This is a genomic window from Humiphilus diazotrophicus (assembly GCF_059726315.1).
The window spans coordinates 7363740-7421410 of the sequence record NZ_AP040870.1; the positions used below are offsets into that span (position 1 = coordinate 7363740).

The 57671-nt window shown below is 53.0% G+C and carries 47 protein-coding genes and 1 tRNA gene (2 of these 48 cut by a window edge); 23 read left to right on the top strand and 25 right to left on the bottom strand.

The annotated features are described in order from the left end of the window. Window positions 1-1240, bottom strand: the 5' portion of a protein-coding gene (locus AC6I7T_RS29465; protein ID WP_497791426.1) for a glycoside hydrolase family 1 protein. The gene continues 305 nt to the left of window position 1, outside the view; only the first 1240 of its 1545 coding nucleotides appear in the window; its start codon is at window positions 1238-1240; its stop codon lies beyond the left edge, outside the window. Between the two features lie 230 nt (window positions 1241-1470). Then, the gene (locus AC6I7T_RS29470) at window positions 1471-4185 is read right to left on the bottom strand and encodes an ABC transporter permease (RefSeq protein ID WP_497791427.1); all 2715 of its coding nucleotides are present in this window, start codon (window positions 4183-4185) and stop codon (window positions 1471-1473) included. Window positions 4186-4502: 317 nt separating this feature from the next. Between AC6I7T_RS29470 and AC6I7T_RS29475 the strand changes: the two genes are divergently transcribed. From AC6I7T_RS29475 to AC6I7T_RS29485, 3 genes are all read left to right on the top strand, one after another. Further along, window positions 4503-4853: a PadR family transcriptional regulator gene (locus AC6I7T_RS29475; RefSeq protein ID WP_497791428.1), complete on the top strand. Its 351-nt coding sequence runs from the start codon at window positions 4503-4505 to the stop codon at window positions 4851-4853. A 12-nt stretch (window positions 4854-4865) separates the two neighbouring features. After that, the gene (locus tag AC6I7T_RS29480; protein ID WP_497791429.1) at window positions 4866-7490 is read left to right on the top strand and encodes an ABC transporter permease; all 2625 of its coding nucleotides are present in this window, start codon (window positions 4866-4868) and stop codon (window positions 7488-7490) included. Window positions 7491-8176: 686 nt separating this feature from the next. Further along, window positions 8177-11317: a TonB-dependent receptor gene (locus AC6I7T_RS29485; protein WP_497791430.1), complete on the top strand. Its 3141-nt coding sequence runs from the start codon at window positions 8177-8179 to the stop codon at window positions 11315-11317. 207 nt (window positions 11318-11524) lie between these two features. Here AC6I7T_RS29485 and AC6I7T_RS29490 read toward each other — a convergent pair whose 3' ends face one another. The 3 genes from AC6I7T_RS29490 to AC6I7T_RS29500 form a co-directional block, all read right to left on the bottom strand. Next, complete coding sequence (locus AC6I7T_RS29490; protein ID WP_497791432.1) at window positions 11525-13234, bottom strand: NAD-dependent malic enzyme; 1710 nt, start codon at window positions 13232-13234, stop codon at window positions 11525-11527. Window positions 13235-13515: 281 nt separating this feature from the next. Then, entirely contained in the window at window positions 13516-14037 is a 522-nt protein-coding gene (locus tag AC6I7T_RS29495; protein WP_497791433.1) for a hypothetical protein, read from the bottom strand. A gap of 280 nt (window positions 14038-14317) precedes the next feature. Beyond that, window positions 14318-14644 carry a hypothetical protein gene (locus AC6I7T_RS29500; protein WP_497791435.1) on the bottom strand — a complete coding sequence of 109 codons (327 nt, stop codon included), beginning with the start codon at window positions 14642-14644 and terminating at the stop codon, window positions 14318-14320. Between AC6I7T_RS29500 and AC6I7T_RS29505 the strand changes: the two genes are divergently transcribed. Both AC6I7T_RS29505 and AC6I7T_RS29510 read left to right on the top strand, forming a co-directional pair. Further along, entirely contained in the window at window positions 14625-15662 is a 1038-nt protein-coding gene (locus AC6I7T_RS29505; protein WP_497791436.1) for an NAD-dependent epimerase/dehydratase family protein, read from the top strand. The genes AC6I7T_RS29500 and AC6I7T_RS29505 overlap by 20 nt on opposite strands. Before the next feature lie 1043 nt (window positions 15663-16705). Then, on the top strand, window positions 16706-16966 hold the full coding sequence (locus tag AC6I7T_RS29510; RefSeq protein ID WP_497791437.1) for a hypothetical protein: 261 nt from the start codon (window positions 16706-16708) through the stop codon (window positions 16964-16966). 250 nt (window positions 16967-17216) lie between these two features. On the opposite strand, the gene AC6I7T_RS29515 is transcribed toward AC6I7T_RS29510, so the two are convergent. Next, window positions 17217-17651: a hypothetical protein gene (locus AC6I7T_RS29515; RefSeq protein ID WP_497791438.1), complete on the bottom strand. Its 435-nt coding sequence runs from the start codon at window positions 17649-17651 to the stop codon at window positions 17217-17219. A 366-nt stretch (window positions 17652-18017) separates the two neighbouring features. Here AC6I7T_RS29515 and AC6I7T_RS29520 point away from each other — a divergent pair, with 366 nt between their 5' ends. Together AC6I7T_RS29520 and AC6I7T_RS29525 are read left to right on the top strand one after the other, a co-directional pair. Next, window positions 18018-18290: a hypothetical protein gene (locus AC6I7T_RS29520; protein ID WP_497791439.1), complete on the top strand. Its 273-nt coding sequence runs from the start codon at window positions 18018-18020 to the stop codon at window positions 18288-18290. Window positions 18291-18387: 97 nt separating this feature from the next. After that, a tRNA-Arg gene (locus tag AC6I7T_RS29525) sits at window positions 18388-18464 on the top strand. 80 nt (window positions 18465-18544) lie between these two features. On the opposite strand, the gene AC6I7T_RS29530 is transcribed toward AC6I7T_RS29525, so the two are convergent. The 4 genes from AC6I7T_RS29530 to AC6I7T_RS29545 all read right to left on the bottom strand — a co-directional run bounded on the left by AC6I7T_RS29530 (window position 18545) and on the right by AC6I7T_RS29545 (window position 22466). After that, window positions 18545-18712: a hypothetical protein gene (locus AC6I7T_RS29530; RefSeq protein WP_497791440.1), complete on the bottom strand. Its 168-nt coding sequence runs from the start codon at window positions 18710-18712 to the stop codon at window positions 18545-18547. Between the two features lie 475 nt (window positions 18713-19187). Further along, window positions 19188-20195 carry a trypsin-like peptidase domain-containing protein gene (locus AC6I7T_RS29535; RefSeq protein WP_497791441.1) on the bottom strand — a complete coding sequence of 336 codons (1008 nt, stop codon included), beginning with the start codon at window positions 20193-20195 and terminating at the stop codon, window positions 19188-19190. A gap of 843 nt (window positions 20196-21038) precedes the next feature. Further along, the gene (locus AC6I7T_RS29540) at window positions 21039-21671 is read right to left on the bottom strand and encodes a YdcF family protein (RefSeq protein ID WP_497791442.1); all 633 of its coding nucleotides are present in this window, start codon (window positions 21669-21671) and stop codon (window positions 21039-21041) included. A 291-nt stretch (window positions 21672-21962) separates the two neighbouring features. After that, window positions 21963-22466: a TlpA family protein disulfide reductase gene (locus tag AC6I7T_RS29545; RefSeq protein WP_497791443.1), complete on the bottom strand. Its 504-nt coding sequence runs from the start codon at window positions 22464-22466 to the stop codon at window positions 21963-21965. A 269-nt stretch (window positions 22467-22735) separates the two neighbouring features. Here AC6I7T_RS29545 and AC6I7T_RS29550 point away from each other — a divergent pair, with 269 nt between their 5' ends. The 6 genes from AC6I7T_RS29550 (at window position 22736) to folE (ending at window position 26434) form a co-directional block, all read left to right on the top strand. Continuing rightward, a complete protein-coding gene (locus AC6I7T_RS29550; RefSeq protein WP_497791444.1) occupies window positions 22736-23506 on the top strand; it encodes a glycosyltransferase family 2 protein in 771 nt (256 codons plus the stop codon). A gap of 351 nt (window positions 23507-23857) precedes the next feature. Then, the gene (locus tag AC6I7T_RS29555) at window positions 23858-24499 is read left to right on the top strand and encodes an IS630 family transposase (RefSeq protein ID WP_497788089.1); all 642 of its coding nucleotides are present in this window, start codon (window positions 23858-23860) and stop codon (window positions 24497-24499) included. Continuing rightward, entirely contained in the window at window positions 24486-24770 is a 285-nt protein-coding gene (locus AC6I7T_RS29560; protein ID WP_497791445.1) for a hypothetical protein, read from the top strand. The genes AC6I7T_RS29555 and AC6I7T_RS29560 overlap by 14 nt, the downstream gene beginning before the upstream one ends. A 160-nt stretch (window positions 24771-24930) precedes the next feature. Then, the gene (locus AC6I7T_RS29565) at window positions 24931-25341 is read left to right on the top strand and encodes a 6-pyruvoyl trahydropterin synthase family protein (RefSeq protein WP_497791446.1); all 411 of its coding nucleotides are present in this window, start codon (window positions 24931-24933) and stop codon (window positions 25339-25341) included. Continuing rightward, window positions 25338-25745 carry a 6-carboxytetrahydropterin synthase gene (locus AC6I7T_RS29570; protein ID WP_497791447.1) on the top strand — a complete coding sequence of 136 codons (408 nt, stop codon included), beginning with the start codon at window positions 25338-25340 and terminating at the stop codon, window positions 25743-25745. The genes AC6I7T_RS29565 and AC6I7T_RS29570 overlap by 4 nt, the downstream gene beginning before the upstream one ends. A 59-nt stretch (window positions 25746-25804) precedes the next feature. Then, window positions 25805-26434: a GTP cyclohydrolase I FolE gene (folE, locus tag AC6I7T_RS29575; RefSeq protein ID WP_497791448.1), complete on the top strand. Its 630-nt coding sequence runs from the start codon at window positions 25805-25807 to the stop codon at window positions 26432-26434. A gap of 56 nt (window positions 26435-26490) precedes the next feature. Here the strand turns inward: folE and AC6I7T_RS29580 are convergent, their stop codons facing one another. Next, window positions 26491-26841, bottom strand: coding sequence for a cupin domain-containing protein (locus AC6I7T_RS29580; RefSeq protein ID WP_497791449.1), 351 nt, complete (start codon window positions 26839-26841; stop codon window positions 26491-26493). A 442-nt stretch (window positions 26842-27283) separates the two neighbouring features. Here AC6I7T_RS29580 and AC6I7T_RS29585 point away from each other — a divergent pair, with 442 nt between their 5' ends. Continuing rightward, on the top strand, window positions 27284-28999 hold the full coding sequence (locus AC6I7T_RS29585; RefSeq protein WP_497791450.1) for a glycerone kinase: 1716 nt from the start codon (window positions 27284-27286) through the stop codon (window positions 28997-28999). Between the two features lie 610 nt (window positions 29000-29609). Beyond that, window positions 29610-31271 carry an ATP-binding protein gene (locus tag AC6I7T_RS29590; protein ID WP_497791451.1) on the top strand — a complete coding sequence of 554 codons (1662 nt, stop codon included), beginning with the start codon at window positions 29610-29612 and terminating at the stop codon, window positions 31269-31271. Window positions 31272-31322: 51 nt separating this feature from the next. Here AC6I7T_RS29590 and AC6I7T_RS29595 read toward each other — a convergent pair whose 3' ends face one another. The 6 genes from AC6I7T_RS29595 to AC6I7T_RS29620 form a co-directional block, all read right to left on the bottom strand. Continuing rightward, complete coding sequence (locus AC6I7T_RS29595) at window positions 31323-32213, bottom strand: PfkB family carbohydrate kinase (RefSeq protein WP_497791452.1); 891 nt, start codon at window positions 32211-32213, stop codon at window positions 31323-31325. A gap of 142 nt (window positions 32214-32355) precedes the next feature. Continuing rightward, entirely contained in the window at window positions 32356-33714 is a 1359-nt protein-coding gene (locus AC6I7T_RS29600; protein WP_497791453.1) for a PFL family protein, read from the bottom strand. A 91-nt stretch (window positions 33715-33805) separates the two neighbouring features. Further along, a complete protein-coding gene (locus tag AC6I7T_RS29605; protein ID WP_497791454.1) occupies window positions 33806-34075 on the bottom strand; it encodes an ACT domain-containing protein in 270 nt (89 codons plus the stop codon). Window positions 34076-34174: 99 nt separating this feature from the next. After that, entirely contained in the window at window positions 34175-35680 is a 1506-nt protein-coding gene (locus tag AC6I7T_RS29610; protein ID WP_497791455.1) for a hypothetical protein, read from the bottom strand. Beyond that, entirely contained in the window at window positions 35677-35994 is a 318-nt protein-coding gene (locus AC6I7T_RS29615; protein ID WP_497791456.1) for a PadR family transcriptional regulator, read from the bottom strand. Before AC6I7T_RS29615 ends, AC6I7T_RS29610 begins: the two co-directional genes overlap by 4 nt. Window positions 35995-36131: 137 nt before the next feature. After that, complete coding sequence (locus AC6I7T_RS29620; RefSeq protein WP_497791457.1) at window positions 36132-36614, bottom strand: chemotaxis protein CheX; 483 nt, start codon at window positions 36612-36614, stop codon at window positions 36132-36134. Between the two features lie 847 nt (window positions 36615-37461). Here AC6I7T_RS29620 and AC6I7T_RS29625 point away from each other — a divergent pair. Next, complete coding sequence (locus AC6I7T_RS29625; protein WP_497791458.1) at window positions 37462-38325, top strand: DUF4097 family beta strand repeat-containing protein; 864 nt, start codon at window positions 37462-37464, stop codon at window positions 38323-38325. A gap of 59 nt (window positions 38326-38384) precedes the next feature. On the opposite strand, the gene AC6I7T_RS29630 is transcribed toward AC6I7T_RS29625, so the two are convergent. From AC6I7T_RS29630 to AC6I7T_RS29645, 4 genes are all read right to left on the bottom strand, one after another. Beyond that, window positions 38385-39371 (bottom strand): zinc-dependent alcohol dehydrogenase family protein, encoded by a 987-nt coding sequence (locus tag AC6I7T_RS29630; RefSeq protein ID WP_497791459.1) that lies wholly within the window; start codon window positions 39369-39371, stop codon window positions 38385-38387. A gap of 390 nt (window positions 39372-39761) precedes the next feature. Further along, window positions 39762-42506, bottom strand: coding sequence for an ABC transporter permease (locus tag AC6I7T_RS29635; protein ID WP_497791460.1), 2745 nt, complete (start codon window positions 42504-42506; stop codon window positions 39762-39764). 38 nt (window positions 42507-42544) lie between these two features. Then, window positions 42545-45295 (bottom strand): ABC transporter permease, encoded by a 2751-nt coding sequence (locus AC6I7T_RS29640; protein WP_497791461.1) that lies wholly within the window; start codon window positions 45293-45295, stop codon window positions 42545-42547. Continuing rightward, window positions 45292-45636, bottom strand: coding sequence for a PadR family transcriptional regulator (locus AC6I7T_RS29645; RefSeq protein ID WP_497791462.1), 345 nt, complete (start codon window positions 45634-45636; stop codon window positions 45292-45294). The genes AC6I7T_RS29640 and AC6I7T_RS29645 overlap by 4 nt, the downstream gene beginning before the upstream one ends. 171 nt (window positions 45637-45807) lie before the next feature. Between AC6I7T_RS29645 and AC6I7T_RS29650 the strand changes: the two genes are divergently transcribed. From AC6I7T_RS29650 to AC6I7T_RS29670, 5 genes are all read left to right on the top strand, one after another. Next, window positions 45808-46584: a hypothetical protein gene (locus AC6I7T_RS29650; RefSeq protein WP_497791464.1), complete on the top strand. Its 777-nt coding sequence runs from the start codon at window positions 45808-45810 to the stop codon at window positions 46582-46584. Then, a complete protein-coding gene (locus AC6I7T_RS29655; RefSeq protein ID WP_497791466.1) occupies window positions 46535-47695 on the top strand; it encodes an XRE family transcriptional regulator in 1161 nt (386 codons plus the stop codon). The genes AC6I7T_RS29650 and AC6I7T_RS29655 overlap by 50 nt, the downstream gene beginning before the upstream one ends. A gap of 166 nt (window positions 47696-47861) precedes the next feature. After that, a complete protein-coding gene (locus AC6I7T_RS29660; protein ID WP_497791467.1) occupies window positions 47862-48026 on the top strand; it encodes a phage terminase large subunit family protein in 165 nt (54 codons plus the stop codon). A 150-nt stretch (window positions 48027-48176) separates the two neighbouring features. Then, the gene (locus AC6I7T_RS29665; protein ID WP_497791468.1) at window positions 48177-48941 is read left to right on the top strand and encodes an ABC transporter ATP-binding protein; all 765 of its coding nucleotides are present in this window, start codon (window positions 48177-48179) and stop codon (window positions 48939-48941) included. After that, window positions 48934-50616 (top strand): hypothetical protein, encoded by a 1683-nt coding sequence (locus AC6I7T_RS29670; RefSeq protein ID WP_497791469.1) that lies wholly within the window; start codon window positions 48934-48936, stop codon window positions 50614-50616. The genes AC6I7T_RS29665 and AC6I7T_RS29670 overlap by 8 nt, the downstream gene beginning before the upstream one ends. Before the next feature lie 337 nt (window positions 50617-50953). Here AC6I7T_RS29670 and AC6I7T_RS29675 read toward each other — a convergent pair whose 3' ends face one another. From AC6I7T_RS29675 to AC6I7T_RS29690, 4 genes are all read right to left on the bottom strand, one after another. After that, the gene (locus AC6I7T_RS29675; protein WP_497791470.1) at window positions 50954-52984 is read right to left on the bottom strand and encodes an FUSC family protein; all 2031 of its coding nucleotides are present in this window, start codon (window positions 52982-52984) and stop codon (window positions 50954-50956) included. A gap of 6 nt (window positions 52985-52990) precedes the next feature. Next, window positions 52991-54166 (bottom strand): HlyD family secretion protein, encoded by a 1176-nt coding sequence (locus AC6I7T_RS29680; protein ID WP_497791471.1) that lies wholly within the window; start codon window positions 54164-54166, stop codon window positions 52991-52993. Window positions 54167-54415: 249 nt separating this feature from the next. Further along, window positions 54416-54682, bottom strand: coding sequence for a YtcA family lipoprotein (locus AC6I7T_RS29685; RefSeq protein ID WP_497791472.1), 267 nt, complete (start codon window positions 54680-54682; stop codon window positions 54416-54418). Window positions 54683-54700: 18 nt separating this feature from the next. Continuing rightward, window positions 54701-56218, bottom strand: coding sequence for a TolC family protein (locus AC6I7T_RS29690; RefSeq protein ID WP_497791474.1), 1518 nt, complete (start codon window positions 56216-56218; stop codon window positions 54701-54703). A gap of 234 nt (window positions 56219-56452) precedes the next feature. Between AC6I7T_RS29690 and AC6I7T_RS29695 the strand changes: the two genes are divergently transcribed. Together AC6I7T_RS29695 and htpG are read left to right on the top strand one after the other, a co-directional pair. Next, window positions 56453-57073 (top strand): TetR/AcrR family transcriptional regulator, encoded by a 621-nt coding sequence (locus AC6I7T_RS29695; RefSeq protein WP_497791475.1) that lies wholly within the window; start codon window positions 56453-56455, stop codon window positions 57071-57073. Window positions 57074-57263: 190 nt separating this feature from the next. Beyond that, window positions 57264-57671, top strand: the 5' portion of a protein-coding gene (gene htpG / locus AC6I7T_RS29700) for a molecular chaperone HtpG (protein WP_497791476.1). It continues 1458 nt past the right edge of the window; the window shows 408 of its 1866 coding nt (coding positions 1-408); its start codon is at window positions 57264-57266; its stop codon lies off the right edge, out of view.

Below are 57671 nucleotides of genomic sequence, written 5' to 3' on the forward strand. Positions count from 1 at the left end.
CAATGATCGGGTGGTTATACTCGCGGCTGATTTGAGTTACAAGGTCGTAGATGCCACGCGGCCACACTTCGAGTCCGGCTTCCGTCAGCGGTCCCTCTGTTGGCATTGCGGCACGGAAGCGAGTGTAAGGGTCGCGGCCGCCCGGTGAATTGCTTTCGATTTCGGTACCGCTGAAGTTGCCGCCGTTTTGAAAGTTCTCTTTGCTGGCATCTGACACAACACGGCGCGTGTAGTAGTGGAAGCCGACCCAATCCAGTGGAGCGTAGAGAAGCTTTTCATCTCCGGTCTTGAATCCCATCAGCTCAAGAGGTGGTTCACCGACAAACGCCTTGGGATAACGGCCGTGCATTGCCGCTTCCAGGAAAAAGACGTTATTCATCGCGTGGTATCGGGCAGCAGCGGCGCGGTCGTCGTCTGAGTCCGTCTTCGGATAAGCGGGTGCCATCTCATAGGCGCTGCCTATCGTCGCCTTCGAAGAGGCAGCCTTTACTGCGCGGTGAGCTTGACCTTGCGCTAGCGCCAGTGTGTGCGCTGCTTTCAGAAAGTCTGTGAAGCTGGTACGGCAGGGAGGGAACGCACCCGCGGCATAGCCCATGAAAGCGATAGCCCAAGGCATGTTGAAAGGAGCCCACATCGTAATCCGGTCGCCAAGATGCTTGGCCAGGATTCCCGCATAGTCGGCGAAGTAATTCGCTAGCTCTCTGTTTGGCCAGCCTCCACGCTCTTCCAATGCCTGCGGAAGATCCCAGTGATACATCGTGCACCAGGGGCGGATTCCGGCTTGAAGTAGCGCATCTACGAAACGGCTGTAATAATCGAGCCCCTTCATATTAGGGGAACCGCCCCCGGTAGGCTGGATGCGTGGCCACGAGATAGAAAAGCGATAACTCTTGATATTCAGGCGCTTCGCAAGGGCTATGTCCTGCTGGAAACGATGGTATTGATCGCAGGCAACATCGCCGGTTACACCGCCTCGCACCTTGCCGGGCGTATGCGTGAATCGATCCCAAATCGACTCCCCCTTACCGTCCTCGTTCCATGCACCTTCATTTTGATAAGAGGCCGTGGCAACACCCCATAAAAACCCTTCGGGGAAACGGGCCTTTTCGATTGTCGAAGCGGGGATGGTTCCAGGAATAGTGGTTGTTGAGCTTTGTGTTGCTGCGTCGGCACGGCCTTGAGAAAGCGCGGCACCTGCAATGGCAGCCAGAGAACGGGCCGCAAACTGACGACGGTTCATTGCGAACTCCTCGTTTCATTCAGTCTTGTACGGAATACGTGCTGCGTTTTAACTATCGCATATTAGTCACGGTAAGTCTTTGGGGGGAGCTAATGTGCTCGCCTGGGGCCGGGATGCGCTCATTGAGCTGGAAGGTGCTATCGATATGGAGGCTTGACCGGATGGAGATTATGTAAACAGGAATTGCGGGAGAGCTCGACTCTCCGGCCAGCTGTTTTGCTCTTTGGGTTTTATTCGCTATGCACTGCAAGCATGGGATCAGTCAAAGAGGCGCGCCGTGCCGGGAACAATGAGGCGGCAAGGGCGAGCAACAGCATGGCGGCTGCGGAAAGACCGAGCACAAGCGGATCCAATGGACTTACTCCAAAGAGAAAGGATTGCAGCAGGCGGGATGCGGCTACGGCTCCGAATAGCCCGAGCACGCAGCCAGCCGCTGCCAGCTTTGCTCCTGAGGCAAGGACCAACTGCAGGATTCGAGATCGCTCGCAGCCCAGTGCTACGCGTATCGCCATCTCCTGTTCACGAGTCGCAACTGTAAAGGCGATGACGCTGTAGATCCCCAGTACTCCAAGCAACACGGCTGCAATGGCGAAGGCCGATATCAACACCGTGTTGAAACGGCGTGTGGCCTCACTGTCTGAAACCGTCTGCTCCAGAGTCTTCATCTTGAATAACGCGAGCTGCGGATCGATCTGCTGCACTGCAGTGCGCATTGCATTTTCCATCTGTTCAGGAGGGACGCTGGAGCGCAGCACGACCCAGCCGGAATACCCCATTAACTCTCCCATTGAAGCCAGCACGCCTTCTGACGCAACCACCTGAGTTGCAGGCTGATAGAACTGCTCTGCTGTTATGCCATCGGCAGGGCCCATCTTCACATCGCCGACTTCACCCACAACCGTCAGCCATGGCGTTGAAGTTTCCGGCATTCCCCGGCGCAGACGCTTGCCGATAGGGTCCTCTCCGGGCCAGTAGTGTTCCGCCAGTTTGTGATTCACGATTACCACTAGCGGAGAATCTGCCTTGTCTGCCGCTGAGAACAGACGGCCCCGAAGCAGACGAATGCCTAGAGCCTGAAAGGCATCGCCCTCCACCAGCGTTGACGCAGCCATGTGCAGTTGGGCATCTTTCGGAGAGATGTAGCCTTCCGGGATGATTGAGATGCCGCCATCGTCTCCATTTGCAGGCAATAGGGAAGTAATGCCGACGAATTCCGCACCAGGCAGCTGTCGAAGGGCGTCGAGCAATCGTTGATCGAAACTGTCTATCAGCGGTTGCGTCGCATAGTGCTTCAACGGCAAGTCATAGGACGCGGCCAGCGTATGATCAGGTTGAAAACCGATATCGACGTCGCGCATCTTCTCAAAGCTGCGCAGCAGCAGGCCGGATGAGGTCAGAAGGACCAAGGCGACCGCAATCTCTCCCACAACCAGTGCGGAGCGTAGCCGAGTGTGACCGCTTCCCGAACTCCCGGTACGTCCACCTTCCTTAAGTGTCTCGTTAATGCTGGTTCGGATTGCGGCAAAGGCGGGCGCTAGTCCGCAAAGGAAGCCGGTAAACAGCGCTAGTCCCAGCGCAAAGGTCACTACGGGCAAATCAAGTCCAATCTGGCTGGTACGAGGCAACGTGTCGGGTATGAGATTTATACCCACCTGTAGCGCGAAGCCTGCCAAGGCAAGGCCTATAACGCCTCCGGCAATGCTCAATATCATGCTTTCGACAACCGCCTGACGAAGCAGTGCAGCAGCACGGGCCCCAAGGGCAAAGCGCACAGCTATCTCTCTCCGCCTGCGAATGGAGCGCACCAGCAGAAGACCTGCCTGGTTTGCGCAGGCAATCAGCAGAACCACGACTACAGCAAAGAAGAGTGTGCGCACCAGTGGACGCGCCTGCGCTACCGTGTCTTCATGCAGTTGCCTGACAACCGCGTGGATTCGAAGACTGCTCATGTAAGCCGGATAATTCCGCATTGTCTCTACCGCTACTTGTTGCGCATCGCTCTGCGCCTGCTCAGGAGTAACTCCGGGTTTCAAGCGGCCCAGCATCCGCCGGTTCCACGACGCCGCGGCACCGGCCTCGAACTCCCACGGTTCCGGGCTCAATGGAACCCAGAGTTCGCTCTGGTTCACATGTCCAGGTACAAGAGGGAACTCAAAGTTGCGCGGCATAACGCCGATGACTATGTACGGCTTCCGGTCAAGAATAATCTTGGAGCCCAGAATCTTTGCATCGCCATGAAAGCGGCTTTGCCACAAACTGTAACTGAGCACAACGAGCAGCTGATGTTGATCGTCCTCTTGTTGCGTGAATACCCGCCCCAACAGCGGCGCAATCCCCAATGCGGAAAAAACCTCTCCGTTCATACGCGAGGCCTGTACATGCAGTGGTTCACCGCTATCTGATAGTTCGAAAGAGGTTTTCCGGTAACCGCCCAGGTGCGCAAAGCTATGCGTGTCGCGCATGTAGTTGCGGATATCCTGGGCGGTGGCCCAAGCCCCGCAGGAAGCACAATTTGAGCCCTCCAGAACGTCTCCCAGCGTAACCAGGTGCCCAGGATCTGGAAATGGTAAGGGACGCAGCAGCACTCCTTCGACAATTGAAAAAATCGCAGTGGTCGCGCCAATCCCCAATCCCAGCATCAGGATGGCCGTAAGAGTGAACCCCGGAGATTTGCGCAACTGGCGCAATGTATAGCGAAGGTCCTGCAGCATCTGTGCCACCCACGGGTAGGTGCGCTCATCGCGATGCAGTTGCTTCGCCTGCTCAATCCCACCATAGGCTCGTCTCGCTGCTGTGCGCGCTTCTTCCGGGCTCAACCCCCTCAGCAGAAGGTCTTCTTCCAGCAGTGCAAGATGAGCGGCAATTTCCCGATCGAGTTCCGTTTCTGTCTTTTCGTTGTTGAAGAGGCCGAAGATTCTCAGAAAGAGACGCCGCAGTTGCTTCATGCCTTAGGATTCCTCATGTGCAGCCGTTGCAATTGAATTGGTTCTTTTCTTTACTAGGCATCCAAGTGATGCCTGAGACGTAGCATGGCCTTGATTGCACTTGCTTGTCAAGTGGAAGTGATTACGTGGAGGGACTGCTCCGCCTCCAATTCACGCGCTGGTGATCTGGTCGGTCCTGACCCGCCGGGATTGTGTTACTTCTCCGGAAGCAATCGGCGATCCGTTTTCCTGGTGCCGTCATCCTCTTGAGAATGGCCTTCCCATCGGAGTTCTAGTGGTGTAGTATTCCCCATAGAAATTCGAGTGGAGAAAGTTGAATGGCTAAGAATAATCATTCGGATAGCGAGATGCTGAAGGGCACGCTGGACATGATGATCCTGCGAACGCTTGTGAGTGGCGACGCGCACGGGCACACGATTGCAAAGGTCATCGAGCACAGTTCGGAGGATGTCCTGGAAGTGGAGCAGGGCTCGCTTTATCCGGCTCTCCACCGCCTGGAGGATCGCGGCTGGGTCTCGTCCTATTGGGGTGCCAGTGAGAACAATCGGAAGGCGAAATTCTACCGGCTTACTGCTGCTGGAAAGAAACAGCTTCTTCGCGAGACAAACCGCTGGCGGCAGATGATCCGGGCAATCGGTCTGGTAATGGGAGAAGAGACGCAGGGGTAAGGGAGAGATATCGTGAGTTGGTTCAGGTTCATTCATCGGAAACGCGCAGACTTGGAACTGCGGCAAGAAATCGATGTATATCTGGCCGAGGAGATCGCCGAGAACATCAGTCGTGGAATGACGCCCACGGAAGCGCGACGCCGGGCGCGAATCAAGCTTGGGAATTCACAGCGTGTCCGCGAGGAGCTTTGGCAAAGAAATACGATCACTTTCCTCGATAATCAATGGCGTGATCTAAAGTATGCCGCTCGAACCCTGCGGAGGACGCCTGGGTTCTCTGTGATTGCGATTCTTGTCATGATGTTGGGCATCGGCGCGAATATTGCGTTGTTTACCGTGGTACGCGGTGTCCTGCTGAAGCCACTGCCATTTAAGGATGCGGAACGCCTGCTGATGGTCTATGAAAGCGGAGTGGGCAGCGATGTACAAAGCAACCCCTTCAACGTGGTTTCCGGTGCAATGTATGCCGAGTGGCGGAAGCAGAATCGCACCTTCAGCGATATGGCCCTTTGGGGCTACGGCGAGTCGAATCTCTCTGGTGCTGGTGGCCAACTGCCGGAGAAAGTGCAAAACGCAAGCTGTACCTGGAACCTGCTGCGCACCCTGAGTGTGCGACCGGCAATTGGACGCGACTTTACCTCGTCCGATGACCTACCTGCCGCCAACGGAACCGTGATTCTGAGCTGGAGCTTATGGAAGCGCCGCTTCGGAGGCGATCCGGCGATTCTTAATCGGACGATCCATCTGAATGGAAGTGCATACACCGTGATTGGAGTTCTTCCAGCCTGGTTTGCGTTTCCAAAGGCTTCTAATCAGCTTTGGACGCTGATCTACCACGATTACCCTCCCGAGGAGTTGACGAATCTGGAAAGTCACGATTTTCGGGTAGTTGGCAGGCTGCGTGAAGAAGTTACCTCGGCACAGGCTAAAGCCGATCTTTCTCTGATTGCCAAGCGCGTTCATGACCAGCATCTTGACAATGCATTTGTGGGAGCAGGGGCGAATGTGCGCCCGTTGCTCGAAGATATGGTCGGAGATTTCAGGCGTCCGCTCCTTGTACTTCTGGCAGCCTCCGGTTGTGTGCTGTTGATCGCATGTCTGAATGTTGCCAATCTGTTGGTAGCGCGTGCTGTTGCCCGGCGCAAAGAGCTGGCGATTCGTTCGGCACTGGGAGGCGGGAAATTCCGCCTGCTGCGGGAACGTTTGACTGAGAGTTTTCTTCTCTCTGCACTTGGCGGCGTAGGAGGAATCCTGCTCGCATCGGGCGCTATCGCCTGGTTCGTGCGCATTCGTCAGGATATGAATCGGGTCGACTCGATTCACATCGATGGTGTGATCGTAGCCTTTACGCTCGGGCTCATTGTCTTCTGCGCCCTTTTCTCTGGAGCGATTTCGATATTCAGTGTTCAAGAGAAGCAGGTGCTTACCACCTTGAATGAGGTATCCCGATCCTTCAGTTCCGGACGCACAAGAGCCACCTTGCGCAGGGTATTGTTGACTGTGGAACTGAGTCTGACCGTGATGCTATTGATCGGCGCCGGACTTTTGCTGAAGAGTTATCAGCGGCTGCGTACAGCTGACATGGGTTGCGCTACGCAGAACATATTAACTATGACTCTCGAATTATCTGACAATCGTTACAAAGAGAAAGCCCAGATCGTTAATTTCTACGAAACTCTACTAATGCGGGTGCGGGCATTACCGGGAGTAACTGCAGCAGGATTTGTTCGTGGAGTACCCGGCCAGGGCTATATAGGCGATCAAGGTTTCAAGATAGCCGAGCATCCACCTTTGCCGCAGGGTGTGGCTCAATTTGCCGTGGATCACTGGGCAGATCCTGGATACTTCCAAGCCATGGGCATTCCCATTTTGCGGGGGCACTCCTTTGATCCGGGCAAGAAACTCGACCAGGCCAATCAAGCCGTCATCAACGCCTCGTTTGCGCGCCAGTTTCTGCCTAACGAGGACCCCCTTGGCAAGCATATCCACATGGGCGAACGGGATTATGAGATAGTAGGCATCGTCGGGGATACGCGTTATCAGGTGGGGAAGCCCACCGAACCTGTTCAGTACTTTCCTCTTTACGCCGGTTTCGGGGATTACGGAACACTGGTGATTCGTTCCGAGCATAACGTTGAGCAACTGGCTCTCCCCGTGCAGCGTATCGTGCAGGAGTTGGATCGCGATTTGCCTGTTGCGGATGTCCTCACAATGGACCAGTTGCTTGGTAAATCCACTCGTGGGGCCAACGTGAATGCGACACTCCTCGGTGTGTTTGCTCTTCTATCGTTGATTCTGGCTGCGGCCGGTCTCTTTGGCGTTCTCTCCTATCTTGTAGCGCAACGTACAAACGAGATTGGCATTCGAATCGCATTGGGCGCCCGGCGGGAGCAGGTGCTAAGTCTGGTCTTAGGAGACGGATTACGCCCCGCGCTGTTCGGGTTGGCTCTTGGACTTGTAGGTAGTGCAGCAGCCGGACGCCTGATTCACTCCATGCTTTACGAAACACGTCCGCTTGATCCACCGGTCTTTGTGCTTGTAGCTGCAACGTTATTGGGTGTATCGGCGGTTGCATGCCTGCTTCCAGCATGGAAGGCATCGCGAATCGATCCAATGCAGGCGCTTCGAACGGAATAGCGGCTTCCGAGAAAACAAGCAATGTTTCGTCAGATCGTGGAAGTTTGCAGACGCGCAAAGGGTATCCCAGAGGGATGCCAAGAGAATAGCCACGGGTTTCGCTACGCTTCACCCGTGGCTAAGTTAGTAGCATCCCTCCGGGATGCTTTGCTGACCTAGGAGAAATGAAGACCGTTTTCCTCTCTTCCACCATTTCCCATCTTCTTCCCCTTCTGCTTGGAATAATGAACTTCATTTTCAACTTGGTGGAAGTCTGCCTTATGAGTCAAAGGCTTTACGGCGTGTAGATACAGTCGTTAACGGAATTTCTTGCGAAATCGGTAGCTTTATGGTTCTATAGCAAAGATGGCTGCGAATTTTTGTCAACCCGGCTCTTGTACCTGTTGTTGCGGGAAAGCTCTCGTGGCCAGGAAGGATCGTTGCTGACAGGAAGTTAGCTAAGTCATAGATTCTTCTATAAAGTTTCCAGATGGCCCGGGAGATATTAACCTTCCGGGCCATTTTGTTTTTGCACGACTAAGAGAGATGCAGAGTCTGTTTTTCAGTTCGTCCATGATTGGCGCGATTGCTCGCCCGAGCGCGCTTATGCACCTCTGTTGTTGTTGACCTTCCTCTTTTTCCCCTTACATAAGACTTCCCCGGACGAGATACACGACATCGTCTGAGTTCTAGAGAGGCCAAACAAGATGTTTAGTCATTCCCCACTTCCAATAAGACGGATACCGCTTCTAGCGATCCTTCTGCTTGCGTTTACCGGAGCAGCCATTTCGCAGATTGTAGGCGGCTCCATTCATGGAGAGATTTACGATCCAACCGGCAGCGCTGTTTCTGGAGCCGAGGTCACGGTTCGAAATCTGGAGACCGGTTCGGGGCGCCTACTCCATACGGACGATTCCGGACGATATGCTGCTCCGTCCATTCCTGTCGGGAGCTACGAGGTCATTGTTCATAAAGAAGGTTTTGCGACGCAGACGAGGACGGGAATCCCACTGGCGATTGGACAGAGCATCGCAATCGATCTGACCCTAAGCGTGGCCGGGGTAGAGCAGAAGCTCGTTGTTATCGATGTCTTGCCAGCCGTGAATCTCTCTACTCAGCAGGTGTCGGGACTTGTCGATGAGCGCCAGGTGAAGGAACTTCCGTTGAATGGCCGCAGTTATGACCAGTTGATGACCCTGAATCCTGCGACGGTGAACTACTCGAATCAACGTTCCGGCAGCATTGGAACCTCTAACTCCTCTGTCGGCAATATGTTTGCCGTCTCGGGTCGAAGACCGCAGGACAACATCTTTCTGCTGAATGGAGTTGAGTACACCGGAGCATCGTTAATCAACGTAACTCCCGGTGGCACGAGCGGACAGCTGTTGGGAGTCGAAGCCGTACGCGAGTTCAACGTGGTGACGGACGATTACGGAGCCGCAAATGGCAAGCGTTCCGGAGCGCAAGTTAGTATCGTGACTGTTTCGGGTACAAATGATTTGCATGGATCGGTGTACGAATATCTTCGTAACAGCGTCTTCGATGCCCGCAACTATTTCGACCAGGGAAGCACGCCGACCTTTCAGCGCAATCAGTTTGGCGGCACGCTTGGAGGTCCCTTACATAAGAACAAATTCTTCCTCTTCGGAAATTACGAGGGCTTTCGGCAGAATCTGGCGCTTAGCGGCGTTACCTATGTGCCGAATCAGGCTTCACGCGCGGCTGCTTCGGCTTCCGTTCGTCCCTTACTGGCTCTTTGGCCGGAGCAAAACGGACCCGATCTTGGAGCGGGCATCGGAATCGCCTACAGTCATCCGTTGCAGCGTCTGCGTGAGGACTTCGGGACAACACGCTTCGACGCCAACATCAGTAATCGCGATCAATTTGCCGCAATCTATACGGTCGATGATAGTTACGCTCATACGCCGACGGCGAACCCGCTCAGCCTGATCAACGAGACTCTCCGCGAGCAGGTTCTGAGCATTCAGGAACAGCACATCATCTCGCCGTCGCTATTGAACACGGCAAGAGTCGGATACTCGCGGGCCAGCTACTTCTTCACCGGCAGCGTACCTGCCAATATTCCGGGATGGGTGACAGGGAAGCCGGTTGGGGCGATTGTTATCAGTGGCAGTACAGCCTCCAATGGAGCGTCGCAAATTACGCTGGCCGGCTCCAATGTCGGCAGCAATAACACGACGGCCCGGAATCTCTTCACTTACGACGATCACGTCTACTACACCTGGGGACGGCACCAGATTGAGGCTGGCGTGTGGATTCAGCAACTCCAGGCCAATGACGATCTTGCGCAGAACCAGTATGGACAAGCCTCTTTCAGCACGCTTGCCAATTTTCTGAAGGGAACAGTCGCTACCTTTACCGTGGTGCCTTCTCCCACAGCGCTTAACTGGCGCTCTGTAGAGGGAGCCGGATTTGTAGAGGATACGATCAAGGTAACTCCCCACTTCGAACTTCGCGCAGGTTTCCGGTTTGAGTCGACGAATGGCTGGAATGAGGCTCATGGACGCGCCTCCAACTACATCATCGCAAATGGAGTTCTGGAGACGAATCCGAGAATCGGAGGTTCTGCCCTGACAAAGAACCGGGCTGTCTTTCTGCCTGAGCCTCGCATTGGATTTGCCTGGAACGTTCTTGGGAATGGCAAGACAGCTATTCGAGGAGGCTTCGGCGTCTATCGCGCCCTACTCGATAATCTCGATTACCGGCTCGATCAGACGACTCCGTTTAACACTACCTGGGTAGTCAAGAACGTTCCTGTCTCTAATCTGCAATTTGCTCCTGGCGCAGGTACTATTTCAGGCGGCACCATCTCTCCTAGCAATGTGCAGCCGGATATCCATACTCCGACGGTGCTTTCCTGGACATTCAAGATTGAACAGCAAATTGTTCCCAGCACTTCGGTGACCTTTGGCTATGTCGGTTCGCATAGCTATCACCAGATTCTTTCCATGAACATGAACGAGCCAATACCGACGACGCTTCCCGATGGCACCATCTACTATCCGCCGAATTCGCCTTATGCCAATCCGCGTCTTGCGAACACTACCTCCTGGGCAGCGCAGGGAGTAGGAATGTATAACGCCTTTACCGTCGATGTAAGACGTCGTTTGACCAATGGGCTGGCATTGCGTGGATCTTATACCTATTCGAAGAACCTCGATGACGGTTCGGCATGGAATACAAGCGTCAGCGCCAATACCCCGGCCTTTGTCTCCTTTCCATTGAAACCCAAGGTGGATTGGGGACCGGCTGCAACGGATATTCGTCATCTGGCTGCGGTGAATGCAACTTACGATCTTCCTGTTGGCAGGCAGCGCAGATTCTTTGCAAACCAGAGTCGTTGGACGGAGAATCTGATCAGCGGCTGGGCGGCAAGTGCTATCGTCAATTTGCAGACGGGTTTTCCGTTCTCTCCTCAGTTGGGCTATAACCCGACGGGCAACGGAGATACTCGGAATCCGATACGTCCGAACTGGAATCCTGCATTTACCGGGAAGCTCTATCCTCGGACAACGAACCAGTACTTCAGCCCGACAGCATTTCTTCCTCCGGCTACGGGAACTTACGGAAATGTCAGAAGAGATTCGCTAACTGGTCCAGGGCTGGGAGGCTTCGATCTTTCGTTGTTAAAGGATACAGCCTTGTCCGATCACGTTCGTTTGGAGTTCCGGACGGAATTCTTCAATGTCCTGAATCATACGAACTTTGCTACTCCTAATCCGGTGGTCTATTCCTCGGCTACAGCCCTGTCTCCTACAGCCGGAGCTGTAAGTGCCACCTCCACAACCTCAAGACAGATTCAATTTGCGGCTAAGGTGAAGTTCTGATGCGTGCGAAATGAAAGCAGGATTTGGATGAGTAGAGGCTTCCATATCGGTAACCGTGAGGTATTTCAGAGAATGGTTCGGTTACCGATATTGCAGTTTTTGTGTGTCCCACCTTAACTCGCTTCGCTCGTGAAGATGGGGCATCCCCAAGTGCTGGTACGGACAATTCCTTCGGTTACCGGTATCGTGAGTGCGATTACTCGTCCGCTAGCCTTCGGCCGGTATATAGGGCTCATAGACCGGTTCCCAGATATTCTCTTCCAGTTCCTCTTGTAACTCGTCTTCTTCGATTTCTGCCAGTCCTTCATCGATTGCCTGCTTTGCGACGGCATAAGCGATGCTCGCACTAACCGAGCGGATGGTAGACATATCCGGCAGAAGGCTTGCTGTCTTGTTCTTGGCGGCAGGGGATAGCGATGCCAAGGTCTTTGCTGCGGTCATAATCATCTTGTCTGAAACGTGTTTTGCACGCGCAGAGATGATGCCCAAAGCCAATCCCGGGAAGATGTAAGAGTTATTCGTCTGGTTGATTCTAATTTTTTGTCCCTGGCACTCTACCGGAGCGAAGGGGCTGCCGGTGCCCACAATGGCTTGTCCGTTTGTCCAGGTCAGTAACTGCTCCGGTGTCGCTTCGCAATGAGAGGTGGGGTTCGACAACGGGAAGATGATCGGACGCGGTGTATTCTGGGCCATTGCGCGGACAACTTCTTCCGTAAAAGCACATGCCTGTCCTGAAACGCCGATTAACACTGTCGGTTTGGCGTTTCGAACTGTATCCAGCAGGCTGATCGTGTTACCCTGCGTCTTCCATCCCTGCAGGTCTTGACGCTTGCGGGCAAAGGCTTCCTGCCCTGGCCGTAGTCCTTCCATGCCCTCGATAAGCAGGCCGTTGATGTCTACGGGATAAAAGCGACTGCGTGCCTCTTCCTGACTGAGTCCGGCATCGCGCATAGCCGTTTCCATCAAGGAGGCTATGCCGAGTCCTGCCGAGCCGAAGCCGAAGAAGACAATTCTCTGGTCCCGTAAGGTCTCGCCTGTGACCTGAATAGCGGAGAGCAGGGCGGCGGTAGCCACGGCAGCGGTCCCCTGAATATCGTCATTAAAGGTACAGAGGCGGTTACGGTAACGCTCCAGCAGTCGAGCAGCGTTGCATCCGGCGAAGTCTTCCCATTGCAGCAGGACGTGAGGCCACCGGCTCTTTACCGTTGAGACGAAGATCTCAATAAAATCGTCATACTCCTGGCCACGGACCCGGGGATGGTTCCACCCAATGTAGAGAGGATCGTTCAGCCGTTCTTCATTGTCTGTACCGACGTCGAGTAGGATCGGGAGGCATGTTTCGGGAGGAATTCCGGCCAGTGCCGTGTAGAGAGCCATCTTGCCGATGGGGATTCCCATTCCGCCTGCGCCCTGGTCACCTAAGCCCAGAATACGCTCTCCATCGCTGACCACGATGCAGCGTACGGAGTCGTAGCGAGGGTGAGAGAGAATCTGTTCGATCCTGTCCTTGTTGGGATAGCTCAGGAAGACTCCTCGCGGTTTGTGCCAGATCTCGCTGAAGCGCTGCGAACCTTCACCTACTGTCGGGGTGTAGACGATGGGCAGCATCTCTTCGATATAGCGGACGACCAGCGCATAGAAGAGCGTTTCGTCGGCGTCTTGAAGATCGCGCAGAAAACTGTATTTGGCGAAGCATGAGGGCTGATGGTCGAAGGCTCTTTTGCGCCTTTCCAGCTGATCTTCGAGCGTCCCGATATGTGGAGGCAGTAGCCCGTGCAGCGCGAAGATGTCGCGCTCCCGCTGGGTGAAAGCTGTGCCCTTATTGAGCCTGCAATCGTTGAGCAGATCATATCCGAAAAGCGAAACCTTTCGCGGACGCGGGGGCTTTGTTCCGGATCTACTGCTTAAAACCGCCATGCCGTACACTCTCCTGTCTTGATTAGCACAGTATGCCTGAAAGAAGTAGGAATCGTCTGGTGCCCGGAACACAGTTTGGCGAGATTTATCGATGGAAAAAGTGGGCAGTCCCTGGGGTGTGGCATCACCTGCCTTTGGAGTTGCCATAACATGAGACGCCCCGGTCCCCCGGCCTATTGCTGACCGGAAGAGGGAAGTGCTACGTAAGCGATGAATGCCCTCGCAAGAACGCTCGAATCGTAACCTTCGGCGTTATCAATCTTCCTGTGGGGAAGAGGCTCTTACCTCTTCAGGCGCTCGGAGCAGTATTCGCACTGACGCATGGAAGAGGTAAGCAAAATAAGTCCCAATCCTCCGACAGCCATTACCAACACGGCCAAGACGATTTCGTGAAAACTGGAGCGGGAAGAGGGAAGAAAGATCAGTAGAAGCAGGGCGAGGAGATAAGAGGTGAAACATCCGGCATGCCATCGATGCGGATGCCGCCTCAGCTGCAGAAATCTTCGATCGACCGCTAACGCGCCCAGGAAGAGCACGCATGAGATCCCGAAGAAAAGAACTGCCCAGAGTTCAGCGTATAGATACGGCTTATGCGAGATGGAAAGAGCTTGGGTTTGACGAAAATAATCTGTCGTGTTCAGTGAGATTGAGCCGATAGTATAAAAAAAGCCGCAGGCTCCTAGAACCTTGCCGATCATCTCGATAACGTCTGTTCTGATCTCTTTTCTGGCGGGCGTAATCATATTCTGATCGGAGATAAGGCTAGCCAGCATGTAGGGGTTTGTGACGCTGCTCTCGCTCATGGATTTGTGCCTAACCGGTCAAATAAGTACAAATTGAATTAAGTATCGGCAAAACTTATATAAGTTTTAACGCTTTAATAACAGGCACGGGCGAAGTGTTAATTATCCTGGTTCCTGGTCCTCCTATGTGCCTGCCTTCGAGACAGCCCTTCTGTAGCAGGATGAGGCTTTCCGCACTAATCGATTGCCTGTAAACGTAATTTGTCTTATTTATTGAAACCCCTCTCCGTTTTTCTGTTTAACATAAGAGCAACAAATTACTTTTGTTTAGATTTCGGGCTTATTCGAGCATTTCCGCGTAGAAATAGGCCTGCCAACGCTGGAGAGGTGCATCTTTCTCTCCATTCGAGCAGCCCTGAAGGGGGCCAATTCGGACTCCGGCTTGGCGGCGGGCTGCAAAGGCCTTCGCCGTTTGGTCTAGGTTCTTGCGGGAATGTTCCAGCAGCCGGAGCCGTAGAGGCTTGCTCCTCGAGTCTTTCGTGCGCCGGATTTCGAAGTTTTGAGCCGTCGTGTTTGAGGAACTGGAGCGTTTCAGGTGCCGAGTGACTTCGACCGGCAGGACGGCTGGCCAGAGAAAGATCTGAATCATGTCAGAAGTCCTGATCACCGGTGGTTCCGGTTTCTTCGGTGGAATCCTGAAAAGGCGGTTATTGGAAGAAGGTTTCGCCTGCGTCAACATCGATCTGGTTGCCGATCCTGACCAACATCCCAATCTAGAGAGCATTCAAGGCGACATTCGCGACAAAGAGCTTCTACAACGAGTCTTTGGTACCGGACGCTTCTCAGCCGTCTTTCACTGTGCGGCCATGCTGGCGCATGGCTCCGTTCCTGACGGGACGCTCTGGACCTCGAATGTGAAGGGAACACGCAACATCGCGGATTTTTCGCGGCAGGCGAGAGTCCCCAAGCTGGTCTTTATTTCCAGCAATTGCCTGTGGGCCAGCAATTTGGGCCATCCTGTTCGCGAGGATGAGAAGCCACATCCCATCGAGATCTATGGGAAGTCGAAGCTGGCTGGCGAACGTCTGCTCTCCGAGTACACCCAGGACATGTCTATCGTCACCTTGCGCTGTCCGACGATTATCGATAGCGGCAGACTGGGGTTGTTGGCCATCCTCTTTGAGTTCATCGAAGAAGGGAAGCGGATCTGGGTCGTGGGCAAGGGCTCAAACCGGTACCAGTTCATCTACGCTCAAGATTTGGCCAGCGCCTGTCTACAAGCGCTGAAGTACGAGGGATCGGAGATCTTCCACATCGGTTCGGATAACGTGAAGTCGTTGCGAGAGGTTTATGGGGCTGTAATCCAGGCCGCCGGAAGCCGCTCCCGGGTCTGCTCCTTGCCGGAGAAGCTGACGATTGCTGCTATGCAACTGGCTCACTGGCTGAGGATTTCACCTTTGGGGCCCTACCATTATCGAATGATTGCAGAGGACTTTCTCTTCGATACCACCAAGATCAAGGAGAAGCTCGGCTGGCGCCCCACCCTGACCAATGAAGAGATGCTTCTCTGCGCTTACCGCTACTACGAGCAACGGAAACAGGAGATTCATGCCCGGACCAATGTGTCTGCGCACAGCAAACCGGCTGATATGGGCATTATCCGGCTTTTGAAGCTGATTTCGTAAAAGCTCTAGCTGGTTCTGTAGCAAGAGAGGGACGGCTTCGGTCCTGCCCTCATATGTATGCCGAGCATTGGCGCGTCAGCTTCAGGTGTAGTGTTGATTTAGGAGAGGGGATTCTCGTCATTACGATGGGTCTCCGGGTATTCAAAATCTCTGTAAACATTTACGACGCAAATCCTTTTCTCCGCATCTATTTACTAGAAGAGCTTCAAGTTAGTTCGGACCGATCCACTGTGGGATCGTTATTTATCTATCTTTGTGTAGGTGAGTAGCAGAGGTCCATTTGTTTGTGTCTGTCTTCGGGTTGCCTGAAGAGTGCCGATCAACTGCGTAATACAAAGGTTTACGCGATATTGGCAGTGAGGGAGTATGTCGAAGAGAAAGAATTTCTCGTTATTTCCGCGAGCTCTTGCTAAGTAAATTGAATTACTTGTTAAAGAGCTAATAATTATGGCCAGGAATCTAGATTTGCTGCTATAGTAGATACAGATGTCGGCGAGATGTTGATGCACCGTACTGGTTCACCCTTCTGGAAACAGCCCCAATAAAGTGTGATGTGCGTCACGGATTACGGTTGGTAGTCATAGTACAAGTGTAGATAATTCCTGATGTTCTATTCCTGAGCCGTTCACTGAATTTCCGCTCAGGGCATCGCAATCCTAACGCAGAAGTTGCAGTGGGAATTTGTCCACGTTTCATCTAAGGGTCATAACACTCTCCAGGTGTGTACGTTGAATTGGGAGAACGTCCCAAAGTTCTCTCACAAGATGCATCAAACATTAAAGGAAGCCACCAGAGCCTCCACCAGAGAATTAGGAAAAGACAAGTACGTCAGCGATTCGCATTAGTGTGTCTTGCTGTGAATTGAAGTTCAGTGGCTGGCAGAGAACTCTTTATTGCCTTAGTTGCCCCTGTCCTTATTGGAATCCAGGAAGTCGGATCTTCACAAAATACGAGTGCAAGCCGAGCGTAACGTGAAGTTTGATCACGTGCTTTCTAACACCCGCATATGAGCCCTGAGGGGAATTCGGGGTCCGGAGAAGACTATGATTTCTGAATGCTTTAATCCTATTTGCCGCAAAAAGCTTGAATATTTGCGGGCCGGCAAGGTTATCCAGGTAGTTCGTGGACATGGCGAAAATGTCGAGATCGAGCACTTCTGGCTCTGTGGCGAATGCTGCAAAGCCCATGATTTACGTGTGCTCCCCGGTGGAGATGTTGTTGTTCTCACCTCGCACGCCGTACGTCCTTCAATCGCATCGTCCCGCGTAATGCGCTGGACTCGAAATGCAGAGATGACCGCATAGCTGAAGTGCGCCCTTTCGAGAGCCAGTGTCGATGAATTGCAGCTGTTTAAATTTCCCATCCCGCCACGCTTAGCCTCAAAATCATTAGAACAATAAAATCCCCTTGAGGCTGGCGTGGCAGTGCCTGCCTGCTTACAAGCCCGATTCCTCTTCGTGCAGCAAAGATGAGCACTCGATGCCTCCCGTCCTGTGTTTCCCCGGATGCATCGGATAGCAGAGGCGTGTATCTCTCGGCGATTCTTTGCGGTTATCAGCTATTCAGCGGAAAGGCCCGGAACTCCTCGGTCCATTCCTGCAGCCCGACTTCGGCGTTGCGGGGATCTTCCGGAGAGCCGTCAAAGAGCCGCAACTTCCCGGTCTCAGGATGTTTCAGGTGATAGCGGATGGAATCGACCACATTATGAATAGCGCGAGTGTCGCTGGAGAGCCATCCTCCATTGACGAGGGCTGCTGCAATGACGGATCCGGTGGCGGTGTGTCCGGTCTTGCGCAGATAGTTCACGATGGCGTCGATTGCCCGACGATATCCTGCGTACTCGTTCGCATTCCGATCCGCACCCAGGCTTTGCAAGGCGAGTTCAGCGGCTTCCAACTCTCTCATTAAATCGGGGGCTATAGCCCGAAGCCTCGCGCGAATGATTTCAATCTGTCGTTCAAAGAGCTTTCTGGTGTTTGTCTCTGACATGGTAAGGCCGCGATTCTGGGGAACCAGTTAAATATGGGAGAGGTGTTATAAGTAGATGCCACATGTAGCCTATAGGATGCTCTCGCTGTTTTCAATGATTCCGGGCATTTCCCTAGTTGAAATGCGTTTCTGCTAGCTGTTCCTGGTCTCTTCTCTGTAGGAACTGACGAGCCGGAGACCGGAAAGTCTCGGTATCTCACTGAAAATGAACAGATAAACAGCATGTGTCGTCAATCTTTCAGGTTGAGGGCGTTTGCATTGTGGATCTCACCAGGGGAATCAAGTGTGTCACTTGGGGGAAGCAGGCGGTGAGGAGAAAGCGGGAGAGATCACCAAGCGGCAGCTTTTCCGCTATGATTTCTTCATATGACCACGGTTGAAGTGCTTTATCGCTACGCCACGCATCCGACGGAAGCTACGATGTTTGCCCTGAACAGTGCTCGCGAGGTCTATGGCATTCGCCGCATACAGTTCGATCGCGATGCGCAGACTGTTTTAGTTGAGTACGATGCCACCCGGCTTGCAGGTCCGACTGTTTATCAGTTGCTTCGCCGTGCAGGTCTGAGCGTAGTCGAGGAGCTGTCCTTGATTCCTCCTCAGCCCGTTCCGGAAGCGGTTCCTGCCGAATCCGCTAAGTAATCCACATGAAGGATTTGCAAGATTCGAAGATCGTTGTTACATTAAGAAAGTCGTTGGTCACGAGCGTAAGCGAAGCCAAAGACAAAGGTTGTAACGTGCGCCCATAGCTCAGTTGGATAGAGCGACTGACTACGAATCAGTAGGCCGGAGGTTCGAATCCTTCTGGGCGCACCATTTAGAATCAATCACATACGATATAGTTACCAAGCTCCCGACACCTCGAATGTCGGGATTTTTGTCGTAATTCTAAAAAATCATGCACTAACCGCTTCAACGACATGGATTCCTCTCATTCTGTTTCGTTGATCAATGATCGCAGCGGTATCTGATATGTCCGGGTGTAAATACTTCTGGGTAGTAATTATGGATGAGTGACCGAGAAGCTTCTGGACCTTTGCTAGGTTGCCAGTTGCATTAAGCAAGCGGGAGCATTCCTCGTTGAATGCAAAGTTACTCGGAAAGACTTTCTTTCCGATCGAGATAAACGCTTTCGACGCTACCCGGAAGAGGGACTTGGCCAGTATCGTTACTTCCTCGTGCCGGATGGAGTTGTAGTGCAGGACGAGGTGCCTAATCGGTGGGGCCTCCTATATCTCCGCAATAGTCGTATATATGTAGCGAAAAAGCCAGAAGCATTCAAGCGCTTCGCTCGGCAGGCAGAAATCTCACTGCTTGCCGCTGCTTTAAGGCGCACACAGAGACGGATAGAAGAGCCAATACACATCTGGTTGCGCTGGGACAATTCTGCCAGTCCGATCAAGGACGGTAGTGTATTTCGTGGTGAGGTGAGGGCGTGCTGATTAACCCTGATGGATTGAACTTTGGTGAGAGATTGGGTATCTGCTCCGATATGGCGCAACTGTACTATCGCCTTTACTATACACTAAATCATATGATTTAGCGTATAGAGGTCTTAACGGTGACATTGTTTGATTTCAAAAAATCGATAATATATTTAGCTGGAACCACATTGACCAGACCGGAGTTATATGTCAGATACCTACCGTCTGGAGCTTGAGCAAAAGGGGTATTTCCACTCGGTTCCATCATAACTGGTATCCACTTGTAAGAATGGCATATTCCGATCACTGTGCCAGAGTTGGTAAGATATACAGGTCCGCCACTGTCTCCCAGATTTACCCGTATATCGGCAATATAGGTATCGGACAGAATATTATTCGCATCTTCCTTTGGAAGGCCTTGTATTTGAAACTGTTGGTTATCTATAGCCTCAGAACTAGATATCACGCCCGAACTGGTCATTAAGGATCGAGAAGCGAGAGCATATCCTGAGATCGCAATACTCTCCCCATCTCGCACTATCCCTGAATAAATTATCGCATCCTTAACTACTGCCTTCCGTCGCGGTTTACTGACTCCAATGCCTGTAACTATCTGATTTAGGTCAGAGGCGTTTACCAATTTTAAGAGCGCTATGTCATGATGCTTGTCACGAGCTACAACAGTAACTGGATGCTCGACAAAAGGTTGCCCTGTATGATCTTGAGCATGCTGCTTATCGCTAGGCTCAGGAAAACCAATTAGGAATTCATTACGGAGTGGATGAGCCAGATGCCCATTGGGCAACATTGGCGGACTATCGAAATCCGTTATTATATGTAGAGAAGTAACTATATAACCCGTTTGAGCATCAACGAAGAATCCCCCACCCAAAATTTGATCTCCATCCGCTACACGTATTACAGCACGTTCTTCTGGAGGGAATTGCCAAATATGAGATATTCGCACTATGGAAGGTCGTACAAGATCGATTGCGGAGACTAAAGGTGTGGTGGCGTATGTAGCGTTCGCCTTTCGGGATTGGCCTTCCAGTGGACGTGTCCATATCGCACCGGACATCATGAATATGAGCGCCAATCGTGGAAGAGTTCTCGCGTTTTTCATGGCCAGCTATTATGCCCGAGAGTTTGTAATGATGCACACCTTAAATTCCGAGGTTGAACAATTAGGATAACTGCTAATAAATGGCATCGCTGGAGAATGTCTCGAGATGCTGATTCTGTGATGATAGTAAAATTACTGAAATTGTGACCGACATGTTTACAATCTGAGCGTTTGCTCTAATTTGTGGCAGGTCTTGGCACGCTGGGCGAGGTCGACGTCCTCAGTACTTGGAAACCCGCACAGAACGCCGGGTTTCCACATTCCCACAGCAAACGACGGCGGATTCGCATTTTTGGCCATTTCTCGAAAATACGCGTAAAACGCATGCTTTTTCACTTTCTCGTACAGAACCCTTTAGATGTAAAGATCAAGCTTCTCAAAGCATTCAATTGTCGGCCGTCGGCTAAGTAAAGTAAAACTCTACGGCGTTGCTATTCTCATCCGCTTCCTTTCCCGAAAATGTCTGACCCTTTCGGAATCAAATTTGTTTTGTATGACTGAGGTCATATCCTGAGATTATCTGTGGCTACCTTCAAAGGTACAAACTTCAAGATTCAAGCGATGAATGTCAACATTTTTGTAGCGGGTTAAATAGCTCTATTAAGTAGCTGCTCCCGAGCGTCTGTTTCTCAGAATAAGAAGCAAGATTTACGCTTCCTCTTTGGTGATAGCGCGGGATGAAACTGCACTCATATGCGGCCTATTCACGTTCAGAATAGAGATAATTGAAATTTAATGTTAAGAGAGGATCTTGCACACGTGCATGATTCGAGGGATGCGCATAACCACAGGAAAAAGGTATTCTCCTGTGGTTGCATGAGCCCGAAATCAATATATCGGCTCCTATTGCTCGCTGATCTTTACCTCGTGCTTGCGCCATCTTTCGATGAGTTGCCACCAGGAGAATCTTTCCCATTCATAGACGGTGGTCTTGGCCCACTCTCGTTTCTGCCACCACTTAACTCCGAAGCGCTCGGGTTCGGGAGCTGCAGCTGCAGACCACTTGTACTCGGGCATCACGTGTTGCGCAATTGAGAGTGCGCGACGGGTGTGATAGTCGGAGGTGACCACAATCGCGTTCTTGGCTCCTGGAGCGGAACGTTGAACGCAGAGAGCAACGCCTTGCAATTCCTGCAAGGTGGAGTCTTCATGGAAGCTGCAAACGTGTAGCTGAGAAGCCTTGTCCGGAGCTGCCGTTTGCACATATTGCTGTGCCGCATCGGAGAGACGCCTACCGTATTGCTGCCAGTCGGACGCATCGAGTACCAGGTCATGCGCGTAGCCTTCACGCAAGAGTTTCAGCGCATGCTGGAATCGGACGTCTCCATAATCACCCATCAGCACGACAATTACGTCTGCATGCTGCGGGTTGTTGACCACCAGGAACTTTGCAGCTCCGGGGGCTAGGACACACAGAGCTAGAGCCAAAACTAAAACACACACGAAGAGCTTGCGGAAAGACTTTGATCTGGACATTTTGTCTTAAAGGAATACTGGCCGTCAGAGTATCACAGCCATGTCCGGGAGCAGGGAACTGCATGAACGAGGTTCGGATGAATCTTGTTCGGAATAGCTGCTCGTTGAAAATGCTTTGGTACTGCCGGACTCCAGGCCCACGATCTGGGATGCTGATTCCGGAACTGGTGTATTCAAGTACAGCGCCGTCGTCTACTTGCTAAAGGCTGTCTGAATCTGTAACTGACATATCGTGGAGCGAGGACGAGGACGTCCTCGGTACAGCCGGTCTGGAGTCCGGCGGTACTCTGCTTAGCTATGCTGCAATTTGTTCAGGAAGGATACGATCTCCGGATCGGTCCAATTCTGAGCGCCGATAAACTTTCTCCGGATCACGCCTTTGCGATCGATGATGTAGGTTTCCGGATATTGTTCCGTGTGGTACTCCAGATTCGATTTCTGCTGTGCATCGCGCACACTGAGCAGATCGACATGGTGGTCTGCGAGAAACTTTCGGTAGGCGGCATCGTCTTCATCGATACTGACGGCCAGAACCACCACCTGAGGCATCTGTTTTTGCAGCATCAGCAGCGATGGAAGCTCCTGAACGCAGGGCGGACACCAGGTCGCCCAGAAATTCAGAACAACGACCTTTCCTCGCAGATCGGCCAGATGGACTTTCGAGCGGCCATCGCTGACGGTGAAGTCGGGCGCAACCCTGTTCACCTGCGAGGGATGAGAGCCGCGATCGCATCCTGCAGAGAAGGCAAGAAGGGCAGCAAGAGCCAAAAGGGAAGTTTGTCTACGTACGTACACGATTCCTATAATACGAATCCGGCGGGTTCCTTGCGATGTTCGTGTTGCAACATCTTTTATTTTTATCTATTTAGAGAATCGCCGGGGCGGGGTACGATTTGAGAGTTTATAGCATTTCTCGCAATGCCGTGGACTTTTTGACAGAGGCGAAGTGCAGCTCCCTTTAGTGGAAGCTGCGTAAACCTCCGGTGCTTCGGTCTACACCCTTTGCGAAAACGGCCGTAGGGCAAGGAGGCCGAAGAGCCACCTGTCCTGAAGGGAGATCTCCGGTGCTGCTGTCCGTCATTGTTCCCGCTCGAAATGAAGCTAATTGCCTGGCCGCCTGCCTCAAATCGCTGGTGGAGCAGTCGGAAGAGGGCTTTGTACTGGGCGAGCACTGGGAGCTGATCGTCGTAGACGACAACTCGACAGACCAGACTCGCGAGATTGCCAAGAGCTTTGCCGGGGTCACGGTGATCGATCCAGTGCCTCTGCGCGAGGGGTGGACGGGTAAGACAAACGCCTGCTGGACGGCTGCTCAGCAATCCCAAGGGAAGTGGCTTCTTTTTACCGATGCCGATACGGAGCACCGCCCTCTGAGCCTGCTCCATGCCATCTTTGAGGCGGAGAGGCACGAAGTGGGGTTGCTCTCCTACTCTCCACGGCAAATTGTGCAAGGTTTCTGGCAGCGGGCGATGATGCCACTGATCTTTAGCGAATTGGCTATGGCCTATCCTCCGAAGAAAGTGAACGATCCCACCTCCAATGTGTCCATTGCGAATGGACAGTTCATGCTCTTCCGCCACGAGGCTTACTGTGCAGTCGGTGGGCATGAATCCGTTGCAAATGAGGTCTTGGAGGATGCAGCACTAGCTAACCTGATCAAACGCAAGCGTTTAGGCCTGCGTTTCCGCTATGCCGACGACGCCGTTTCTGCCCGGATGTATCGGACTACGGAGGCGATGTTCGAGGGCTGGACGAAGAATCTGGCCTTGCTCTTTGGCAGTCCGCTGGGGGTAGCATCGCTGCAACTGCTGGATCTAGAGCATTTTTCGAATTAGTGTAGACTGAGCATGGCGAAACTCAGCGACAAGCAAAGCAATGGCGAAAGCCTACGAAGATGATCTGCGACGTAAGTTCCTAGCAGCCTATGATGATGGGAATGGGACGCTGGAGGAATTGGCAGAGCTATTTGGAGTAAGTGTAGGTTGGGCGAAGAAGGTTTCCAGCCAGCGGAAGCATAGTGGTCAAGCCGAGCGAGTTGTTCATCGTCCCGGGAGAAAACCACACGTCGGAGCCAGAGAGCAAAAGCAGGTAATAGCGTGGGTGGAAGCGGAGCCGGATTTAACGTTGGCTGAAGTGCAAGCAAAGTTGCACAATGAAGCAAGCGTGGAACTGAGCTTGGGGCGGATTTGGTTTCTACTTCGGAAACTGGGTTTACGGCTGAAAAAAAGTCGCTCTATGCCAGTGAACGCGATACCGAAGCGAACCGCCAGCGACGCCAAGAATTTGTCGCCAAGATCCAGGCGACAAGTCTGGAACGGCTGATCTTCCTTGACGAGAGTGGTGTGACAACTTCGATGACGAGGCGTTATGCCCGTTGCCTCGGAGGCACTCGTATACACGAATCTACTCCTGGAGGACAATGGAAAATCATGACCATCCTGGGAGCAATGAGTTTTCGTGGCATGGTAGCAACGATGACCATCGAAGCCGCTACCGATGCGGAGATATTCCTAGCCTATGTCGAACACATACTCTGTCCGGCACTGACAGCTGGCGATGTGGTGGTAATGGACAACTTGAGTTCCCATAAGGTCAACGGCGTACGGAGGCTGATCGAGGCCGCTGGAGCAGAATTGCTATACCTGCCGCCTTACTCGCCCGATCTGAATCCGATCGAAAAGGCTTGGGCTAAGCTCAAACAACTGCTTCGGGCTGCCAAAGCTAGAACCAGAGAATCCCTTGAGCAAGCTATAGCCGACGCTCTCAAGCTTATTTCCCCTGATAATGCTCAGGCTTGGTTCCGTCTCTGTATAAATGGTCTACACTAATTCGAAAAATGCTCTAGCATTGTTGGTAGGGCTGCCTGTGCTGATGGTGAGCTTCTGGGGCGTAGTCCTGGCACGCTGGCTCTTCCTGTTGTTGTGGATCCGAACCGTGCTTCGCTATTACCGGCACCGCTCGCGTTCGAATTTTGCAATGGCGGACTGCTGGCTCTCTATTCTGGGTTTGCCTCTCTTTATCGCGGTCCTGTGCCGTAGCTGGTATGGCTGGCGGATCAAGAAACAGGTTACCTGGAAGGGCCGGGAATACGGAGCTTGAGCAAAGGCTCAGGATCTCTTTGAAAAGGCTCGACCATCCGGGCTACCACAAGTGGAGCTTTCGCAGTCCGAGAGTTTTGATTTGGGGAGAAGCTTATGCGAAACTCCAGAAACTTAAGGCAAGGAACGACATCTCTTAACTAGCAGCAGGGAAAGACTAAATGATATTGCTGACGCGACGGGCCGAGTTCTCCGCTTCCCACTACTACTGGAATCCGAAGTTCTCCGCAGAAGAGAACGAACGGGTCTTTGGAAAATGCTCAAACCGCAATGGCCATGGCCACAACTACACCTTGGAAGTAACGGTCGAAGGGGGAGTTGATCCCGTGACCGGTTTTGTCGTTGATCTGAAGTGGTTGCGAGACGTGATCGAGAGGGAAGTGCTGGATGTCTACGATCATCGGCATCTTAATCTGGAGGTGCCCGAGTTCCGCGAGGCTATCCCAACGACGGAGAACATCGCTATTGCCATCTGGAACCGGCTTACTCCCGCTTTGAAGGGCTCGAAGTTGCATCGGATACGTGTCTATGAGACACCAGACATCTTTGCCGATTACTACGGAGAAGCATGAAGGCATATTTTTCCCGGCGGTATCGTTTATCGGCCTCGCATCGCCTGCACTCCGAAGAGCTTTCGGCAGAGGAGAATCGCCGCATCTACGGCAAGTGCAATAATCCGCACGGGCATGGGCACAACTATACCGTGGAGGTCACGGTTGGCGGTCAAGTCGATCCGGATACGGGTATGGTTGCGAATCTCTGCCAGCTGGACGCCTGCGTGAACGGACAGGTGATTGAGCGCTTCGATCATCGGAATCTGAATCTGTGTCCTGAATTTCAGGATCGGGTACCGACGACCGAGAATCTCTGTATTACGATCTATGACCTGATTGCCCGTTCCTTTCATGATGCCGCGCTGGTTCGCGTACGTGTGGAAGAGACGTCAAACAACTTCTTCGAGTACAGCGGCCATTGAGAGGAAGCAGCCGGAATTTAGGAAGGCCAAGAAAGTCACACCACATTAGAGGACAAAAGATGACACAATCGGCAATCGAATCCCCAAGCGCAGACAAGAAGCAGTCATCGAAAGATCTGGCCGGGGTCTCGACCCAGGACTTATACCGCGAGATTCTCAATCGTATTGGCGAAGACCCGGATCGTGACGGACTCCTTTTAACACCGGAGCGCGTGGAGAAATCCATGTCCTTTTTGACGAAGGGCTATAACGAGGATCCTACGAAAATTCTTCGCGGAGCACTCTTCGATGTGACTTACGATGAGATGGTCATCGTGAAAGATATCGAGATGTTCTCGCTCTGCGAGCATCACATGCTGCCATTCTTCGGCAAGGTACATGTTGCTTATATCCCAAATGGCAAAGTTATCGGATTAAGTAAAATTCCGCGGTTGGTAGAAGTCTTCGCCCGCCGTCTGCAGGTGCAGGAACGCATGACTCGCCAGATTGCCGACGCTATTCACGAAGCCATCAAGCCGCAGGGTGTCGGCGTGGTCGTTGAAGCCCGGCACTTGTGCATGATGATGCGGGGCGTGGAAAAGCAGAACTCTTCTACTGTAACTTCGGCCATGGTGGGTGTCTTTCATGAACAGCGGACCCGTCAGGAGTTTCTGTCGCTGGTTCGGGAACGTAGTCAGAGCAGCTTCTAGAGTTGGCCTGCTCCTTCTGCAAAGAGCGCTGCATCATGCAGCGCTCGACATTCTCATCATTCTGCTGGAGAAGGAAGTTTCTCACTCCGTGCTCCCGACCGCTCGAAGGTGAGATTCACCGAGCGCTTGCCGACTGGCCTCGTACGATGACGGACGCTTCGATTCACGGTAATCATCTGCCCAGGCTTAAGCTCGACGGTCTGATCGTCGAAGTCAATGTAAAGCCCTCCTTCCAACGATAGAAAGCTCTCGTCGGAGTCAGGATGGCAATGCCAATGATAAGGCTCCGTCATAACGCTGATTCGAACTTCATGATCGTTGACTGCAGTAAGGGAATGATTGTTGTAGCTTTCTGTCGTGGTCGATTCATGTGCAAGATCGATGATCTGAAAAGAAGAATTCTGCATACTGCACGCTCCCTGCCTCTTTCGATTCTGTGAAGTTGGCTTCGACGCATCTTTGCAAATTTTGTACCGCCGGACTCCAGGCCGGCTGTCCCGTGGGTCTCCAGGCCCACGAACTGGGATGCAAATTACTGAGTTGGTGCGAGTTGGTGCAACGTCGTTATTATGTTGCTAAAGATTGTCTGGATTTGTCACGGATATATCGTGTACCGAGGGCGAGGACGCCCTCGGTACAACCGGCCTGGAGTCCGGCGGTACGTTATTGGGTATCTATTGAAGTGGCAATTGAGGGAAGGCTTCATCGAATCTGTCGGGGAGCCCGTGCACGGTGAGAGGCTACGAGTTTGCCTACATCTTCCTCCCGCACTTGCTGTTCAGAATGTTTTCTCTTCATACTGATAATTCCATCTAAGCTAGGGCAGGCTATGCAGAGAGGAAGGATTGCATGAAGAAGTTCATTAATTCTCCGGACCGTGTTGTGCGCGAGATGCTTGACGGTCTGGTGGTGCTCGATCCGCATCTTAAGCGTATCTCCGGACAAAATGTGCTGGTTCGCGCCGACGCCGATTCGGTCAGGGACAAGCAGGTTGCTTTGATTTCCGGTGGTGGCAGCGGACACGAGCCGGCCCATACTGGATATGTTGGCGCGGGAATGCTTAGCGCAGCTGTTGCTGGAGAGGTCTTTACTTCGCCCAGTACCGAGGCTGTATATGCCGCCATCCGTGCGGTCGCTGGCACGCGGGGAGTGCTTCTGATTGTCAAGAACTACACCGGAGACCGGCTGAACTTCGGATTGGCTGCGGAGATGGCTCGCGGTGAGGGGATTCCGGTCGAGATGGTCATCGTGGCTGACGATGTCGCTCTGGAAGAGAGCCAGCTCGCTAATGGTGCTCGCGGGATTGCCGGAACGGTGTTGATTCACAAAATCGCCGGGGCTGCCGCTGCTGCGGGAGCGGATCTTGCCCAGGTAAAGGCCGCGGCGGAGGCTGCTGCCGCTCGTCTTGGATCGATGGGGGTATCGTTGTCAGCCGGTGTTTCTCCCATGGTGGGGAAGCCGAGCTTTGTTCTGGAAGACGACGAGATGGAACTTGGTCTCGGCATTCATGGCGAACCGGGTGCGAGCCGCACTCCGATCAAGGCCGCGGACCTGCTTGTAAAAGAGATGCTGGATCGCATCCTTTCTGTGCGAAATCTGCGCAGCGGTGATCGTGTTGCTGTGCTGATTAATAACCTGGGTGCGACGACGATGATGGAACTGGCTATCGTGGCGCGGAAGACGCAGGCGATTTTGGAGGAACGCGAGCTGAAGGTTGAGCGGATGTATGCCGGAACCTTTCTCTCTTCGCTCGATATGGCCGGGTTCTCGCTTTCTTTGCTAGCCGTTGACGACGAACGATTGCGGTATCTGGATGCAACGACGACAGCTGTCGGCTGGCCGAATGCTCCGAAGGCGTCTCCTGTGGCTGCCGAGGATCGCGAACTGGTCTTGATCTTTCCCTCGGAGAATATGGCTCAGGCAGGGAAGCAAACGCCCACTACTGCCAGGGGAGCAAAACTGCGACGAGCGATTGAAGCAGTATGCGCGGCGCTGATCGAGGCCGAACCGAAGCTGACGGAGCTGGACCGGCAGGTCGGCGATGGCGATCTGGGTGTGAGTATGGAGCGCGGTGCCAAGGCCGTTCGACTGGCGCTGGACAAGTATCCGCTGGACGATGCTTCTGCGACCTTCGAGGCTTTAAGTCGCACTTTCCGTGAGGCTTTAGGTGGCAGCTCCGGTCCTCTTTATGGAGTGCTCTTTTTGCGGTTGGCACATGTGCTTCGTTCCGGTAAGGGAGATCTGGCCGGATGGGCCGCGGCTCTCGATGCGGCTTGTACGGCAATGTCGGAGTTGGGCGGAGCCAAGGCCGGAGACCGCACGATGCTCGATGCGTTGATTCCATTTGTCGAATCGCTCAAGCGGGATGCCAAGGCCGGACGTCCAGTGAAGGATGCTCTTTCCTCTGCGGTTGAAGCTGCGGAACAAGGTGCGGAGAAGACGGCCCAGATGGCACCTCGTCGTGGCAGGTCCGCCTATCTCGGAGAGCGAACACGTGGCCATAGCGATCCCGGAGCTGTGGCCGTAGGAATCCAATTGCGAACCATCCTGGAAACATTGTCTTAGTTTAGGGTTACGGCCAAAACTGAGGGTACGAAGGAAGAAGAAACATTCTTGGTAGCAGGAGCTTAGGGGAACAACAGCTATCTGGAGTTTTTCTCCGCTCGCTCTTGCTTCCTCTAGATCTACGTCGTTGTTGTTTCTCTCTTCTCCAGTCATCGGGAAGATAAAAAGTCTTTAGATTGAAATTCTTTGGCACGGCAAAGCCCGTGCCTTCCCATCCTTACTTCTTAATTACAACTGTTTCCCTTTGTATTCCCGGTGCTAAATTGGGCCTGACCATCAGGGGATAATTTGTTGGTTACCGTCGGGGGATTGGGATAAAGCTCAGAATATATAAGATAGGGCCATGGGCGGAAGCTAAGCCTTTTATAAATCTGTGCCTGTGACGAGCGATGATCACTAAGTCAGAGAAAAGCTTGTGACATTCGTCACTGTTCCAGATCTATTTCCGCTACAGAATCTTGTAATCATTCATCGTTCACCACTGGGCGGGGTCGGTTGTTGAAACATGTTGGCTTTTCGTCCCGTAATGTCTTGGTTTCGGAATGCCGGGTATCTGCCATACTCAGGCTCGGAGGAGAGTATTGCGTTGATGGAGGTTAACAGGATCAGCATGAGCTCTCGTCCTCTTCTTACTAGAATCAGGCAATACCTGATAACCTTCATTGGTTTTCTACTCGCGTTTTTGCTTCGCGAAGCTTTTGTTCCCCACTTTGGATATCTACCTCCGTATGCGATCTTTTTCCCTCTAGTGGTGGTGGCGTCAATCTTTGGGAACCTCTGGACAGGGCTGCTCTCGACGGCATTGTCGGTAATGGCCGTCTGCTACTGGATGTTTTTTGCTCAAGCGCCGTTTGCCCTGAAGGGGGCTTCCTATCCTATTCGCACGGTAATCTTCAGTATTCTCGGAATTTGTATTTCAATTGCTGCGGACCGCTTCCATCGTAGCCGGGATCGATATTTGGAATTTCAGATCGACGAGGCTCTTAAGTGCGAACGCAGCCGTGCGGAAAAAGAACGCACCGTTGCGGAAGCAACTTATGCCGAACGCCAGCGCTTCCTCGACGTGCTGGAAACCCTGCCGCAGATGATCTGTCTTCTGAAGGAGGACCACTCTCTGGCTTTTGCGAATCGCAGCTTCCGGGAAAAATTCGGCGTCTTTGAGGGACGGCACTGCTACGAGAACTGCTTTGGCCGGATGCGTCCGTGCGATAACTGCGAGCGGGCGAGAGTATTTCAAACAGGCGAGCGTCTGCATTGGGAAGTTACCATTCTCGACGGTACGGTGATTGAAGCCTATGCCTTGCCCTTCAGAGATGTGGATGGCTCGATGCTAGTCCTTGAGATGGGCGTAGACATTTCCGAGCGCAAACGGACCGAAAACGAACTTAGGTCCTATCGCGAACATCTGGAGCAGTTGGTTCGCGATAGGACCAGACAACTCGAGACTGCGAATGCTCAGCTGGAAGCCGATATAGCCGAGCGCAAGTTGGCAGAACAGGCTTTGCTCCGCAGTGAAAAGCTGGCATCGGCTGGAAGACTGGCTGCCAGTATTGCGCATGAGATTAATAATCCGCTTGAGGCCGTAACGAACACACTTTATTTGGCGCGCATGATGGCGCAAGATCCGGAGGCGGTCCGCAAGTATCTCGATATAGCCGACGATGAGCTGAAGGGGATAGCTCACATTACCCGGCAGGCCTTGGGCTTTTATCGTGAGTCGAATGCTCCGGCGCTTACTTCTGTTACTGCGGTGCTGGATTCTTCCATCGATCTGCTATCGGGCAAGATCAAGGCCAAGCACGTGTTGATTCATCGCCAATGGCATTCCGAGGTCAAGATCTGCGCTGTTGCCGGTGAACTGCGGCAGGTATTCTCAAACTTGCTGGCGAATAGCATTGACGCTCTTGGCGACAGCGGTTCGATCAAGCTTCGTGTTTCGGGACGGGCGTTCTTCCGCGATGGTTCACGAGCTGTGCGGGTTACGGTTTCCGATAACGGTAGAGGCATTCATCCGGAGGCTCAGCAGCATATCTTCGAGCCTTTCTTTACGACGAAGGGGTCCGTCGGTACCGGACTTGGATTGTGGGTCAGCAAGCAGATCGTCGATAATCACGGCGGCATTATTCGTGTGCGTTCTTCGTGCCATCCAGGACATAGCGGAACTACGTTCTCGATTCTGATACCGATAGACCTCGATGAGGCTCACTCCAAACAGGCTAAGCACCAGGACGGAGCGAATCAAGAACTGTTGTGTGCAGAGCCCAGGCTGTAGTCATCGCAGTCAGCATGCTGGAAGGCTTTCTGCTAGTAGGTCCCGGCATGTCTATTGGTGAATCAGGCTTTCTTCCTGGCGGCGACGGATAATCCTCATCCATTCTCGTGTTCCGTGAAAGCGGCAGGATTCGGCTGCGACTTTTGCTGCTTCAGCCAGAGCCTGCACAAAGCCATGTCTGAGGATGGTGAAGTAGCAGAAGGCTCCGTGAAAGATGTCTCCGGCTCCCATCGTGTCGGCCTGCTCTACTCTGGGAACTGGAACTACTCCGCCGACTCCATTCGACACAAAGCGGATAGGCTCGGCGCCTCGGGTGATCGCGATCTTGGCGATACCGCACTTCTTGAGATACTTAATTACATCCTCTTCCGTTACACAATCGGGCGGATAGAAGTCTGCCGAGCATATTGCAATATCTACATACGGAAGCAGCTCTTCCATGTCTTGCTTCCAGCTTCCTCCATCGAGAACCACTTGGATGCCATAATCGTGAGCGGCTTTAGCCCAGGCTTGGCAGGCTTTCATGTAGTGTCCGTCGACGAGCAGGATGGAAGCTTCTTCCAGAATCTCTTTGCGAATCTGAGGCGGAAGCACCTTCACGCGCTTCGCGTTGGCAGAGACGATATTGCGTTCTCCCAACTCATTTACCGAGATGGATGAGATGACCGGCAGTTCATCGAAAGCGGGATTCAGATCTTCGAGCCGGATGGAGTATCGACGGAGTTCGTTCTGAATCAAGCTGGCCAGGGGGTGGTTGCCGACGGTAGTGACGAGGGTTGTTTCGCCTCCGAGATAACTGAAGGTAATGGCCGCATTTGTAGCCGGGCCTCCGACGAAGGCTTCTTGCGTCTGTGCCGCTACCTTTGCGTTGGCCGCCGGAAATTGGTCGACGTTATAAACGAGATCGATGGTTGAGAGCCCTACAAATATGCCGTTCGTCACTAGTACTCCCCTGAATAGTTTCTCTGCCAGTGACAGGGAACGGGTGTGAAGCAGATCACCACAGACGATTGCGGTGGACAAAAAAGGGAAGCGAATTGAGCGGTTTCAATTCTGCATAAGAACAACAGAATTGCGATGATGCTTAATTCTTCAGGCTCTGCAATGGTGCGGGGATGCGGCCACCGCGAGCGATGAAGTTTTCCGCCGAGAAGGGATTCACCTTCATCACAGGACCGGAACCGAGCAATCCGCCAAACTCGACAACATCGCCAACGACCCTACCCGGAGCGGGAATGATGCGGACTGCCGTGGTCTTGAAGTTGACGACGCCGATGGCGATTTCATCGGCAATGATGGCTGAAATTGTTGAGGCGCTGGTGTCGCCGGGAACAGCGATCATGTCCAAGCCGACGGAGCAGACACAGGTCATCGCTTCCAACTTCTCGATGGAGAGCGCGCCGCATAGTGCCGCATCGATCATGCCTGCATCTTCGCTTACGGGAATGAAAGCACCGGAGAGTCCGCCGACATAAGAGGATGCCATGACTCCGCCCTTCTTGACCGCATCGTTTAAGAGCGCGAGCGCTGCGGTGGTTCCCGGAGCTCCGCACTTCTCCAGTCCCATTTCTTCAAGAATGTGAGCGACGCTGTCGCCGACGGCGGGCGTAGGTGCCAACGAGAGATCGACGATGCCGAAGGGAACCTTCAACCGTTGCGAAGCTTCCTGTGCGACGAGCTGGCCCATGCGGGTGATCTTGAATGCCGTCTTCTTAATCGCTTCGGAGACTGTGCCGAAGTCTGCTCCCTTTGTGCGCTTGACGGCACTGGCAACGACTCCAGGACCGCTGACGCCGACATTGATTACGCATTCCGGTTCGCCCACTCCGTGGAAAGCTCCGGCCATGAACGGATTGTCTTCCGGCACATTGGCGAAGACGACCAGTTTTGCACAAGCCAATGCTCCCTGATCGGCTGTGAGGCGCGCAGCTTCCTTGATAATGAGGCCCATGTCGCGCACCGCATCCATATTGATTCCGGCCTTGGTGGTGGCAACATTGACGGAGGCGCAGACTCGATTCGTACTGGCTAGTGCTTCGGGTAATGCCTGGACGAGGAGATGGTCTCCCTTGGTGTATCCCTTATGAACGAGGGCGGAGAAGCCTCCGATGAAGTTTACTCCGACTTCTTTTGCGGCCTGGTCGAGCGTTTCGGCAAAGCGAGCGTAGTTCGTCTCATCGCTGCTTTCGGCAACCATCGATATCGGCGTTACAGAGATGCGTTTATGGATGATGGGAATTCCGAACTCGCGTTCGATGGCCTCGCCCGTGGCGACGAGCTTTTCCGCATAACGGGTGATCTTGTCGTAAATGCGTTTGCGAGAGACAGCTGAACTCTCTGCGGCACAGTCCCGTAAGGAGATCCCCATCGTGATGGTGCGGATGTCCAGGTTCTGTTGTTCAATCATGTTGATGGTTTCAATGATTTCGTTGCGATTGAACATCTACGTGCCTCTCGATTCCTTTAAATGGCGATGACTGGCCAGAGTTTCTCCAGGTCCACTCCCAATAACGAAACTTCTTCAGGGACGGCTTTTAGACCCGGTGCATGCTGCGGAAGAGTTCTTCGCGTTGCACCTTGATTTCGACACCTAACTCTTTGCCCTTTTCTTCCAACCGCTTCTGGACCTCTTTATAGCTGGCGCTTGAGGTGGAGAGATCGACGATCATGAGCATCGTAAAGATGTCAGACATGATGGTCTGAGAGATGTCCAAAATGTTTGTATTTGTTTCAGCCAGTGCCGTGGTTACGCCGGCAATAATACCGACACGGTCGCAGCCCAACACTGTGACGACAGCTCTCATGGTGATCTCCTACGCTGGAAGGTTGGGATTATTTTAACAGGGTAGTTTGGGCTTAGTTTTTCGTATTGGGACGAAAGGTGTTGGAGATCACGGTCCTTACTACCGGGCAAAGAGAGATTTCCACGAAGTGTCGAGATAAAGCCAGCGTGGACTGCTGAACCAGCTGGTCTGCACCCCGGGGACGTGCAGTAGTCCATGACCGCTGGTACACATCAGCTCCGTACCGCTCCAAGCCAGGAAGGTTCTCGACACAATTCCGACGTGCGCTGGATGTGTTGCTCGCCGCAGACAGACAGGGCAACGCTGGCTCTGGTCCTGAATCGCCCATCTTAACCCCAACAGGCAGATGCTGAGGGCGATGAAAAACTGGACAACGGTTGCACCGGCGTTACATTCCGCCGAGGGCCAGTAGCTGAGGTCGAGGGAGAGAAAATACGCAATCGCCAGAATTAACAACACTTTCGTGCAGAAGAATGTCCGGCGAACAAAGGTCTTCGTCCAGGAGGGCTTGTGGGTGGTAAAGCTGTATTCCAGCGGTGTCATGGAACTGGCCGCAGGCAATGCGATGAAGGTCAGTACCACGACCAGGAGATAGACGCTCCAAGGATTTTGGATACGTTCTTCGAAGTCGAAGGCCCAATAAATCTCTTCGTCACCGAAGCTATTATGGGCGGTGATCTGTGCGGCTCCGGCCCACATCTGATCTTTCCCTTGCTGATTCAGATGCGCTACCAAGTACCCCGGTGTCCCAGAGGCGATAGCTGAATCCGGTTCCAGCATCCAGGCATCTGCATTGCCGGGCAGGCGCCAGGTTCCATTGGGAGCTATGCCCACGATTCTTGCCTGTGTCTGTCCCACGTGTACGGAGGCGTTTATCACGCGAGGATCGCCGCCGAAATCCCGCTGCCACGTCTGGTAACTGAGGATCAGATGAGTTTCACCGCTCTTGGTGTTACTTGCCTCCTCCAGTTCCTTTGCCGGGAGATCGAGGAGCGAAAAGAGGTTTGTACTCGCATGGACGACCGAGCGAACCTTTACTCCCTGTCCGGCTGCGGCTATGGCATCTTTATGGACGCGGTAATAGGCGAACTCGTCGAAGAAGGGTTGACGCAACTTCTTCCATTGGCGGTACAGCTCGATAGGAATGGTCGGCTGGAACTCTGCGCGGCTGTTACGTTGCGCTTCAATAAGGACGAGACGTGACCGGACTTGATACCTCTCGGAGTGCCGGGCCGCGTCGACTCCCGGCACCCGGAGCGCGACGGCGTAGCTGATGACCAGTATCAGAGCAAGCCACAGGAGGCAGTACCAGGCAGATCCGTGAATCGAAGCCGGTGCGGCGGAAGCTATTTTTTCGGGTTCCGGTGGAAGATCTTTTCGTAGTGCGAGGGCGTCCTGAAATGCTCCCAGACAGAAGGAGGTGAGTTGCCGCTCGGCTTGCCAGGTCAGGGAATCGGCTTCGGAGCATTCATGCTTGATGTGCCAGAGCTCCGATTTCCATTCTTGTAGCCACTCTGCCCGGTGACTTCGGGAGAGAAGCAGGGATGCACTGTGCAGCAGGCCTTTGTGGAAGAGAGAAAAAGCCCAGCTGACAGCTTTGATCATAGCGACTTGGCCTCTTCAGAGGGAATCAAACGTTCCAAGAGTGGATAGCGTTTGCGCGACGCCTCCAGCGTCGCTCGTCCTGCCGCAGTCAGCTTGTAGTATTTTCTGGGAGGCCGTTGTTCGGCATCGGCTATCGCTTGCCGCTCCCATTGCGACCGAATCAACTCATCGCGTTCCAGCCGTCGCATCGCAGGATAAACGGTGCCGCTCGGCAAGCCCGTCATCTCCATAATGCTGAAGCCATAGAAAAATCCGGCATGGATCGCCTGCAGGATCATGGCTGCGGTATGCGAGAGTTTCGCCTCTGAGGCCATGCCGCATTTTATAGCATTTTGCGGCTATATAGAAAGATACAGAGTGGTCTGAGGCATTATTTACGCAAAATACGAGAGGCAGGACCAAAGTCCTGCCTCGGAATGTCAGTTCGGGTGGCCGCTTAATTTTCCGGAATCTACTGTCCGGCTTCGTACAGAATAGTGACCGTGATCGCGTGGGACTCAAAAAGGTAACTACGCTCAATGCACACCAGCATGCTTTGCATGCAACGTTTATAGTCTCGACCCGTGAATACCGTCGGTACCGAAAGCAGGCAGCCTGAGGCCAGATTTCGGAATCCGCCCTTCCAAACGCCAGCCAGCATATTGCAGATTTCTCCCATGGTGTCTGCAACCATGGAGTCGAATTCGGTTACGGGAGTTCTGGTGAGCGCTTCCGTGATGTGTAGAGAATCTGCTTCCGTAGAACTGACCACGAAGGCACCACTTAGGGTACCAGCCAATCCTATGATTGCCGTCACTTCATGACTGTAGTCGACCAGGCTTTCGGTGGGGGTGCACGATATTCCCGCCATCATCGTGAATACTTCATCGACGGCGCGATCTAATTGATCTTGCCTGGCAGCAACGTCTTCTGCGATCGCCACATTTTCTGACATTTATCTTTTCCCTATAAGCATTCGTTGTGCAGGAAAATCAATATGGTGTTCATGACCTGGGAAAGGCCTGCATCTCTTCCTCAGCAGCAGCTTCCGGGAATCTCCCGGAGTTTAAGTACCACAAATTCGCCACAGTGAAGGGCGAAGAAAAAGTCAAAAACTGTACTGCCGGTCTTCTATGGTGATTCGGTAAAGAGGTTCTCTGCAGTACTGGATGTAAGACTCATCGGCAATTAAGGAAAATTAATCAGTACTTTCTTTGCGACTTTTGTGGGATTGAAGCACTCTTCAAGAGCGTTTGCCAGAATCTCACTTTCTGAGAAGAACTGCTTCCTCTTTACTCGCTAGATCGTCAAATAACTGGGGTGCTTTATCCTTCTACTTCTCTTTCCGCATTTCAGCGAAAGATGTTAAGCCGGTGTGAAAGAGTGAGTGCATAGCTGTCTCAAAGGTTCCCTTCAATCACAGTTCTCGATCAGATTGCCAATTGCAATACACCGTTGGAAGTGGTGAAGACCGAGTGTTTCCGGACGGAAATACGTGTGACAGTTCCAGTCACACCACCTCCGGAAATCGGGAACAGAGGCGCTAGCCTCTCTTTCAAGAAAAATCACTGTCAGCAGAATCGGGATTATTCACTCGTTCTGTTCTCCGATTGTCCATTCTTAAGCAGCATTGTCCAGGACCGAACAGTGCCCTTCTCTCGATGTTCTCCGCTAACTTGCGCGAAGGCCTGAAATCCGCATGTTTATTGAGTTCCCGTATTTGGAACACAGCTTGCTACTCATTCTTCCATGAAGACATCCAGCTCCCTAGATGAAACAGTGGATGTAAAGGAAGACCCCCTATGAGCCGTTCTCCCCTTGTAATGGTAGCTGCATTGGTAACTTTATGCGGAGTTTTACAAGAACCAAGCTCCAAGGCTGCGCCGGTTATTGCTCAGCATTGGAGTCATGAAGACTGTACCGCGGAAGGAAACAAAACCAGCATCGGAATACGAAAAGAAGATGAGAAGGTTGTGTGTCATCTTCGCAGGACTACCATACCCTTGAGCGCTCCACACCTCAGCATGTTTAGTACGAGTGGAAAGGTTGAAGTTATCGGGGAAGACCGGAAGGATGCATTATTGGAGGCGCGAATTTTTCTTCGAGTTCGTCCTAAGTCTGTGCCTGGATATATTCTTCCTCAGTTCCAGATCGATATATACGGTGACAGGATTCAAGAGACCGTCTATTACGATCACCCACGCGCTTACGAAATTCATTACAAGCTGCGTGTGCCACGGCAGCTTTCTATGGAGATCCAGAATACGAAGGGCGATATTGCCATTGCTCACCTTGACGGAGCCATCCGTTTTGAGAACTCGAATGGCAAGGTAAAGCTTGTCGATTTATCGGGCGAGGTAAACGGACATACTGATAGCGGTCAGATAAAAGTCGAATTGAGCGGAGATCACTGGCAAGGAAAAGGCCTCTTTGCTGAGACGAAGGCAGGAGATATCGAATTAGTTATTCCCGATCGCTATTCCGCGCATTTGGAGGCTTCTTCTCTTCGCGGCAGCTTGAAGAATGGATCCGTTGATGCAGCTGAAACAGATAGTAAAAATCAGGTGGAAGCCAATATCGGCAACGGCGGGTCAACTATCCGTCTCTCGACAATCAAAGGGGCTGTTAACATCCTTCGCGCTTCGCAGACGAGCAGCCTTATGTAACAGAACGTGAACTTTATCGATGCCGTATATCGTTCGTGCGATATACGGCATTTTGCTACTTACTGGATATCAACGACAATTTTTCCTGTCGATCCGGCTTTGACGGCAGCATGTGCTGCTGCGATATCGTTAGTCGAGAAGCGCCTTTCGTTGACTAGAGGTTTCAACTTACCGGCCTCGATCAACTCTGCAGCTTGGCGAAGAATGCTGCCCTGGTGCGCGCGTCCTTCTCCTGTAAGCAATGGATAAAGCGTAAAGACACCTGAATAAGTAGCACCGCGGAAAGAGAGTGGTGCCAGCGAATGAGTACTCCAGCCAAGACAACTTAAGACATGTCCCGTGTACTGCTTCACGGCTTCGAAGGAGGCGTCGAGTGTTGCGCCACCTACCGTGTCATAAACGATATCGAAGCCTCTTGATCCAGAATACTGTGCAATATATTCCTTAACTGAAAGAGTGCGGTAATCGATAGGCGTAGCTCCGTAGGATTCTACGATGTTCTTCTTGTCCGCTGAGACGGTAGCGAAGACATCGGCTTTAAAGGCACGTGCTATCTGAACCGCAATATGTCCAACACCCCCGGCTCCTGCATGAATCAGAACTTGCTGGCCGGTGTGGACCTTGGCTCTATCGACAAGTCCTTCCCAGGCCGTGATGACGCTTAAGGGAAGAGCCGCAGCTTCACGCATAGAAAGATTCTTGGGCTTGTGTGCCAGTAAATCGGCATCCGCAATGACGAACTGAGCCAGCGTTCCCTGCAAGCCTCCAACACCGCCCGCCATTCCGTAAACCTGGTCTCCGGGATAAAAGGTGGAGACTCCGGGGCCGCTCTCTTCAACGGTTCCTGCCATGTCGAGCCCCAAGACCGCGGGGAGTGGTTGTTTGGCATGCGCGGCCTGTCCGCTGCGAATTTTTACATCGAGAGGGTTTACTCCACTTGCAGCAATCTTGACGAGCACCTTGCCCCTGCCGGGTGTTGGCCGTGAAACCGAAGTTTCGCGGAATTCGCCATCGGGGACTTCAACCATCCATACCATCTGCGGCATTATCATCTCCTATAAATGTGAGACGTAGTGTCTCGTTCGTTCTGGAGATACGATCCAGGACCTGTCATATAGATGCAGGAAACCTTAAGCTCGGTTTGGGTGCGCGGGAGGGAGGGACGATGGACTTGACATAGATATTCTGAGGAATTGAATGGAAGGGCACTAGTCCTGGAGTTTCTACATTTAGAAGTGGCTCAGTTGTTTTGTACCGCCGGCGTCCCCGCCGGCTGTCGTGGAGGGTCTCCAGGCCCTCCACCAGGGATGAGGGGAATAGAACGACACTTTCTCTTACCTGTGCGTCATCGCCTGTGTGGGCGAGGACGCCCACACGACAGCCGGCCTGGAGTCCGGCGGTACTCCAGGCAGCGACCATTAGGTGCCTGCGATGTACTACTCGTGCCTTAAGGCAATCATCGGATCGGTTCTGGCTGCGCGGCGTGCGGGAATCCAACTCGCTGTCAGTGCTACCAGGCAGAGCAGTGCCGCTGAAGATATCAACGTCTGCGAATCCGTGGGCTTGAGTCCGTAGAGCATGGTGGCGATCATACGGCCAAGGCCCAAGGATGCTGCAACTCCGACAAGGATTCCAATCATTGTGAGCCAGAAGGCTTCGCCGAGAACCATGCGCAGCATATTTGCCGGTTGAGCGCCGAGAGCCATGCGAATGCCGATCTCGTTTGTACGTCGCGCTACCGTATAGGCCATGAGCCCATAGATTCCAATGCAGGCCAGAATCAATGCCAGAATCCCGAAGCCGCTGGAAAGGGAAGCAAAGGTCTTCTCTTGTGCTACCGTCTCGTCGATCTGCTGTTGTTGTGTGCGAATGTCGGTAAGCGGAAGGTCCTTGTCGATAGACTGTACCGCTACGCGTAACGAAGGCACAATGGCTTCCGGTTTCAGTTTCGTGCGGACCTCATAAGTCAGCCCATCCTCTACATTCTTCTGTTGCTGATACGGGAGATATACCAGAGCTGGAGGTTCTTTCCTTACACTTGAATAATGCGCATCCTTGACGATGCCAACTATCTCGGTAAGCGGCTCATCCTTGCCAGTGATGAAGGTCCTTCCAATAGGGTTCGTGTTGGGGAAGAACTTGCGGGCCAGTTGTTGATTAATCACGGCCACCTTCTTTGAAGATGCGGTATCTGCAAAGGTAAGGCTGCGTCCACTTATGAGTGGTATCCCCATGGTAGAGAAGAAATGAGACCCCACGGAATTAACCCGTACGAGGAGGTCTTTCTGGCTCTTTTCCATTCTGCCGTCCAGGTGAAAGTTAGTGCTCCATTCGCCACCCGCAATCATCGGAATCTGCGATAAGCTAACCGATTCGACCCCTGGGACTGTGGCTAGCTTCTCCTCGATTTGGCGATGAAGAGCAATATCCTTAGATTCCGGATAGCGCGTTTTGGGCTGCTGAATGTGGAAGAGCAGGACATTTTCCGGTCGAAAGCCGAGATCTGTTTTGCCTAGATTGAAGAGTGTGCGGGTAAAGAGCCCTGCGACCACAACGAGGATCACAGAGAGAGAAACCTGAACGATGACCAGGGCTTTGCCTGCCAAAGCTTTTCGGCGACGAGTAATCGTCTGTGCCGAGTCTTTCAGCGTAGCATTCGCTTCCGTACTCGCGGCCTGCCAGGCCGGTGCCAGTCCAAAGATGAATCCGGTCACGAGAGAAATGACCACAGCAAAACTGAATATCTGCCAATCGAAGTGACCGCTTGCCGGTATCGGAGCCCCTCGGCTGCTGAGTAAACTTGGAAGTGCATTCCTGCCCAGGTATCCGAGGAAAAGTCCAGCGGTACCTCCTAGACAGGAGAGCATGAGACTCTCCGTAAGCATCTGTCGAAGTATGCGGCTCCGTCTGGCTCCTAAAGCGATCCTGACACCGATCTCCCGTTGACGTGAGCTGGAGCGTGCAAGCAGCAGATTCGCTAGATTGGCGCAGGCTAAGAGCAGGACAGATCCTGTTAAGGCCAGTAATACATAGATGGGTTTTGAGAGTTCTCTTCCGCTCCAGTTTAGTCCTCGATTCCCCTCGATCCACTCCAGACGGGGAAGTGATGCGTCTTTATCGACGGTCATCGTAGCGCGCACTGCGTTATCTAGAACAACATCGAGCGAGGAAAGTGCCGAAGCCTCATTTGTTCCCGGCTTGCTCCTGGCCATGACCGTTACCCACCACTTATCGCCATCAGCCAAGAGCGTATTGCTGTGGAGGTTAAAGGAGACGGGCTGCATACTAAAAGGAAAGAAGATATCTGGCGAGTTTTGTACTTGGGTTGTTCCGGTAAATCCTGGCGGGTTCACTCCGATGATCGTGAAGGGGGTCAGATTCAAGAGGATTGTTTTGCCAATGATGGAAGGTGAGCGTCCGAAGCGTCGCGCCCAATATCCATCGCTGATTACTGCGACGGCTCCTGTTCCGGGAACAAGATCGTCCGATTCCTCGATTAAGCGGCCGAGAGCCGGTCTTACTTCCAGAGCCTGATAATAGTTGCCGGAGACCATTTCTCCATCGATTGCTTCTGCTCGTCCATCGATGGTGGCTGTAACTCTTCCGTAATCTTTGAAGGCAAAGATGTCTTGAAGCACATGATTGTTATGCCGCAAGAGCAAGTAAACCGGATAAGAGAAGTATGTGTTCATCTGCCTTCCGGATGGAGTTACCCAATTGTCTCCCCAGGCCCAGTGGACAGCGCCGTTCTTTCCCGAGTCATACCAACCTAGAAGCCTTAACTCGTCCGGATTCGGTACTGCCAGCTTGTCGAGCAACGTTTGCTTGGCAAAGGTAAATATGACGGTGTTGGCTCCAATTCCCAATGCAAGGGAACCGATAGCAATGGCGGTGAAGGCTGGACTCTTGGCTAGCATTCGCCATGCAAAGCGAAGATCTCCGACGAGTTCGTCCCAGAGCCGCGTGCCCCAGGCAGCGCGGCAGTTTTCCTTCTGCGAAGCGATGCCGCCGAGTTCGGCGCGAGCACGGCGTAATGCTTCGTCTCTGGTGAGTCCGTTTTGTTCCAGATCTGCTGCATATTCTTCGATATGAAAGGCAAGCTCTTCTTCAATCTCCTGATTGAAGTGCTCACTCTGACGAATAGCCTTCCACCATGTGCGGATGCGGCTGCGAATGCTCATGCGTCCTCCGTTATGCAGCGGGTGAATCTTCCAGTTCTTTATTCGTGGCGTAGTGCAATCATCGGATCGGTCCTGGCGGCGCGACGTGCAGGAATCCAACTGGCAGCAAGAGCTACGGCACAGAGCAACAGCGCCGATGTAAGCAGTGTTGCCGGGTCATTTGCTTTGAGTCCGTACAGCATACTTGCGACGAGTTGGCCCAGTCCCAGGGTTGCTGCTCCTCCTGCAACGATTCCGAATAGCGCGAGCCACCAGGCTTCTTTGAGTACCATAGACAGAACGCTTGCCGGTTGAGCACCGAGAGCCATGCGAATCCCAATCTCGTTGGTGCGCTTGGAGACGGTGTAGGCCATGATTCCATAGATACCGATACAGGCCAGAACTACGGCGAGAATTCCGAAACCACTGGTGAGTGCAGCAAAGACTCGTTCTTGTTTTGTGGTCTCATCGATCTGCTGTTGTTGCGTGCGGATATCGGTGATGGGAATATCCTTGTCGATAGATTGCACAACATTGCGCAACGATGGAGCAATTGCTTCCGGCTTACTTCCTGTCCGGACTGCGTAGACCATTCCGTATGGCACTGTTGGTTGTTGTCGGTAGGGAACATAGACGATAGGTTGTAAATCTTCGCGTAGATCTGCGAATTTTGTGTCGCCTACAACTCCGACGATTTCAATCTTAGTTTTGCCTTGGGTAAAGGTCCTTCCAATCGGATTGTTGTCGTGGAAGAAATGTTTGACAACCTGTTGGTTGACAAGAGCGACCTTTGAACCAGCTTCATTGTCCGTTGCTTTAAAACTGCGTCCGGCAATCAAAGGAATCTTCAATGTTGAGAAGAAATGTTCTCCGACGATATTGAAATCCACATCGGAAGTTTCGTCATGCTTGACCGGTTCTCCGTCGGGAATGAATTCGTTCGTGTATCGTCCGCCGGAGATCATGGGGATGACAGATAGTGAGGCCGATTCCACTCCGGGTACAGTCGCAAGCCGTTCTTCGATGTCGTGGTGCAAAGCAACATCCTTCGGAGCAGGATAACGCGACTGTGTCTGCTGCACCGAGAAGAGGAGGATGTTATCGGGACGGAAGCCGAGATGCGTTTTATTTAGATTGACCAGCGTCCGCGTAAAGAGTCCGGCTCCTGCGATCAGAACAATCGAAAGCGAGATCTGAACGACAACGAGAGCTTTCCCCGCCAATCCACTTCGGCGTTGCGTTGCGGATAGAGAAGAGTTCTTCAGTGTTGTGTTCGCTTCCGTTCTCGACGATTGCCAGGCTGGGGCAAGTCCAAAGACCACTCCCGTAGCTATAGAAATGACAGCCGTATAGCCGAAGACCATCCAGTCGAAGTGAGCCGTCGCTTTGGATATATCCCAGCCCAGATTCCATGAATCGGCCAGTAGCCGGGGCAGAAGATTGCGTCCCAGGTAGCCCAGCATCAAGCCGCCTACGCCTCCAAGAGCAGAGATGAGCAGGCTCTCTGTAAACATCTGTCTCAGGATGCGTCCGTGTTTTGCTCCCAGGGCGAGACGCACTCCCATTTCGCGTTGACGCGCACTGGATCTGGCCAGTAGAAGATTCGCCAGATTGGTACAGGCCAGCAGCAAGACAAAACCTGCAAGAGCAAGAAGAACCCGGATCGGTTCTGCAAGCTGCTTGCCGGAAGGATTCAGGCCACGACTGCCATTTACCAACTCCAGGCTGGGGATACTCGAATCCTTGTTGACAGTCATGGTGGAGCGCACTGCCTGATTCAACAGCAGATCCAGAGAAGCACGTGCAGATGCTTCATCGGTTCCAGGCCTAACCCTGCCCATAAGTGTCACCCACCACTTATTCTTGTCCGCCAGCAGGGAGCTATTGGCCCTTGGGAAGGCTATAGGTTGCATGCTGAAAGGGAAGAAGACATCCGGAGAAATGCCCGTCTCGGAAGCTCCGGTGAAACCTGGAGGATTAACTCCTACGATGGTGAAAGGGGTGAGGTTTAGCTTGACTGTTTTTCCTATGACCGAGGGGGAGCGTCCAAAGCGCTTTGTCCAATATCCATCGCTGATGACGATGACCGGACCACTTCCGACCGTTGCGTCGTCGGCTTCATCGATGGCTCGGCCCAGAGCAGGCTTTACACTGAGCACGCGATAGTAGTTGCCGGAGACCATCTGTCCCTCTACCGGTTCGGCGCTTCCGTCAATAGAGGCCGTTATCCGGCTAAAGTTACTGAAGGCAAAGATATCTTCCAGCACACGATTTTGCCAGCGTAGTTGCTGATATATGGGATAGGAATAGGTTGTGTGGAGTGTTTTTCCCTCTGGAGTGGTCCAGCTATAATCCCACATCCAGTGAACAACACTACGGCTTTTATCGTGGCTCCAGACCAACACTCGAAGCTGCGAAGGTTCCTTTACCGCAAGCCTGTCGAGAAATATCTGCTTGGCGAAGGTGAAAACGACGGTATTGGCTCCGATTCCCAGAGCCAGTGAGCCGATGGCGATTGCTGCGAAGGTCGGACTCTTCAGCAGCATGCGCAACCCATAGCGAAGATCGGCGACGAACTCATCCCAGAGCTGCGTGCCCCAGGAGCTGCGACAGTTTTCTTTCTGTACGGCGATGCTCCCAAGCTCAACGCGTGCGCGCCGCCTCGCCTCTTCCGGATGGACCCCGTTGCGGATCAAGTCTGCCGCATACTCTTCCAGGTGAAAGGCCAGCTCGTCCTCAATCTCCTGACTGACCTGCTTCTGCTTGAAGATCGCCTTATACCAGGTATGCAAACGGCTGCGAAGGCTCATGCTTCCTCCGGCGTTGCGCGCAGGACTGCCGCGATGGCATCGGCCATATGGTTCCACTTCTCGGTTTCGGTCTGGAGGCGCCGGCGCCCGGCTGCGGTAAGTCGATAGTACTTGGCCTTGCGGTTGTTTTCGCTTTGTCCCCATTCGCTGGCAATCCAGCCTTCATGCTCAAGACGATAGAGCGCAGGATAGAGCGATCCCTGCTGAATCTCCAGCCGATTGCCGGAGATCTGCTGAATACGCAGCAATACTCCATATCCATGCAATGGACCAAGGGATACAGCCTTGAGCACCATCATGTCGAGCGTGCCCTGTAGTAGATCGTTCTGCTTTGGAGCCAAAGGAAAACCCTCCTCCTAGGATGACTAGGAGAATAGCTCCACTCTCCTAGAGTGTCAAGGAGAAGGATCGGTAGTGTAGTTCTACCGCTCGCGAGACTACAGGCTTACCCCGGAAGACTTAGCAGGGAGATCGAAATATGGAAGCAATCGCAAGAAGGCGTTCTCCAGCAGATGAAAAGTACTACTTCCTATTTTACAACATCGTTCGATGTGGTAAAACAGGAAGTAGTAATTCTGATTGGGACGATTTTGGGTCAGTCTGAAACGGAGGTGCGGATGCTCGCACGCGTGTATGTCAAATATTCTGAAGCGGAAACTCGGCTTGCTTCTCTGGGGTTGAGAAGTGAAGTCATTCAGGAAGCAGCTCGTGCGGGAAAGTTTGCATGGGCAACAAACACCCCATTTCATCCGAAGTGGTACGCCGGAAATGTGATGTATTCAAATACGCTCGCTACCTTAGGGGAGCTTCTTTCCAATGCCAAGGATGGATGGAGCCGTGAGGACCCCGCCGGACACCCGTTGGTAGTAAATCACAAGCGCAAGATCGCTCTCGCAGTAGCTACTTCAGATTTGAATACAGGTAACGGTGATGCGAGCCATCCTCCAAGTACACGCCCTGCAAAGGGCATTCGTACCGAAGAAGCACTGGAAGAGAATCAGGGCCTGCTCTTTCCCGATGTGTTCGATGGAACTGAAAATCGGCATGAATTGGCAGGATACGAGTTTTGGTGGCTTCTTATGTATGTGGATGAGCCGGGGAACAAGCTATCTCTTGAGTTGTCTCGTGGAGTCAGTCTAAATAAGGATCGATCCATCGCAAGTTGGAGCGAACGAATCATGATAATTCCGCAACCACTGCAAGAAGATGACATACCGCTCGGCGGAAATGAGGATGGAGATGGACCGCAAAGTGGGGAATACGACGTCGATGTCAGAAAGCTTGGGTAAATGTGAGCAAGTATTCAATCCGCGCCGCTTTGCTCTCGCTCGACGACGTCGCGGGCTGAAAAAGGTCGAACTTGCACAAGCTGTCGGAGTTGATCCGAAATCGATAATGAACTTTGAATCCGGTACGGAGCCTGGAGATGACACTATGTCTCGTCTTTGTTCTGTGCTCGGATTCCCTAAAGCCTTTTTTTATGGGGAGAACATAGAAGAAATCGATGTGTCCACTGTCAGCTTCCGTTCAATGGCAAGGATGACTGCAGGACAGCAAGCGGAGGCCCAGGGACAGGGCGCTATATGCATTCTCCTCAACAATTGGTTTACTAAACGTTTTGCCATGCCTGCAGCAGCGATTCCTGATGTAAAACTGGCCACTCCAGAGGCGGCCGCAGAAATTGTCAGAACTGAATGGGGATTGGGAGTTCAACCCATTTCAAACATGATTCATCTGCTGGAATCGAAAGGAGTGCGTGTTTATTCTCTCTCGGTGAAAGCTCGCGAAGTAGATGCCTTTTCTACATGGAAAGGCGATACTCCTTTCGTCATGCTTAACGTACAAAAGAGTTCTGAGCATAGCCGCTTTGATGCAGCACATGAACTAGGCCATCTTGTGCTCCATCGTCACGGGTCTCCAACCGGGAAAGAGGCTGAAAGTGAAGCAAATCAGTTCGCCTCAGCGTTTCTTATACCCGAATCGGACCTGCGAGCCTATGCCCGCCCCAATCCCGGAATATCAGCCCTAATCCAATGGAAGAAGCGATGGAAGGTGTCGTTAATGGCTCTGGTTTATCGGATGCATAAACTTAAACCACCACTAATAACGGAGCATCACTACAAGAACATTTGCATCCAGATTTCTCGCATTGGGGCAAGAACCGAGGAGATCGAAGGTGTACCGCGAGAGCGTTCGTTGCTTCTTGAAAAGCTACTGCGAATGTTAGCTGCTGACGGTATAAGTCGCTCCGATATTGCCAGAGACTTATCTATAACCACGGTTGAACTTGATGAAATGATGTTCGGGCTTACGATGACAGCTCTTGAAGGTAAGCGCATCGGCGAACCAAAACCTAGAAGTGGCCCTCCTCGGCTATCTCTTGTCAAAGGCGGTAGGTAGGTGCAATCTGATCATAGAAAGAGCCCCGGATTTTCCGAGGCTCTTTCGTCTATGCTGCATCCTGCCACCTTCGAATTTCCTCTATAACGACTTTTAGTATTACCAAGAAGATCAGGAAGCAGACACAATCAGCCTGCAAAGCTCACCGTCTCTGCGCTATCGGAAGATGTCCATTCTGGACTGTGTCGAGCATGGAAACTTCGATCTCCATAGAGCTAGATACCAAGTCGGCATAGCCAACGCGTTTACCGAACCGACATGCACAGAAATTGTGGTGGTCTTGCCCGCGCAAACGGGAAAGACGATGGGCCTGAACAATTGCATCGGTTAGTGGATTTGGCACAAGAAACAGATACTCCTGAAGCCTGAACACCCCTATGTAGAGATCTACTTGACGCCCTGCTATATTGAATGCTACATAGGGGTGTCGACTTTCATCGGCAATACTTCGATCCTGAGGCCGACGAAAGGCAGGGGCAGCATGCTTGAACTCCGCCATGTTTCAAAACACTACGTTGGTATTCCTGTCGTCAACAATGTCAGTTTTTCAGCAGCACCGGGAGAAGTGTTGGGCTATCTGGGGCCGAATGGCTCGGGAAAGTCGACAACGATGAAGATGATCACGGCTCTGATCGAAAGGACCACAGGGCATATCTTTTTCGATGGTCGGAAGATAGAAGACGATCTGGCTGGCTATAAATCCCGGATGGGCTATGTGCCGGAAGAGCCGCATCTATATACGCATCTCTCCGGCGTGGAATATCTGACGATGGTGTCGCAGCTTCGGAATCTCCCAGCGAGGGAAAGTTCGGAGCGGATTGACGGGTTGCTGCGTTTGCTTTCGCTCTATGAAGACCGTCACGCTTCCATCTCCGGTTACTCGAAGGGGATGCGGCAGAAGGTTCTGATTGCGGCGGCACTACTGCACAATCCTGAGCTGGTTCTGCTAGATGAGCCTTTCTCGGGCCTCGATGTCGGATCGGCGCTCGTGTTGCGCAGCCTGATTCAGGAGTTGGCTTCACGTGGCAAGGTGGTGTTATTCAGTTCTCATGAGCTGGATACTGTCGAACGTGTCTGTTCGCGCGTAGTAATTCTTCATCATGGAAAGATCGTTGCCGACGATTCCATTGCCGATTTGCGTTCGCTGATGGAATTGCCGACGTTGGAGGCAATCTTCTCACAGCTGGCCGTCGAGCAGGACTCGAATACTCTGGCGCGGCAGATTGCGGATCTGATCCATGCCTAAGCTGGCGGAACTCTTTCCTCTTCACTATCGCATTCTCTTGCGGCAGTTTCTTCTGCGCGTAATCGATCTTGAGGCGCTGTCTGTCGAAGCGGATGTCCCTCGTTTCCTTGGCCAGTTTGCCGGTGTCTTGATTATGCTCAGCCTGATTCATACGCTTATTATCTGGAGTCTGGTGGCCCGCGCTGGCTGGCAGATTGAGCAATATCTGACGAAGACTATGGTGCTGGTCGCAGGCCTGATTGTCGTCGTCAGTTGGGATGCAACTTTTCCGGACCGCCGCGATGTAATGGTACTTGCTCCCTTGCCTGTGAAACCGCGGACAATTCTCATGGCGAAGATTTCTTCCTCGGCTGCGTTATTGGGTTTAGCCGTTCTTGCGTTGAATCTTGCTCCAGGGCTGATGTTTGCTTCGATCTTGGGTGAGCTGCATCGTTCGGGTTGGGGCTTCTTTCAGTCGTCGGCTGCTTACTGGGTGGCTATGATTGGTTCGAGCCTCTTTCTTTACTTTACGGTACTGACCGTGCAGGGCATTACTTCTCTACTATTGCCGCGACGTCTCTTCCTTCGTCTCTCAGCCGCTCTACAATTGATTGCTTTTGCTCTCACTCTGGCTGTGTATTTTCTCCAGCCGCGCTTGCTGACTCCTGCGGCGATGATGCTTCCCTCTAATCACGTTTGGGTGGCCTATTCGCCTTCTCTATGGTTCTTTGCTCTGATGAATCAAATCGAGGGGAACTGGCCTTCCTCGCTTGCCTGGATGGCTTGGCGTGCATGGATGGGGCTGGGTGTTTCTGTTCTAGGCGCTACTGTTTCCTTGCTGCTCTGTTATCTGCGGACGATGAAGAAGACCGTTGAAGAGCCGGATTTGCTTCCTTCAGGCAGAGGCTGGTTTGGGTCTCTGCGCCTTGGTCCTGCACTGGGAACTGCGATTCTGTTCTTTAGCCTTCGCTCGCTTACGCGTAGTCGCCATCACCGCGTGGCCTTTGCTTTTTATCTCGCGCTGGTCTTTGCGATTGCTCTTTCTTTGCTTAAGAATGGCTTGCTTGCGAAGAGTCCAATGCCATTGCCCCCCAGCTATTTGATTGCAACGATCATGATGATGGCTTTCGCTATTTTCGGTTTACGAAGTGTCTTCTCGTTGCCGATTTCGCTTACAGCGAATTGGGTGTGGCGGATTACACAGCTAAGTCCCTCGGAGAAATATATCGCTGCAACAAGGAGATCTCTGCTGTTGTTTGCGGTGCTTCCTGTGCTGCTGCTCTCGGCTGCTTTAGCATATCCGGTCAGGCCCGTTCTTCCAGTGGCGGAGCACCTTGCAATTGTTGCCATGCTTGGGTGGTTCTTTGTCGAACTGAGTTTGATCGGTCTCTATAAAGTACCCTTTACCTGCTCCTATTTACCGGGGAAGGTGAATATTCAGTTTGTGTTCTGGGCTGGATTGTTTTTGCTGTACATTCTGTCGTTCACTTGTGCAAAGGCTGAGCTTGCTTCTTTACAGGATGTTGGCAAGTTCGCTTGGATGTTTGCAGGCTTTGTCTTGATCGCTTCCGGAGTTTGGATTTATAACCGCGGGGAAGCGAAATCGGCAATTCTGTATTTCGAAGAGCGTCCGGACGAAGTCCTCACTTCGCTTGGGGTCGCTTCTATACGAGCAATCGAGACAGCGGAGAGATAATTTTCAGGTTGAAGATCGATCCGGTATCGGTAACCGGAGGAATAGATTTGCAAAAAAATCTGGGGTGCCCCATCTTCACGAGCGAAGCGAGTTAAGGTGGGACGGACAAAAGCTTCGATATCGGTAGCCGAGCCAGAGCATCTCCTTTCTGTACTTGCCCAGTTCGTACCATAAGGTACCGCCGGACTCCAGGCCGGCTGTCGTGTGGGCGTCCTCGCCCACACAAGCGAAGCAGCGTGAGACAAGTAATGTCGCGGTAATACTCTTTCTTCCCGGGTGGAGGGCCTGGAGACCCTCCACGACAGCCGGCCTGGAGTCCGGCGGTACCCTTTGTTGCTTACGAGGCTTCTCTCGGAGTGCAAAGCATCGACAGCTGACGGTGCAGACGTTCATAGGAGCTGAGGATCTTGCCTGTCGAACCGTTATAGTCGGCTCCAAACTCTATTGGAAGCTGCGTTTCCGCTGAGCAAGGCTCTTTAGTGTTTAGCCGCTTGGCCCAGTGTGATAGCTCTTCTGCAATCTCCTTTTGCACCTGGGAAGTTTCCTCTGCGGTCTGGTGATGCATCCAGGTTTCCAGCGTGAGAAAGAGATTCCCGGCTGAAAGTGCGGCTTCGAGCAATTCGTCACCGATCTGTTGATCCAATTGCCGCCGGGTTCCGATCTCGTAAGGGACTGTCTCGGCCATTGTGCGGAGGCTGACCATCTGCCGAGCGATACTTTCACGCAACTTTGAACGCTGATGTTTGAATTGCTCCGGTTCCGTTGCGGCCAGAGAAAGTAGATCTGCTTCGGTAGAGAGAACCTTCGATAGTGCCTTTCGCATTTCATCGACGGTTCTCACTGGAGCAATCTCGATGAAGACCACCCATACCAGCAGCAGGGCAAGGCCAATACCAAGGATACGATCTCTGCCTGGAACCATATCGGTTGGAGCAGAGAAGGTTTCGAAGGCAACAATAAAGAAAGAGAAGGCGATTTGCAGACCGATATAGGAGAAGTGTGGAGCACGTGCGAGCCAGGCCGCTGTAAATGCCACGGCTGCGACGAGCAAGCTGAGCGACGTAGCGGAGTCCATGTATGGGAAGAGAAAGATAATCGATCCAATACCGAAGACGACTCCACCTAAGGTCGAGCCCGTCAGACGGAAGATCAGCTTCTGACTGATTGCTCCTGTATTGCTGAGTCCTACGATGAGAACGGTAAGGACAACAGTCGAGATCCCCGGCCAATTCATGGCCATATAAATGATGTAACCGATGGTGGCACATAGGGCTATCTTCAGGCTGAAGATAACATAGGCAGGATTCGTCCACGCATCGGGAACAAACCACGAGGGCGCGGTCTGTTTGCTTCCACGCGCTTTGCTCTCCCAGGCAATAGGCTGCGTCGGTTCTACTTCAGCGAGTGCTGTCAGCGATTGCTCGATTAGGCCCAGGAGCTCGGATTCATCCGCGCTTTCACTGAATTTCAGCTCCAGATGCTGAAAGGGCTTTTCGCGAATTTGGGCGCAGGCATCGGCTATCTGCTTGATGCGTGCCTTATGCCCGGTGCTGAGTTCACGGTGCTCTTCCATAGCGAGACTTGCCGTCAGGTCGAGCAGGCGGAAGAGATGAGGCAGAAGTATCGGCAGATCTTCTACGTAAGCATCTGCGCCTTCTCTGCGTGTACTGATCTCGCGAATGAGTGCGAGCATTCGCCCCTGTCCGGCGAAAGAGAGGCGGATAACTTCCTTCGACGAGAGCTGCAGATTGGGGTGTCCCTCTTCCTCGCTGTAGGCCCGAAGGAAGTTTTCGATTGCCTCCAGTCTTGCCTGATACTCGCGATGCAGTGCATAGAAGGGATCTCTGCTGGCGAAGACATATTCGATGGCCACGGCAAAAGCAACTCCCAATGCGCCGGTGGCAACGGGCCACATGGAGGCTTTGACTAACTCGTCGGCCGGGGTCTTCAAGTCCCAGAAAGAAAGCGTAATGAGCGAGAAGACTCCGAAGTCCATTCCTCCTCGACGGCGCATTGTCTTTAGCAGAAAGGCGGCGACAAAACTGAAGAGCGCTGTTCCCAGAACCCGCCCCATCCCCGAATTGTCCGTCAGGATGACCAGCAGGAGTGCCGCCGCTACGCCCACGCACTGAAAAACAATTGCATAGAGTCCCGAGATAAAGGTTAGATACGGAGTCTCATACGAGATGATGTAAATCAGATATGCTCCGGGCGCGACTGCCGGAGTCCGCAGAATCATCATGGCGATGATGGTGCACGTGACGGCCAGAGTCGTCCGCAACGCCCCGGCCATTCGTCCGTGGTAAGGCAACAGCTCTTGCCGGATTAATTCATAGAGCGGCACACGAGCATTGATTCTGCTATTCATCGTCTCTTATCTCACAACGCTGATGGCTGTTTCGCCGATGCGGAAGAGCTGCGGATCGGGATGCTGAATCTTCACACGAACAGGGAAGCGAGCCGAGAGATGAACCCAGTTCAGGGTGTGATTGATCTGCGGCAGCCCGTTACTCAGGTTCGACTCGTCAGGGGTGACACCATAGCCTATGCTCTCAACATATCCGTCGAAGCGGCGATGAGGATCGCTCATCAGGTAGATATCGGCATGCGATCCGGGACGGATATGCTTCAGCGATGTTTCGCGGTAGTTGGCGATGACGTACCAGTTGCGCGTGTCGATCAAGGTAAAGATAGGCGCTCCGGGCTTGGCGTATTCACCCTCGGAGATATTCAGGTTGGTAATGTATCCGTCAAAGGGAGCGACGACGCGGCAGCGTTCGAGATCAAGCTGAGCGCTTTCGACGTGTGCCTCTTTGATCGGACGCTGCGCAATCAGGCTGTCGAGTGTATCGACGGTATGAACACTTTCGTTCAAGTGTGCCTGAGAGACTGAGATTCCGACACTGGCTTCGCGATGCTGTGCGCGTGCCTGTTCTTCCTGCATCTTTGCCTGGTGCAGGGCAGCTTGTGCTTCGGCGACATTCTGCTCGGCGACGCGAACTTTGGTTCGCATCTCATCTACTTGTTCAACGGTGACGTATTGCTTTGCCAGCAGGGGTTCAAGGCGATGCAGATTGTTCAAAGCAAGCTTGTGCTGCGCTTCTGCTGTACCTGCCGCTGCTTCGGCCCGCTCGGCAGCTGCATGCGCTGCGTCGATGGCGTCCTGCATGGTGGTTACATGTGTCTTCGAACTGAGCAGACCGGCATGGGCAGCTTCAACGGCACTCGACTGCGCGGCAATTTTGCGTTGCGCATCCTGAATCTGCTTCTCTAGCAATTGCTGATCGGCCAAGGCCTGTTCGAGCGCGTATTGATAAGGGCGTGGGTCGATTGAGAAGAGCAGATCGCCTTTGTGTACATATTGATTGTCCTTGACGTCGAGAGCCGTGAGTCGTCCGCTGACCTCGGGAGCAAACTGAATATAGTTGGCACGAACGCTGGCGTCGTCTGTGCGCGGATGGCGATTAACCTGGAGAACTACCAGTCCTGCCGCAAGTACGGCCAGAGCTGCAGTTCCGGCAGCTATCGAGATTGTCTTTTTGAGCGGCATAAACTTTTCTCCTTATAGGATCGTTTGCGTGAGAAGGGATCTTTGGGTGCCCCATCTTCAAGGTCGCGAAGCGGCCAGTTAGGTGGGATAAACGGAAGTATCCATATCGGTAACCGGAGAGACTCAATAAGTAGCCAGATGCTGTTCGGATACCGATATTGAGATTTCTGTGCGTCCCACCTTAACTCGCTTCGCTTGTGAAGATGGGCACCCTGCTTTGCTTTTACCGAAGCGAACACGCTCCTCTTCTCACCGGAACAGCAAAAGCCAGAGCACACAGGCCAGAAGCACGACTATCGCGGGATAGAAGATCGTCAACGTTCCAACTTCCGACTCCAGATTGCGGCGCTGCAAAAATCCTCGTGTTGCAATGGCGGCTCCGATGCTTATCGCGAGACAGATCATCCAGGAAGGGAAGAACGATCCCGCTATGTCGATATTGGGCGCGCGCGAACATCCACAGGACAGGAATGCCGGGGAGATAAATAAGATATGCTTCCAGTTCTTGATTGCCATGAATCTCTTTCTTTCTAGCTATGGCCGAGCCGCGGCGCTTCGAGTAAGTGGTTCCCGATGGCGCAACAGGCGCCCGGTTGCGTACTCCAGCCGAACTGCACTCAACCAGACGGCGGAATAGGCTTGCACATGAGCCAGCCGCGCCTCTGCTAATTGCTTCTCTGCTGTAACCACGTCGATAAGATTCTTAACTCCATACCGGTAAGCCTCGAAGGAGGAGTTATACGAGGTTTCGGCAGACTGCAGAAGATTTTCTGCCGCTTCTCGCTGCCGTACCGCGGTACGAAAAGATAGATAAGCCGTCCAAACCTCGCGCGCGATCCGGTCTTGCTGCTCCTGTAGCTCATCCTGCCGTTCGCGGTGCTCGGATTCGGCAAGAGCAACTTCATTTCTGCGCTTCCCGGCGTCGAAGAGACTCCAGTGGAAGGTAACTCCCACATTCCACGTTGTTTGATCGGCTGCGCCAAGTTGCCCGTAGCTGCTGGTTGGCCAGACTGCTGTTTGTCCTAGCTTCGATTCAAGTTGCAGCGCAGGGCGTAGAGCCGCTTTGGCGATTCCAATTTCGGCTTCGCTGGAACGTAGTTTCTGACTTAGTTGCTCCAGGTCGGGGCGGTCTTGAAGAGCCGAAGCAACAAGCTGTTGAACGGATTCTGTTACCTCGGCGGGAATTGGCGCGTCAGACGGTTTGGCGATTTCAATCTCATCGGATGGCTCGACGCCGAGATCCTCACGCAGGGCTACTCGGGCAATTCTGGCGGCTCCGATAGCGGCTTCAAGATCGTAGGCTGCCTGGGCCCGGGCTGCCTTGGCATTCAGAACGTCGGGAAGCGTTGCCCGTCCATTCTGCAATTGCGCCTGGGCGGCGTCTTCAGTGGTCTGCGCCGTGGTTAGAATCTGTCGAGCTGCTTCCAGCCGCTGCTCTTCGGTAAGAAGACCGTAGTAACTCTGTACCACGGAGAAGGCCACGTCCTGGTTGGCGCGTTGAAAGGCTGCTGCGGCTGCTAGGCGCTCGGCCTTGCTGCTCTCAATCTGGTTCCCACGCTTGCCGAAGTCGAAGATGGTATAAGCGAGCGCTATCTTTGGGGCAACGGTCGGGATTTCGGCCATCGTATAGCCGCGTGGCGCAAGAGGCTTGGGAAAGGGATTGACGATACGCTCGTCTCCGAAGAATGCCAGAAAAGCCAGCTCCGGATAGTAGTCGGCACGGGCAATATTCAGACGGTTTGCAGCCTGCCGTGCCCGTTCCCAGGCTTCTTTCGTCCGGGGATTGTTGGATTCGGCGATGTCGATCAACTCTTCCAGCCGATAGGGGCGTGAGGCGTCGAAATTGGCCAGCCGTTCCGGTGCAAGATGTTGCTGGACACATGCTGCCGCTGCCTTCGTCGTATCTGGTCGCCCGGCACATTGGGCTCCGAGTGGCAGGGAAATGGTTCCCAGCCAGAAGATCCAACTGCAGACACGGGCAATCCTGCGATCGTTCCAGGCACACGTAATGGATTCCTTTGCAGGAATACTCGGCAGAAAGGGAATGAACATTCTTTATAGTTTACACCGTACACATAGTGTGCGTCGTATAGCAGGAAAGTTGTATAATTTGCCTTCGGCGGATAAGGAGCATTTCCCGCATGGGTGTAGGCACGCTGAAGACAGCCGCGAGCGGCTTTCTTTAGCGGAAAGCCGCATAAGCCTCTGTGACTTGGTCTGCATCTTTGCGAAAAATGCTCTGGGGGAAGGGAATCGGCTGCGGCGATTCGCCGCGAGGGACGGTAGTTGGTACAGCGAACGCAAGTGGAGGAGCAGCGGCCCCGTTTCAAGGCCGGTGCCGAGCTCAAGGCTCGCGTGATCGAGGCTGCCAGCCAGCTTTTTGCGACCGAGGGCTACCAGAACGTCTCGATCCGGCGTATTGCCGAGGTCGCCGGATGCTCGCAGATGGCGATGTACCGCCACTTTCCGGATAAGGCTTCGCTGATTACCCATCTTTGCGTCGAGCTGTATACGAGCCAGACGACACGGATTAATGAGAAGCTGGGTCATCTTCCATCGCCCCGGGCCCGTGTGATTGAGGCATTGCGTCAGACCATCGAACTGGCGGTAAAGAATCCGCACCACTACCGGCTGGCCTTCTTGACGGAACTTCCGGATAAGGCCTCAATGGAGATCCGGTCGGAGATTTCCAAACCCGCCATTGCCTTCATCCGCCAGAACCTGAGCCAGATTCTTCCTGAGGGGACACCTTCGGAGGTGATCGACCGAAAGATGCGCCGCTGTTTCGCCTGCATGCACGGTGTAATCGTGATGCTGATTACCTATCCCAAAGTCTATGGAATGACCAGGCAGAGCGGATTGCAGGATTTCGAGAGTCTTATCAATCAGATAATCGATGGGAAGTAACACATTACAGCCGTATTACCGGCATTACCGGCTCCGGTGGTAACAATCTGGATGCCCCATTCTTGGGGCCTGTTGTTACCGTAATACCTGGCGTCTCTGGTTGTGGTACTGCAAATAGTTGGATTTAGTACCAGGCCTGTTTTACAAGGTTCCGAAATCTCGTTTTATATTGTTACTGGTGACCATAACTATGTCGAAACGTGAATTTCAGACTGAAGTCAGTCAACTGCTGCACCTTATCATCCATTCGCTCTATTCGCACCCGGAGATCTTCTTAAGAGAACTGATCTCCAACTCGTCCGACGCGTTGGATAAGCTCCGGCACCTGACGCTGGTCGACGATGCTTATAAGAGCCTTGCCTTCGAGCCCAGAATCGATCTCGAACTGGACGAAGAAAAAAAGACCTTGACGATTGCCGATAACGGTATCGGCATGAATGAAGAGGATTTGGTTTCACATCTCGGCACGATTGCCCGCTCCGGGACCAAGAATTTCCTCTCGCAACTCTCCGGAGACGCCAAGAAGGATTCAAACCTGATCGGCCAGTTCGGCGTTGGTTTCTATAGCGCCTTCATGGTTGCCGACAGCGTCGAGGTT

Bases quoted from the DNA above. Each gene is read 5' to 3' on its own strand.
- AC6I7T_RS29470 (WP_497791427.1), bottom strand. From the start codon at position 4,185: ATGAAGCAACTGCGGCGTCTCTTTCTGAGAATCTTCGGCCTCTTCAAC.
- AC6I7T_RS29475 (WP_497791428.1), top strand. From the start codon at position 4,503: ATGGCTAAGAATAATCATTCGGATAGCGAGATGCTGAAGGGCACGCTG.
- AC6I7T_RS29485 (WP_497791430.1), top strand. From the start codon at position 8,177: ATGTTTAGTCATTCCCCACTTCCAATAAGACGGATACCGCTTCTAGCG.
- AC6I7T_RS29490 (WP_497791432.1), bottom strand. From the start codon at position 13,234: ATGGCGGTTTTAAGCAGTAGATCCGGAACAAAGCCCCCGCGTCCGCGA.
- AC6I7T_RS29495 (WP_497791433.1), bottom strand. From the start codon at position 14,037: ATGAGCGAGAGCAGCGTCACAAACCCCTACATGCTGGCTAGCCTTATC.
- AC6I7T_RS29505 (WP_497791436.1), top strand. From the start codon at position 14,625: ATGTCAGAAGTCCTGATCACCGGTGGTTCCGGTTTCTTCGGTGGAATC.
- AC6I7T_RS29510 (WP_497791437.1), top strand. From the start codon at position 16,706: ATGATTTCTGAATGCTTTAATCCTATTTGCCGCAAAAAGCTTGAATAT.
- AC6I7T_RS29515 (WP_497791438.1), bottom strand. From the start codon at position 17,651: ATGTCAGAGACAAACACCAGAAAGCTCTTTGAACGACAGATTGAAATC.
- AC6I7T_RS29520 (WP_497791439.1), top strand. From the start codon at position 18,018: ATGACCACGGTTGAAGTGCTTTATCGCTACGCCACGCATCCGACGGAA.
- AC6I7T_RS29535 (WP_497791441.1), bottom strand. From the start codon at position 20,195: ATGAAAAACGCGAGAACTCTTCCACGATTGGCGCTCATATTCATGATG.
- AC6I7T_RS29540 (WP_497791442.1), bottom strand. From the start codon at position 21,671: ATGTCCAGATCAAAGTCTTTCCGCAAGCTCTTCGTGTGTGTTTTAGTT.
- AC6I7T_RS29560 (WP_497791445.1), top strand. From the start codon at position 24,486: ATGGTCTACACTAATTCGAAAAATGCTCTAGCATTGTTGGTAGGGCTG.
- AC6I7T_RS29565 (WP_497791446.1), top strand. From the start codon at position 24,931: ATGATATTGCTGACGCGACGGGCCGAGTTCTCCGCTTCCCACTACTAC.
- AC6I7T_RS29570 (WP_497791447.1), top strand. From the start codon at position 25,338: ATGAAGGCATATTTTTCCCGGCGGTATCGTTTATCGGCCTCGCATCGC.
- folE (WP_497791448.1), top strand. From the start codon at position 25,805: ATGACACAATCGGCAATCGAATCCCCAAGCGCAGACAAGAAGCAGTCA.
- AC6I7T_RS29580 (WP_497791449.1), bottom strand. From the start codon at position 26,841: ATGCAGAATTCTTCTTTTCAGATCATCGATCTTGCACATGAATCGACC.
- AC6I7T_RS29585 (WP_497791450.1), top strand. From the start codon at position 27,284: ATGAAGAAGTTCATTAATTCTCCGGACCGTGTTGTGCGCGAGATGCTT.
- AC6I7T_RS29590 (WP_497791451.1), top strand. From the start codon at position 29,610: ATGAGCTCTCGTCCTCTTCTTACTAGAATCAGGCAATACCTGATAACC.
- AC6I7T_RS29600 (WP_497791453.1), bottom strand. From the start codon at position 33,714: ATGTTCAATCGCAACGAAATCATTGAAACCATCAACATGATTGAACAA.
- AC6I7T_RS29605 (WP_497791454.1), bottom strand. From the start codon at position 34,075: ATGAGAGCTGTCGTCACAGTGTTGGGCTGCGACCGTGTCGGTATTATT.
- AC6I7T_RS29610 (WP_497791455.1), bottom strand. From the start codon at position 35,680: ATGATCAAAGCTGTCAGCTGGGCTTTTTCTCTCTTCCACAAAGGCCTG.
- AC6I7T_RS29615 (WP_497791456.1), bottom strand. From the start codon at position 35,994: ATGGCCTCAGAGGCGAAACTCTCGCATACCGCAGCCATGATCCTGCAG.
- AC6I7T_RS29620 (WP_497791457.1), bottom strand. From the start codon at position 36,614: ATGTCAGAAAATGTGGCGATCGCAGAAGACGTTGCTGCCAGGCAAGAT.
- AC6I7T_RS29625 (WP_497791458.1), top strand. From the start codon at position 37,462: ATGAGCCGTTCTCCCCTTGTAATGGTAGCTGCATTGGTAACTTTATGC.
- AC6I7T_RS29630 (WP_497791459.1), bottom strand. From the start codon at position 39,371: ATGCCGCAGATGGTATGGATGGTTGAAGTCCCCGATGGCGAATTCCGC.
- AC6I7T_RS29635 (WP_497791460.1), bottom strand. From the start codon at position 42,506: ATGAGCATTCGCAGCCGCATCCGCACATGGTGGAAGGCTATTCGTCAG.
- AC6I7T_RS29640 (WP_497791461.1), bottom strand. From the start codon at position 45,295: ATGAGCCTTCGCAGCCGTTTGCATACCTGGTATAAGGCGATCTTCAAG.
- AC6I7T_RS29650 (WP_497791464.1), top strand. From the start codon at position 45,808: ATGAAAAGTACTACTTCCTATTTTACAACATCGTTCGATGTGGTAAAA.
- AC6I7T_RS29655 (WP_497791466.1), top strand. From the start codon at position 46,535: ATGGACCGCAAAGTGGGGAATACGACGTCGATGTCAGAAAGCTTGGGT.
- AC6I7T_RS29660 (WP_497791467.1), top strand. From the start codon at position 47,862: ATGTCCATTCTGGACTGTGTCGAGCATGGAAACTTCGATCTCCATAGA.
- AC6I7T_RS29665 (WP_497791468.1), top strand. From the start codon at position 48,177: ATGCTTGAACTCCGCCATGTTTCAAAACACTACGTTGGTATTCCTGTC.
- AC6I7T_RS29670 (WP_497791469.1), top strand. From the start codon at position 48,934: ATGCCTAAGCTGGCGGAACTCTTTCCTCTTCACTATCGCATTCTCTTG.
- AC6I7T_RS29675 (WP_497791470.1), bottom strand. From the start codon at position 52,984: ATGAATAGCAGAATCAATGCTCGTGTGCCGCTCTATGAATTAATCCGG.
- AC6I7T_RS29680 (WP_497791471.1), bottom strand. From the start codon at position 54,166: ATGCCGCTCAAAAAGACAATCTCGATAGCTGCCGGAACTGCAGCTCTG.
- AC6I7T_RS29685 (WP_497791472.1), bottom strand. From the start codon at position 54,682: ATGGCAATCAAGAACTGGAAGCATATCTTATTTATCTCCCCGGCATTC.
- AC6I7T_RS29690 (WP_497791474.1), bottom strand. From the start codon at position 56,218: ATGTTCATTCCCTTTCTGCCGAGTATTCCTGCAAAGGAATCCATTACG.